Here is a 56777-nt window from a genome sequence, read left to right on the forward strand (position 1 = left end):
TTACAAAAAAACTTCTACCAGCAACAAGAAATGTTAATAAAAATACAAGAACAAAGACAAGAATTTAAAGAAGAATTTGAAAAGCAAATAAAAAGTCAGTTTAATACTTTAAACGATAGAGAAGAGAATTGTAGAAGAGAAATACAAAAGTTAGAACAAGAAGTAGAAGAGGAGGTATAACATGGGGACAATAATAAAACCAGGAGCAATAAAGAACCAATCAACAAGCCTTATTAATACATTGCAAGAACAAAATAATTCATTAAACGATATGAAAGCAAGTATCTTATCTATACAAAACACAGAAGGATTAAAAAGTGATGCATGGGATTTATTAAAAAGCCAAATGGAAATAGGACACCAAAATGTAATAAATGATTTAATAGCTGCCAACGATTCAGTAATAACAGACAGTAATACATTAATAGGAGCAGTGGGAAGTAAAGATTTAGACGAAGATGAGATTAAAAGTAAAATAGAACATTTAGAATCTATGAATAATATGTATAAATCTCAACAGACAAATTTATTAAATCAAAGTAAAACAAACCCAGCAATAGCATCAATGAATAGTACTGCACTGAATATTTTAGATAATGCTATTTCTAAAAACGGAACAGAGATTGCAAAATATAAGGCTGACTTACAAAAAATTAGACAAATAGAAGCGGCAACAGAATCACTATATCAAAATTCAGAAGGGCTGTATGATAATGTAAGAGCAGGAATAGCAGTATTAAATAAAGGTAGAAGTTCAGGATTTAGTTTACCAATGAATCAAACTGAATGGAAGTCAGCAGTAGAAGAAGAAAAAGTTATATTAAAATTAAAAGAAAATGGGTTTGACGACCAGAGAATTAATCATATGAGGAGTATAGGAATTCCACCTAAAGTATTATTAGTACAATGGAATACTTTAGAAACTGACGAAGATAGAGAATATTATTTGTTGATGGCAACAGGAAAAAAAGAAAATTATGATAAGGCTTTTGAGATAAAGCCAGGTAAATTATCAGACCAGTTATTTAAAGTGGTAGGAATTTATGGCAGGGCATTGTTAAATTATGATATAAAACATAATACTGTATATGACGAAGAGTTAGGGAAAAATGTAGTTATAATGGAGAAATTTGGAGTATTTAACCAAGCTCTTATGGATGCTGATACTATAATACATAGTGATGCAGTAAATGTATATACTTATAGAGAAGAATATTATGATAGAATCATAAAAGGGATTAAAGATGTAAATAAAGATGAGATAGATAACTTAGCAAATTTATATGGTGATATTATTGCTAATAATGGCGACCCATACAGTAACCAAGTATTTAAAGATTTATTAGATAGTTACGATAATGGAGTGGCGTTGAAAAATTTATTAATGTCTCAAAATGAATTTTTAATTGAAAGAAGATATAGAGAAAAAGGGATAACCTATGATGTATATCCTAAAATTGAAGATTTTAAATATATAGGAAATGGTGTATTTACTCAAGGATTAAGATATACAGAAGAAAGAAATTTTTATGGATATTGGGAAACAATAGAGAAAAATGCAGAAATAGAAACACAAATACAAAATACTCCAACACAGCTTAAAGACTATATAGAAAATAGGAAAATTGACAAAAAAATAGAAGAGGAAAAAAATCTTGCAGAAAAGTATATATTAGATTCTTTTTTAAATCTTGCAATGTTAGGGGCAGATATATACATTGGAGCAGGAGTGACAATACCAGCTAGTGTAATCATAAATCTTGCATCAGAGAATGTAAATCCTATAGAGGGGTTAACAGACGATTCACTAATAAAATCAAAAGGTGGAAGACTTGCAGCTGGTGCTATTAATACGGCAGGAAGTAGCCTGATAAATAGTTATAGAGAAAGTAAAAAACTTAATAAAAATATAGAAAAGATGTTAAACGAAATGTGGATGGGTTGGATTGGAGGTTCTGGAACATATAGCTACAAAGAACAATTACCAGATGGAACATGGACAAAAAGAATAAAGTCAGAAAACCCTAATTTTATGGATGTTATAAATGTAAAACAATATTTTTTGGCTAGACAATGGGGAACTGGAGGCTTAGGAACATGGGCACCAGAAAATGTAGTTAAATTTTTAGAGAATAAAAAAGCAGGTTTAGATACTCAGATAACATCAAAAGAAAATGAGATAAATAAGATTCTTAAAGGTAGAAGCGTTGATGAGTTAACTCCTAGTGAAAAATTTGATTACAACGATAAAGATTCAAAGAACAAAGAGAATAAAGAGTATAAAAATTCGATAGAAAGAATTCTTAGTGGCAAATATAAAGAAAAAGGTGAAGAAAAAGTAATTTTTGAAGATTTAGACCAATATAGAAAAGATGTAGAGAATGTTAATGATACATTAAGAGATTCTAAATATAAATCTTTAAAAGATTATTGGCAAGATGAATATACAAAATAAAAAATTGATATAGGCAAAAGAGAGGAATAAATGGAAAAAAAGAAAAAGGTATATTTAATTATAGGAGTTGTATTAATTTTAATAGCAATTATAGTTGCATACAAATGTTACGAAAAATATCAGTTTGAAAAAAATTTGCTTAGAGATAATTATTCTGTTGATATACAAATAGAAGATTTTATTGAAGTAGGAAAAGGCGAAGGAAAATTCAAAGAAGATACTTTTATTGTTACAAATTCTGAAAAAATAGATAATATTTTATTATATGAAATAGATGTTTTGCCAGGGAAATATTTTGCTTATAAAAATTGTGATTATAATAGAGTATTCAATAAAAAAATTTCAGGAAAAACATTACTAGAGTTTAACTCAGCTAATATATATGTATATGATATAGATACAAAAAAACTTGTAAAAAATATAGATATAATGGAATGGTTAGAAAAATATCCGGAATATCAATTAATGAATGTTTATAATTTATTTAAAGATAGGAAAGGAGATTCATATGTAGGAACAGGTTTTATTGAAAAAAATGATTTAACTTCAAAAGATGAAATAAGAGATGAAATATTTGAAATGTACTATAATTTATCTACAGAGAAAGAAATTAAAAATGACAAAAGTGTAAAAAAGGAAAAAATATTGACTTTTTTAATGGATAAAAAAACTATAGAAAAAAATGAGAAATATGAAAATTTAATGTATGAAGAATCAGATGAAATATGGGATAATTTTTATAAAAAAAATAATTTTGTAGATGATATAACTATAGATAAATCATTTACTGAATTAAAAGAAGAAAAGGCATTAACCTTTAAATATATAGTATCAGACGGGAAACTTTATACTTATGTATCAGCACCAGCACTACCAAAAGAAAACAAAGAACTATATACTCGTTTTCCAGAATTAAAAAAATACCGAGACCAAGAATGGAGAATGGTAAAAATAGTATTTGCAAGTAAACCAACACCAGAAGAAGTGGTAGCAATGTTTACAGATGAAAGTAAACAATAGAATATAATAAATAAAAAAGAAGTAAATAGACAATACTTCTTTTTTATTTATAGAAATAATATATAATATAAATTACAAGTATATTAATTAGAAGCTGATGAATTTTAGTGATAAGAAAAAACAAAGAGAATAAAGAGTATAAAAATTCTATAGAAAGAATTCTTAGTGGCAAATATAAAGAAAAAGGTGAAGAAAAAGTAATTTTTGAAGATTTAGACCAATATAGAAAAGATGTAGAGAATGTTAATGAATTATTAAATGAAAGATATAAGTTATCACTAAAAGACTATTGGCAAGAGCAGCACTATTTAGAAGATTAAATATTAAAACAAGAGGAACATAAATATGAAAAAAAAGAAAAAAATAGTTTTAGTTATAAGTATAATTATTATACTAACAATTGTAGCAATTATACTGGGATATAAATACTATAAAACAAAAGAATTTGAAAAAAGCTTAGTAAAATCTAATGAATCTATTGAAATAAAAATAGAAGATTTTGTAGATGTAGAAAAAGGACATGGAAAATATGAAGAAGATACATTTATTGTAATAAATCCTGATAGTATAGATAGATGGGAACTTCAATTTATAAATGTGTTACCAGGAAAATACTTTGCTTACAAAAATTATAATTATGATAATGTACACAGGAAAGGAGAATTAGGATTATCTAGAAGAGATTTTAATTCGGCAAATATATATATTTACGATATAGAAACAAAAAAACTTGTAAAAGATATAGATTGTATGAAATGGTTAAAAAAATATCCCAATTATGAACTTATGATTGGATATAATTTATTAAAAGATAAATCTAGACAAATCTACTTAGGTATGCAATTTATAGAAAAAGATGATATAGCTGTTGAAGATGGGAAAAGAAATAAAAGTTTTGATATATACTATAATTTATCTACAGAGGAAGAAATTAAAGATGACACAAGTAAGTTTAGTGTTTTTGATATAGGAAAAGAACTTTCTTTTTTACTAGATGAAAAAACTGTAGAAGAAAATGTTGAATATCAAAACTTAATATATGAAGAGTCTGATGAGGTTTGGAATGAATTCTACCAAAAAGGAAATTTTAGTGCAGATGAAAATAGTAGAACAAAAAGCTTGAAGCAACTAAGAGAAGAAAAAGCTTTAATATTTGAATATAGTTCAGAATATGGGAATCTTCATATAGACCTTTCAACACCAGCACTACCAAAAGAAAATAAAGAGCTATACACTAGATTTCCAGAACTTAAAAAATACCGAGACGGGGAATGGAGAATGGTAAAAATAGTATTTGCAAGTAAACCAACACCAGAAGAAGTGGTAGCTATGTTTACAGATGAAAGTAAGTAATAGAATATATTAAATAAAAAAGAAGTAAGTAGGTAATACTTCTTTTTTATTTATAGAAATAATATATAATATAAATTACAAGTACAATAATAAAACCAGAAGCAATAAAGAACCAATCAACAAGCCTTATTAATACATTACAAATACAAAATAATTCATTAGATGATATGAAAGCAAGTATCTTATCTATACAAAATACAGAAGGATTAAAAAGTGATGCATGGGATTCGTTAAAAAGTCAAATGGAAATAGGGCACCAAAACGTAATAAATGATTTAATAGCTGCCAATAATTCAGTAATAGCAGATAGTAATACATTAATAGGAGCGGTAGGAAGTGAAGACTTAGACTAAGATGAGATTATGTCTAAAATGGGAGCTTTAGAACTTATAAACAAAGCATTTGAGGCTAAACAGAAAATATTATCAAATCAAACAAAACTAAATCCAACATCAGCTCCAATGAAATAGTGTTGCAATTAGTGTTTTAGGTAGTGCTATTTCTAAAAATAAAGGAGATATTGCAAAATATGAAGCCGACTTGAGGGAAATTAGAAGAATAGAAGCGGCAACAGAATCACTATATCAAAATTCAGAAGGGCTATACGATAATGTACGAGCAGGAATAGCAGTATTAAATAAGAGTAGAGGTTAAGGATTTAGTTTATCAATGAATCAAACTGAATGGAAGTCAGCAGTAGCAGAAGAGAAAGATATATTAAAGTTAAAAGAAAAAGGATTTGACGATCAGAGAATTAATCATATGAGAAGTCTGGGAGTTACTCCCCAAATGATGTTAGCACAATGGAATACTTTAGAAACAGATGAAGATAGAGAATATTATTTGCACATGACTACAGGTAAAAAAGAGAATTATGATAAGGCTTTTGAGATAGATCCAGATAAATTATCAGACAAATTATTTGAAGCAGTAGGAGTGTATGGTAGATTATTACAATTAGATGATATCAAGAGAAATAAAAGAGATAAAGATGGCAATATAATACTGGAAAAATTTGGAGTATTTAACCAAGCACTTATAGATGCCAAAGGGCAATAGTATAACTCTCAAGGAGTTATACTGACATATAGAGACAATTACTATGATAGAATTATTAAGGGAATGAAATCTCTTCAAAGAGAAGAATTAAAAAATCTAGCTAATGGATATGAAGATTTTATGGGGTCTCCTCAATATTCGCAAGAAATGGAAAGATATAATGAGGGGTTAGGATTAATAAATTTATTATTATCACAAAAAGATTTTTTAACAAAGAATAGATATTCTGAGACTGGAACAACGTATGATATTTATCCGAAAATCGAAGAATTTATATATAAAGGAAATGGAATATATTTTATGGGTTTAAAATATACAAAAGAAGAAAATCTCCATGGTTATAGACATAAAGTAGAAAAAAGTGGAGAAATATCAACTAGTTTTCTTAATACTCCAGACGAAGTTACACAATATCTTAAGAATTTAGAAATTGATAAATTAAAAAAAGAAGCAGAAAATTTACCAGAAAAAGCTATAATGGATTCTATTTTAGGACTTGCAATGTTAGGAGCAGATATATACATTGGTCCAGGATTAACAATACCAGCTAGTATAATGATGAATCTTGCATCAGATAATATAGACCCTATAGAAGGTCTAACAGACGATTCGCTAATAAAATCAAAAGGTGGAAGACTTGCAGCTGGAAGTATAGATATAGCGGGAGGTAATTTATTAAACAGCTATAAAGATAGACAAAAACTTAATAATGATATAGAGAGAGCATTACATGAAATGTACATGGATTGGTTTGGATCGGCAGGAATATATAAATATAGAATTCAAAATCCTAGTGGAGCTTGGGGGGAATATATAGAAGATTATCCATTGTATATGGATATAACTAATCCAAAAGAAATACACCATATGCAGAAATGGTATAGTGATGGTCTTACATCTTGGGCAGATAAAGAAACGGTGGAATTTTTAAATACAAGAGGTGGTGATATTGACAAAGAGATACTAGCCAAAGAAAAAGAACTTGGGAGACTTAAGAAAAAAGAAGGAGAAGACTACGAAAAAGTAAAATCAGAAAAGGAAGAACTTGAGAAACAAAAAAATTCTATAGACAGAATTGTTGAGGGGAAATATACTATAAAAGAAAAAGGTAAGACTGTAGAAAAAAATATTTTTGAAGATTTAGACCAATTTAGAAAAGACATGAAAGATTGTGAAGAAATTTTAAGAGAAAGAGATAATAATATAACTTTAAAAACACAATGGGAAAACAAGTAAAGTGTATATTAAGGAGAGTAAATGAAAAATAAGAAAACTGTACTTAAAATATTATTAATAACTATAGTGTTAATATTGGCAACAGTACTAGTAATTTTTAGAAAAGATATTTACAAGTACTGGAAAGAAAATAGAAAGATAACAGAAAATTGGTCTGAAAAGATAAAAATTGAAGATTTTGTAGAAGTAGGAACTGGTAAGGGAGTATATAAGGAAGATACTTTCTTTGTTGTAAATTCTGAAAATATTGATTATGTGACATTAGGTTTAATAAATGTTGTGCCAGAAAAGTATTTTATTTATGCAAATTTTAAAGCTGACTACATCTATAAAGAAAAACTGCGCCCACATCAAATATTAGATTTTAAAGAGGCAGAAATTTTAGTTCACGATATAGAAACAAAAGAACTTGTAAAAACTATTGACCTTTTAAAATGGATTAAAAAATACCCTGATTATGAATTTGATATCTTGAATTATTTTACATTTAAAGGCAAAGGAGGAGATTACTACCTAAACACAAACTTTATTAAAAAATTAGAATTAAAACCTGGGGAAGAAGTTTCAAGCATTTCGAGAGATAAATTTCAAGTATATTATAATTTGTCTACCTACGAAGAAACTGAGATAAAAGAGGTAGAAGAAAGGTGGAATATACTTGACAAGAAAGTTGAAGAGGAAAATAGAGAATATTCTTCTTTAATATATGATGCAGAAGAAGTATGGGATAAGTTTGATAAAGAAACTAAATTGTTAGATAGTAATCCAGCGAAGGATAAAAATATAGATGAACTTAGGAAAGAGAAATTACCAGATTTTTTTTATTATGTAGAAGAAGGAAAACTGGAGATTAAATTATCAACGCCAGCATTACCAAAAGAAAATAAAGAACTCTACACTCGTTTTCCAGAATTAAAAAAATATCGAGACCAAGAGTGGAGAATGGTAAAGATAGTGTTTGCAAGTAAACCAACACCAGAAGAAGTGGTAGCTATGTTTACAGATGAGAGTAAGTAATAGAATATATTAAGTAAAAAAGAAGTAGATAGATAATACTTCTTTTTTATTTATAGAAATAATATATAATATAAATTACAAGTAAATTAATAAAACCAGGGGCAATAAAAAGACAATCAACAAGTCTTATTAATACATTACAAGAACAAAATAACTCATTAGATGATATGAAAGCAACAATTTTAAATATACAAAACACAGAAGGACTAAAAAGTGATGCATGGGATTCATTAAAAAGTCAAATGGAAATAGGACACCAAAATGGAATAAATGATTTAATAGCAGCTAATAATTCAGTAATAGCAGACAGTAATACATTAATAGGAGCAGTAGGAGACAAAGACTTAGACGAAGATGAGATTAGAAGTAAAATAGAACATTTAGAATCCTTGAATAATATGTATAAATCTCAAAAGACAAATTTATTAAATCAAAGTAAAACAAACCCAGCAATAGCATCAATGAATAGTACTGCACTGAATATTTTAGATAATGCTATTTCTAAAAACGGAACAGAGATTGCAAAATATAAGGCTGACTTGCGAGAAATTAGAAGAATAGAAGGAGCAACGGAATCACTATACCAAAATTCAGAAGGGCTATATGATAATGTAAGGGCAGGAATAGCAGTATTAAATAATAGTAGAAGTTCAGGATTTAGTTTGTCAATGAATCAAACTGAATGGAAGTCAGCAGTACAAAAAGAGAAAGATATATTAACTTTAAGAAAAAAAGGGTTTACAGATGAACATTTTGAACACATGAAAGAGATGAATACTACACCTTCTGAAGTATTACAACAATGGAATACATTAAAGACAAAAGAAGATAAAGAATTCTTTTTACTTATGTATTCAGGAAAAGAAGAAAACTATAAAAAAGCTTTTAAAATAGACCCTAACAATTTATCAGATGCTACAACAATGACAATGGCATGCTATGCTAGAAAATTGGCACAGTATGAATTAAGATTAGAAGAAAAATATGGAATAGATAGTAAAGTATTTGAAAATTTCAACAATGCTATGATGAAAAGTGAAAGAGACTATGAATATATAGATGCTTAGGGAGTAAGACATTCAACAGATATGAAGTATAGAGATGTTTATCTTGATAGGCTAGCTTCAGGAATGATGGCACTTGATGAATCGGAAAGAAGAGTATTAGAAGATATATATAGTAATATACAAAAAGGAGATTATCATATATCGAGAGAAGAGTATGATAAAATGTTTAAAGATTATCAGAAAAAAGTAGCTATCACAAATCTTTTATTGTCAGAAAAACTTTTGTTGAATAAAATAAAAAAAGAAGAATATGGAGAATATCCAGTTTTAGGGATATCAATTAACAGACTAAAATATGATCCAGAAATAAATGGATATAATTTTAACTTTAATTATCTTTCAGGATCATATAGTAACATGCCTGGAGAAATGAATACAAAATCAATATCTTCAGAAGTATTGAAGAGTGGAGAAGAATTTAAAGAATTTTATGATAATCGAGAATATCAAAAACTTAAAGAACAGAAAGAAAGACTACTTCAGGACTATATATTTAACACAGCAATGTCTACAGCAGTAGTACTTACAAGTATATATGGTTCTCCATTGGCGGGTGCAGCATTAAGTGCATCTACTAATCTATTGGGAGGTTCTACAGACGTAGTAACAGAAATTAATGCTTCGAAAGGAATTACAGACCCTAAAGTTAGGTTAATAAGTGAAGGGCTAACTTCACTTGTTTTTGATACTGGGAAATATATTGCAGATAAAATGGAGATTGAAGGAAAAATAGAAGCAGATAATATAAAATATATAAATGAAAGATTTGGATTTGGGGGTAAATTTGGTATAAAAGGAGAAAAAATAGAATACTTAACGTTTGAAGGAATTAATAATCCAGAAATGAGATATCATTTGAAAAAATGGGATTCTAAAGAAGGCATGGGGTCATGGAGTAATGGTCGTCTTATTACTATAGGAGAAGAAAAAGTAGCGTGGGACAAAGATACAATCGACAAATTAATAAAGGAAAAAGCAAAAAAAGAGAGAGAAGATATAAGAGCTGGTCACAGTCATACTAAAGATAAAGAGTTAGCTGCAGTTGATAAAGAAGAAAGACTTGCAAAAAAATTAGTAGAAGGAGAAATAGACCTAACTAAAGATAAAGGTATAGGAGATTTTAGAGAAGGGGCAAAAGCATATGAGGACTTTACAGGTGACAATGCTGTTGAAAGATTTTTGGATTATGTAGAAAAGCAGTAGAGGAGAAAATATAGTGGATTATAGAAAGAAACAGAAATATATTATAATAACTTTAATATCAATAATTGTAATAGCAATAAGTATTTTTGGATATATTAAATATAGGGAATGGAGTGAAAACAAAGTTAGAAACGAAGTAAGAATTTCAAATACAAGCATAGAAAATATTATTGATATAAAAAAGGGTGAAGGAAAATATAGAGGAGATACTTTTTTAGTTATAGACAAAAACGATATAAGTAATTGGGATTTAATGGATATACAAGTAACACCAGATAAATATGTATCATTTCAAAAATTTAAGTATAATTATGAGTTCACTAGAAAAGAATATTTAAATTCAAGGAAAGATTATAAAGTAGCAAAAATATTATTTTACAATTTAGAAACAAAAAAATTAGAAAAGACCATAGACAGTATGAAATGGTTAGAAGAAAATCAAGATTATCAGTTAGATTGGGGAAGCTATGATATCTACCAAAACAAAGTAGGAGGAAACTATTATGTAGGTAGAGTATTTGAAGAAAAGCCAGAAATTCCATACAATAGTAAAAATGAAGAGGAAAGAACGGTAGATAAAAAATATGTAGTTTATGATTTGAATACAGAACAACAAGTTGAGCGTATACCTCGAAGTGAAGAATTGAAAAAAATAAATAAAGAATATGATTCAAGTATAGGAATGTATGATGATAAGATATGGAAGAAGTTTAGAAAAGAAAATAAACTTATAAATGAAAATGAATATCATTTCACTGATGATAATTGGAAGATAGAAAAACCATCTTTATTTTCAATAGAAACTTCAGAAGGGTTGTTAATTGTTCATATATCAACACCAGCACTGCCAAAAGAAAATAAAGAACTATATACTCGCTTCCCAGAGCTTAAGAAATACCGAGATGGGGAGTGGAGAATGGTAAAAATAGTGTTTGCAAGTAAACCAACACCAGAAGAAGTGGTAGCAATGTTTACAGATGAGAGTAAGTAATAGAACATATTAAATAAAAAAAGAAGTATTAATTATTTACTTCTTTATTTTATGCTATAATAAATCAGTTCAAATAGAAGATAATCATTATCTATAATGAATAGGGTTTAAAAGTCAATAAATTGGAGGAGTATTTTGGAAGTTAAAAATATAAAAAAGGGTGCTATGGCTATAGTATTTCTAATGATTATGTGTATTGCTATTATGCCAGATTCAGTAATTGGAAAGTATATATTTCATCCTATGGGGATATCTTCACCTAAAGAAAAGATATCTCAGATGTTTTCAAACAGAGGAGCTAAGATTGGTAAGATTGGTGAAACTTTAAAGTTTGATGATGGTTTGGAGGTAACGGTATCTGATTTAGAGGAGGTTGAGTTACCTGAAGGTGTTGAGGACAAAGCTCCTAATTGGAAAAAAATAAAGTTTAGTTCAAAAGTAATTAATAAAGGTGATAAGAAATTAGATTTATTTTTTTGGGAAAGTCCAACGGTTTTTTCTGATGGAAAAGTTGGATGCTATATTTCTTCAGAAATAATTGTAGGAGATGATTTTACTATGGATGAGTTGGAGCCAAATGCTACTAGTGAAAGAGTGATTATATGGGCTGTTAAAAATCCTAAAGATATTAAGATTGAATATAACGACATGAATAAAATGGACAAGGATTCTGGTGCTGGGAAGGAACACCAAGGAGCTATTTTTACAAGCTATTGATTTTAAATATATAATTTTTATATAAATCAGAGAGTAGATTAATATTAGTATAAGAAGTTAAAAAGCCTATTGCCTTATTTTTGAGGTAATAGACTTTTTTAGTATTTAGAAGGCTTATTATTTTAATTACGATACTTAAAATTTAGCTTGGATTAATTTTATTATGAGAAAAGTATAGAGATTTTTATTAAAAAGTTTATATTTAGGAATAAAGAACTGGTTTAACTAATATAGTTTAAGTTAGATTATAGGAAGTTACATAATGTAAAAATATGAAAAAGGTATTGGCATTTATATTTTGGAAAAACTTGAAAAAAATTATTAAACATAATGTATACAAATTAGAAAGCTGTTTTGTTACAAAATAGGTTCAAAAAAGTCAAATAAACATATAGTTATTAAAATAAAGTCATAATGATATATATATAAAAAATTAAATTAATATTTCTATTGAGAACAGAATGCTATTATTGACTATAAAGTTGTTAAGGGATAAAGTGAAACTAATATAATCGATTATATAAAAAATATAAAACATACTAATTATACTTAAGGAGGCAAGAAATGAAATCGTTAAAGAAAATAATGTTAATGGGTTTGTTAGCAGTAATGTTAATACCTACAATATCTGGTGCAGCAAGTTTTAGTGGAACTGTGGGTAGAAGTTGGGGAAGTTTATCAGGTCGTACTTACAAGGGTGGAAATATGACATATTTAACAGTTACTCCAACGAGTGGACATTTACCTTCTGCAATGTCCTTTAGAGCAGTAGATTCTGATACAGGAAGTCCAGTAGCGTATGTTTATAATGTTAAAAATATGAATCAAACATATTCAGGAAGTTCTTCTAGTGCTGTAAGGGATAGATATTATACACTACAAGGTAAAAGAGAAGGATTATTTGACACAGCAAAATCAATAGCAGGCTATTGGGGAATTTAATAGGATAGTAGAATGACTAAAAATATACATAGAGTTAATATATATTTTAAAGTTTGGCTATATGTATGTTTAATTAAATTTTAGGAGGCAAGAAATGAAATCGTTAAAGAAAATAATGTTAATGGGTTTATTAGCAGTAATGTTAATACCTACTATATCTGGTGCAGCAAGTTTTAGTGGAAATACTTATACTAATGTATTTTCTGTTTTATCTTCACCTACTACTAAAAATGGTAGTATGACAGTATTTCAAGTAAGAGCGACTCAAAAAGACTGGAGACCTACAATGACATTTAGAGCAGTAGATCAATATGGCATAGTAGCAGCAAGTGGAACTGTTGATTATAAAGATTATCAATATGAATTTAAATCAAGTGCTGTAAGAGGAAGAAACTATACTGTAGAAGCTAGGAGAGAAGGAACAGGAGATTCTTATGTAGAAGGATATTGGGGAATTTAATAAGACAGTAGAATAACTAAAAAACATACATATAGTTAATATATATTTTAGAGCGTGGCTATATGTATGTTTTAGTTAGATTAAAGGAGGTTAAAATGAAATCGTTAAAGAAAGTAATGTTAATGGGTTTGTTAGCAGTAATGACAATACCTACGCTATCTAGTGCAGCAAGTTTTAGTGGAAATGTTGGAGGATATTATACAAATGTATAAGGAAGTACGTATAAGGGCGGAGTTATGACTTATTTGGAAGTTACTCCAGAGACAGGACATTTACCTACTGCTATGACATTTAGAGCGATTGATGCTAATACAGGAGCAGAAGTAGCATGTGTTCAAGGTGTAACAACAATGAAAAAAAAGTATGGTTTACCATATAATCCATATAAATCAAATGCTGTAAAAGGTAGATATTATATATTACAAGCTAAAAGAGAAGCATTTTTTTCATCACCATTAAGTATAAGTGGCTCTTGGGGAATTTAAGAATAAAAAAGGTAGACCTTATATTTTCTTAAGGCCTATCTTATATATATAAGGAGAAATATGAAAGAAAAAATAAAGAAAAACCGCATTTACATAATATTATTTTTTATTACTTTAATTATTTTTTTATTTACTGCATTAAAAGAGGCGGGAATATTAAATACTATAAGACTGTATTATTTTGATAGGGAAGTTTTTGAAAAGCTACTTATGGATTATAATATTAAAATTCCAGGGAATATTTTTGAAACGTTAAGATTAGATATTTTTACAGATTTTTCTTTTCCAGAGTGGATAATAGTTTTTGGAAATAGACTATTTCAGTTTGTTCTACCAGTTTATGCTTCTATTATGGGGGTGTATTTTTATAGGAAGTCTATTAAAAATGTTGAAAAGTTAAATTATAAGGAAACAAAGAAAAGTATTATTTCAAATTCGTTGAAGTTTAGTATAGCGATGTTTTCAGCATATTTATTGCTTTGTTTGTTTTCACTATTAATAGGAAATGGTCAAAGAATGCCAGGTTATACAAGACCTTTATTTTCAGATATACTTGGGGGAAATTTTTACAGTAATTATACAGTTTTATATTTTATTATGGAAGGAATGTTGAAATATATTTTCATGCCTTTTGTATATGCTACTTTTGCCCAGTCACTTTACTTGGTGAGTAAAAAGAAAGTAGTAAATTTCTTAATACCTATTTTATATTATGTTATTCTATTTTTTATAGGGTTAGAACTTATAAAGAGAGAGGTTGTAGCAGGAATATATATAAATCCTATGACGATACTTGCAGCAGGAGATTATTCTTATTTGAGTACTGTTTTGTTAATGTTAGTAAGTGCTATTCCACTTTTCGCTGCTAAAATAATTGTTGATAATAAAGTTAAGAACCAAGAAAATATTTTAGAAACAGAAGATTAAATTATATTTTCATAGCTATTAATAATTAAATGGACAAATTAGAGAAATTTTATAAAATTGTATAAAGAGTAGTAAAAAAGAGTATAGATTAAAAATAAGATATTTAATGTATAGTATTAGAAGGTCAGGGGATCAAATCCTCTATGACACGCCAAATAAAAGCACTTATCGCCTTGTTTTACAAGGTTGATAGGTGCTTTTTATTTTTTACAGATTTTTATATAATTTGAATAAAACCATTCAAAATACTAGAGGTATCCTACAAAAATTTAATTTGTAGGATACAGATTGAAACTATTTTATTCTTCCTATATCAGTATGAGTATAGACATTTAAGTAAACTAGAAAAAGTATATCTATATGGATGAGAGATTAATTTTCTTGTTTTTATATTTTCTAAAATTATATAATAGATAAATTTCCTAAAATAATCAATACTTATCTTTCTAAATTCATTTATAATAGGGAAAGAAGGTGGGAGGAGAAAAATCTATATTATATCAGGAGATGATAAATTTCATCACATATAGCTGTTAAATAAAGTATTATATTAATTTAAAATCAAATAGGAAGAAATAACAAATAAATATTAACAATAATATAACTATAAGTTACAATGAAAGAGCAAGAAAGGAAAACTATTTCCGTGATTGCAAACTACATAGAAAGGAGATCATTATGAAAAAGATTATTTTGCCAATTATGCAATCTAGAGGAGCATGTGCAGGTATTGGTTGTGGGGGTTGTTAATAATAGTCTTAACACAACCATAGTATTTGGTGGAAAACTTATAAATCTCATAGAAGCTTAGGCTTCTATGAGATTTATAAAAATAATGATAGGAGACAAATATGATATTGGAAAAGTTTGGTTTTATAACAGAAAAAGATTCATCAATTATATTTGATAAAAATAGTATAGAATTTTATAGTATAAGTGAATCGGATAAGGATTTGTTAATAAAATTTAATAACAATGAAAATCTTACATATGAAGAATTAGAAAAAATAAAAGAAATCCTACCTGAAAAAGAATCTATAGAACATAAGAATGTTAATGTATATAGCAATATTGAAAATCTAAAAATTATTATTTCAAAAAAATGTAACTTGTCTTGCAAGTATTGTTATGAAGGTAATATTGATAGTGAATCTGATGGATTAATGAGTAAAGAACAAGCTATTAAAATAGCAGAAAGAATAAATAGATTATTTCCAAGATTGAAAACAGTGTTATTTTTTGGAGGAGAGCCTTTATTAAATATTGATGCTATAGAAGTTTTCTGTGAAAACTTAAAAAATAAAAAAGATATAGAATTTTTAATGCAAACCAATGGAACTATTTATACAGAAAAAATTAAAAATATTATAGAAAATAATAATATACTAGTTACTGTTAGTTTAGATGGTCCTAAGGAGATTAATGATGCTAATAGAGTGTTTCCCAATGATAAGGGAAGTTATGAGATAGTAGTAGACAATGTAAAGAAATTTAATAAAGACAGGGAAAATATAATTTCTATTCAGTCAACTTATACAAAACACGCTGAAAAAATTTGTAGCAGAGAAGAAATAAAATCATTTATAAACAATGAATTAGGAATAATACACATACATCTAGAAGATAATTTGTTTGAAAAATTGAATAAAGATAATAGTAAGTTAAGTTTTGATGTTTTGATGGAACAATTAGAAATTGAAGATTATGTGAGTTTAGGGGAATATGGAAGAATTTTAAAATCCATAGTATCTAAAACAGTTAATGAGAAATTTTGCACAGCTGGATATAAGCAATTAACTATAGACCCAAGAGGAGATATTTGGCCTTGCCCAATGTATATGTCTATAGATGATAATTATGGAAATGTATTTTTAGAAAATATTGAACAAAAATTAGAAGATTTTTATAATTATAATGAAAAACAAAATCGAGAAGAATGTAAAAATTGTATAGCTAATTTTTGGTGTATAAAATGTATAGGTAAATATTCTATCAATACAGAGAATACACCATATGATAATTGTAAAGAGAATATTAATAAAACAGAAGAAGTGGTTACTTGGCTAAGTAAAATTATAGAAAAGGGGGAATATAATAATTTTTTAGATTACTATAAAAAATATAATATTGAGGATATTTAATGACTAAAATACTTCTAAAATTCAAAAAAATTTTATTATTAAACATATTTGCCACGTTAGTTAAAGCTACTACTAGAATATTTCAAGCGTTTATATTTATGTATATTTTGGATTATGCAACTAAAGAAAATAATATTTCTTTTAATACAATAGTAATAATTACATTATTGTTTGTTTTGTTAATTGGCTTATCAGAATTTATGTCCTCTACATCATATGATTTTTTGATAGAAAAAACTAGTTATAGTTATAAACAATTAATAATAGATAGCTATCTTAGAAAGGATATAGAGAGTTCACAGACAGGCTCTAATTTAATATCTACTATTACAAATTCTATTAGAGAAATAGAAAATTCATTTATCAAAGGAATATCAGGGATATTTAGCGAAGTAATATTATTTTTTTCTGCTATTATAATAATATTTTTGATAAATAAAAAAATTGCTCTTATGGTATTGTTAGTTTCTTGGATACCTATATTAATACCTCAAGTATTAAATAAAATTACTAGAAGATTAAAAAAAGAGTCTTTAGATGAAATGGAAAAGTTTACTTCATACATAAAGGAATTGACGTCGAGTTTTGAATTAGTAAAAGCCTTTCATCTAGAAAGTATAATGAGTAAGCGTATAGAAAAAAGAAATAAAAAAAATGAGCATAAGAGATTTATAGCTAGTAGAAGTCAGAATTTACAAGAATCTATATCAGTTTTTCTAGGATTTTTAATTTTTATGCTAGTATTAGTTGTAGGAGCATATTTTGCTCATAAAGATATAATTTCAGTTGGTGAAGTTATAGCAATAACACAATTGATGAATTATGTTTCAAATCCTATTATGAATATACCTAAATATATAGTACAGTTTAATTCAGTTAAGAATATTATTAGTGATGTAGATAGCTATATATGTTTAGAAGAAACAGATTATAGCAATTATTCACCTTTTAGTTTAGAAAATAATTTAAAAATTGAAAATCTAAACTTTTCTTACAAAGACAGAAAAATTTTAAAGAATATAAATCTAAAAATAGAAAAAGGTAAAAAATATGCTATTATTGGATTTTCTGGAAGTGGGAAGAGTACACTTATAAAAATTATTTTAAGGCAGCTTCCTAATTATACTGGAAATATTTATTTCGATAAAATAAAATTATCAGAAATCAATCCACATAATTATTATGAAAAAGTATCATTTATTATGCAAAAAACAATAATATTAAATGATACTTTAAAGAATAATATATGTTTATACAATGATATATCAGAAGTTAATTTTAAAAAGGCTTTGAAGTATTCAGGACTATTGCAAGTTGTTAAAAAATTGGAGAATAGAGAGGATACTTTACTAGGAGAATATGGAGTTTCTTTATCTGGAGGAGAGGAACAAAGAATTGGCATCGCTAGATGTTTGGTTAAAAATTCAGAATTGATTATAGTAGATGAAGCTACTTCTGCACTAGATCATGTAAATTCAAGTAGTATTGAAAATACAATACTTGATTTAAACACTACTGTAATATCAGTTACACACAAGATGGATAAGGAAATATTAGAAAAATATGATTATATAATAGTATTGGAAGAAGGAGAAATAATAGAAAAAGGAAGTCCTAAACAGCTTATGTTAAATAGTAGCTACTTTAAGACTGTATTTGACAAATGATATGTATGATAAATTTTCGAAAGATATCTAATTAATACTGAATATTTTGCAACTTTTATATAAGTTACTACTTAAACAATAAATAAACTTTTAATAAAAACAACCACCTATTTAAAGGTGGTTGTTTTTATTAAGTATTGTTTTTGCCATTTCTAAGCTAGTTTTTCTTACTCTTTGCCAGTGGTTGTACATTTCTTGTTTACTTGCTTCTATATTTTTACTTTCGATTGCTTCTATAATATTCCAATGTTCTTTAGCTGAGGATGTTCTCATTTGGTCTTCTTTAAAATAGTAATATTTTAATCTTGTAACGTGTAGTTGTAGCATGCTTATTATATCTATTAGGTAGCTATTATTGGTTAGTCCAACTATGAATGAATGAAATTGATTATCTAGGTCTACGATATCTTCTATTACATAGTTTTCTATAGATTTTTCAAAGGCTTTTGTAATTTCTTTTAAATATTTTATATTTTCTTTGTTAAATTTATTATATGCTTGTTCTAAAGCTAAGACTTGTAAATTAGTAAGTACAAGGTAACAATTGTCCATATCGTCTATATCAATGTATTCAACTATTGTGTACTGTCCAGGTACTATGGAAACTAATTTTACATCTTTTAAAGATTGTAATGCTTCTCTTATAGGGGTTCTACTAACTCCAAAGTACTCTGTTAGTTCTGACTCTACAAGTTTTTCTCCTTGTTTTAATGTTCCATTAATTATTAGTTTTAGAAGTTCAGAATAGACTATATCTTTTGTGCTTTTTTTAGGTACTACTTTATCTGTATTTGGTAATGGCATGTAAATCTCCTTTTATTAAGTGATAAATTCAATTATATATTTATATTATATAGGATTATGTAAGATAAAAAAAGAAGCGCTAATTTGACAGATTTGCAAAAGTGTTATATATTAGATATGCAATATATTGCATATTACAAGGAGGGAATATATGAATTGGCATGAAGAAAATATAAGATTAACTAAAGAGTTAATATCTAAGAAATCGTATTCCGGTAAAGAAAAAGATGTTATTGATTGTTTAAGGAATTTTTTCGAAAATTCTGGGTTTGATGAAGTTATTATAGATAAGTATGGTTCATGTATTGGTGGAATTGTAGGAAAAAGAGATGATGGAAAAAACATTACTACTCTTTTTGATGGTCATGTTGATACTGTTGTTGTTAATGAAGAAAAATGGTCTTTTCCTCCTTTTGTAGCTACTGAACATAATGGAAGAATATATGGTAGAGGTTCTTCTGATATGAAGGGGGCTTTGTCTTCTATGGCTGTGGCTACTTTAAAGTTTGCTAAGGAAACGGACAAGGATTTTTCAGGTAAGATTTATGTTTCTGGTTCTGTTTTTGAGGAGGTTTTTGAAGGTGTAGCTCCTAGGTCTGTAAGTGAGATAGTTAATCCAGACTTTGTAATTATTGGAGAAGCTTCTGAGCTAAATTTAAAAATTGGACAAAGAGGTCGCGCTGAAATTGTAGTAGAAACTTTTGGAGTGTCAGCTCACTCTGCTAATCCTGAAAAGGGTGTAAATGCTGTTTTACTTATGAATGATGTTATTAGAGAAATTGAAAATATAGTGCCAAATGAACAGGAAAAATTAGGAAAGGGAATTTTAGTTTTAACTGATATTATTTCAAGTCCTTACCCTGGTTCTTCTGTTATTCCTAGTTCTTGTAGAGCTACTTATGATAGAAGACTGCTTGTTGGAGAAACTCCTGAGTCAGTGCTAGAGCCTATTCAAAATGTATTGAGTAAATTAAAAGAAGAAAAAGGGATAGAGGCTAAGGTTTCACTTGCTGAGGATAGTAAACTTTGCTACACAGGTGAGGAAATTTCAAGTAGTAGATTTTTCCCAGGATGGCTTTATGATGAGAATGAGAAGTTGATTCAAAAAGCTTATAATGGTTTGAAAAATAGTGGTTTGGATCCAGAAATAACTAATTATTCATTTTGTACTAATGGTAGTCATTATGCTGGAGAGAAAGGTATTCTTACTATAGGGTTTGGTCCATCTCATGAAAGTTTAGCTCATATTGACGATGAGTATGTTGAAATTGAACAACTTAAGAAAGCTTTTGACGGATATTATGAAATTTTAAGAGAAATTTACAAATAAAGGAGATGTTATGGAAGGTTTATTAAAAAGTATAGCAGATTTTTTATGGGGCGCTCCGGTTTTAATTTTAATTTTTATAGTGGGTTTTATTTATTCTATAAAGACAAAGTTTTTTCAATTTAGAAAATTTGGGTTTATTCTAAAAAATACTGGTGGTGAAATATTTAAAAAGTCTGATAAAGTTGGAGAGGGAACTTTAACTCCTTTACAAGCTGTTTCAACTGCTTTAGCGGGTTGTGTTGGAACTGCAAATATAGCAGGAGTAGCGACTGCAATTTTTCTAGGTGGACCTGGTGCAGTTTTTTGGATGTGGGTTGTATCTTTATTTGGTATGTTGACTAAATGTGTCGAGGTAACTTTAGCACAGTATTATAGAATTAAAGGTGAAGATGGTATTTACTATGGTGGTCCAATGTATTACATAGAAAAAGGACTGGGTAAAAAATGGAAACCTTTAGCTGTTATATTTTCTATTACTATAGTGCTAGGTGGTCTTGGAACTGCAGCTTTTGTTCAACCTTATGCCATTTCTAGTGCTGTGGAAAATGCTTTTTCTATTCCTAGTTGGGTAACTATTACAGTTTGTGCAGTGATTTGTGGTTTAGTTTTAATAGGTGGAGTAAAGGGGATAGGAAAGTTTTGTGAAAAAATCACACCTTTAATGTGTGTATTGTACATAGTTTTTGCTTTAGGGATTTTAATTGTTAATTTTAAAAATATACCTGCAGCTTTTGGAATGATATTTAAGTATGCATTTACTCCTTTTGCAGCAGTTGGAGGTATGGCTGGAAGTGCTATAGCTTTAACTGTTAGACAGGGAGCTGCTAGAGGAACTTTCTCTAATGAAGCTGGTTGTGGTACATCTCCAATTACTCACGCTACAGCTATTACTCCTCATCCTATGAAAGAGGGTCTTTATGGTGCATTTGAAGTATTTGTTGATACACTATTAGTATGTACTTGTACAGCTTTAGTAATTTTAGTATCTGATACAAGTATATGGCAAAGTGGACTTAAAGATGTTCAGCTTACAATGGCAGCTTTTTCAAGTGTGTATTCAGGTTTTGGAAATATTATAGTAACTTTATGTTTAACTTTATTTGCTTTTTCTACTATGGTAGGTTGGGAAATAAATTATGAGTCAGCTTTTTTCTATATGTTTCCAAAGAAAACAAAGATAGCTAAGTTTTTATTAAGAGTTGTTTGGCTTGTTCCTGGTTTTTTAACTTTAGGAAAAGCTCCAGAGGTAATTTGGACGGTAGTAGATATTTCTTCTGGTTTGTGGTGTATTCCAAACTCAATTGCTTTGATTTTACTATCTAAGAAGTTTATGGAAATATATTATGATTTTGAGAAAAAGTATATTTCTTTAGATATTAAGAAATAGTAGAGTTAAATATTTAAATAGTATACTTAATTATAGTATTAAAATAAAAAGTCCTTATACAATATATTGTATAAGGACTTTTTTTAGTAAAGTTTTAATATGTTATAGATTTACTCACAGAGGTGTCACTACTGGAACCTATTGTATATTTTAGTAGTATTCTGTATGTTCCTCTTGATGATGCAGTAAAAGTTTTACTGTAAGTTTTTTTACTTGAAGAATAAGTGCTCATATTAACCCAAGAAGTTCCAGATTTTCTTTGAAAAGTCATCCTGGAGTTCACGGAAGAACCTGTCATTATATTAGCTGTTGCAGTAAATTTATTTCCACTTCTACTTAAGGTTACAGGAGCATTAGCTAAACTAAATGTAATTATTCCTATTCTTTGACTAGAATCATTGGTTTCTTCAAATTCAACAATGTCTGTAACTTCTTCTAAGTTTGAATTTGCTGTTGAAATTACTGGACTTAACATTAAACTAAAACTTAATGCTGTTAATACTAATGTTTTACTTTTTTTCATTTAAATCTCCTTAATATTGTTTTAATACGCTTTCTAACATTTTAAATAGTTCATCTATATCTATATTATTTCCCCATACAGAATATAGTTGATTTTCAACTTCACAATATACCATATTACCTTTATCATTTTCGATACAACTAACTTCTCTATTTAGTATTTTTTTGGTGTAGGTTTTAGAATCTTCGGTGTCTGTAGGATTAGTTAGACTACCAAGAGGTGATATATCAAAAATAATAACTTCTTCTTCTAAACCATTGGAATATGTTAGTACAAACTTATTACTTTCATTGAATTCATCTGTAATTTTGTAGCCTTTAGGAATGTAAGTTGGTTTTTTTATTTCAATATTTGCAACTTCTACATCATAAGTGATTATTGTTCTATCCTCTAATACTGTTACTAATTTGTTATACACTTCTGTGGCATAAGTGGCAATATTTTTAGGACCTATAATTATAGCTAAAATTAATGTTGCTACTAAAATTACTAGAGTTTTGCGTTTTCGCTTTTTCTTAATAGTAGTTTTATTTTTTAACTTATCTTTGTTTTCCCAAAATTGTTGAAAACTTATATCCATTTGTATATTTTCTTTTTTAATATTTGAGGTAATATTTTCTGCTTCTCTATCGTATTTACTTTCCAAGATTTTTTCAGCATAGTTATTTAATAACTCATCTATGGAGTATTTTTCTTGCATCAAAACTCAACTCCTTTCTCCGATAGGAACTCTTTTAATTTTTCTTTGCCTCTGTTAAGCCTTTGTCTTACAGTTCCTTCTTTGAGATTAAAAAGATTTGCAATTTCTGAATTGCTATAACCTTGAACATATTTTAGATAAATTATATCTGAGTATATGTCAGGTAAACTTAATATCGCTTTTTCTACTTCGTTTTCAATATTTTCATATTCAAAGTCAACTTTTGAATCTTTGAAGTTATTAATTATTGAATCTTCTAAGTAGGTAACTTCTATATTTTTTCTAGAGCGATAAATATTCAAAGAAAGGTTCTTACTAATTAATACAAATAAGTTACGCGTTTTGTTACAATTTTCGAAATTTATTTCATCAAAAATATCTATTATTTTTAAAAAAGCTTGTTGTACGACGTCTTCAGCCATTGCTCTATCTTTTAGAATATCGTAGGAGACATGAAACATTAAGTTTTTATATTTGTTATATAGTTCTTCAAATTTTTCAACATCTATTCCAGATTCTTCAGCTAATGTCATTAAAAAAATCAAAGTTAGTTGCCTCCTATAATTGTGAATTAATTCTATTATATCAAATAAATCTAAAATAATTATTTTGTATATTTATATATTAGAATAGTTATTGCAAAAATAGCTATTTAATTGCGTAACAAATGTTGTTGCATTGATTTATTAATTATTAGAATGGCTTGTAACTGTAATTTGAGAAAACATTCTAAATAGCAACTATCCTTAATAATTTCTTAATAATTTAGAAACAAATTTGTAAAAATAAATTGGTAGCATATAAATGAGAGGAGGGTATATGAAAAAAATTAAGTATTTTATAACTTTTTTAGTTATTGTATTGTCTTTTGCGGTATCTTATTTACTTTTATATACATATGGTAGTAATCAACTTGAAAAATTTATTTTAAGGGATAATATAAATATTTCTATAACTGTAGATGACAAGGAAATTTCATCGAATGATGTTATTAATAAACTTAAAGAAATAAGTAAAGAATATAAGGTAAATATCCAAAAGTTAAATTATTCTCCAAGTAAAGATGAAGGTAGAAGTAATTTAGTATTGTACTCTAGTTTTTTTGAAGAAAGCAATTATTTACAAAATATAGTTGATAACTTGGGAGATAAAAGTAAGGTTAATTCTAATACTGTTGTTACAAATGACAACAAAGAAAATGTTGGCAGTAAAGACGTAAAAAAAGTTAATACTGTTAGTAATACAATATTTTACATTAAACCAATAAATGAGTTAGAAGGACACAAAGTTTCTGGTGATTATATTTTGTCTGGATACAGGGGGAATTATTTAGACATTATTGATAGTATAAACAGCATTGAACATGTAGAGGCGACTAATAGCGAAGCTAATTATGTACATGGTTTTCTTGATATTTCCGTAAGCGACATGAATAATATAGGTTTACTACTTATTAGTATTTTTACTGTAATTATATTTTTATATTTTTATACTATTATTTTAAGGTCAAGAGAGTTTGCTATTAGTAAGTTGTTTGGTGAAAGTAATTTTAAAATTATTTTTAATATTATGATTAGAAATTTCTTGCAAATCACTTTACTGTTTTTGGGGGTAAATTTACTTACCTTTGGAGTTTTCCTTCTTAGAAAAAGTATATTAGGTCAAATTATAAGTTTATACAATTTTTCAATAAAATATCTACTAGTATTTGTTGCAGTTTTGTTTATTTGCATAATTTCTTCTAGTATTTTCATTTTTAGAATAAATATACTTAGTTCTTTAAAAGGAAAGGTTAGAATAAATAACTATATGTCTATACTTTTAAGAATGTTTTTTACAATGTTATTAATTGTCCTTTCTTCTAATATGTTAGGTGAATTTAAAGAACTTCAAAGTTCAAAGAAAAATAAAGAACAGTGGGAAAAAACTAAACAGTATGCTGATATAAACATTAACCAATATGAAAAGATGCACAGTGATTATATATTAGTATATCCTTTGATTAAAGGGATGAAGGAATTTTATAATTCAACAGAGGAAAAAGGAATCTTATTTAGACCGGGAAACAAATATAACCCTATGTTTACTTTTGAAAAAGAAGGTGAAAGTTATAGTTTTGAAGGAGATGAGGTATTTGTTAACAAGGCTTATTTAGATGCTAACAAAAGTAGTTTAAATGATATTTTACCTGATTTTGAAAAAGAAAAAGATACTCTATATGTAATCGCTGATTCTTCCCTTAAAGGGCAAGAAGAGGATTTGAAAAAATATCTGAAGAAAACCCATTTATTTCAATACTCTATTTGGAATGAAGTATATGTTAGTGCCAAAGCTAACCAAAATGGAATTAAAGTAGATAATGAATTACTAAGTGAGGCTGAAAAAGAGGAACAGAGAAGACTTTTTACTGAGTTTAGTATTAAGGAACTTGGCTATGATATGGATGACGAAAACTCTAAAGAAGAATTTTACAAAGGTACTTTAGAACAAAAAATTATTTACCACGACGATATTCCTAGTATGTTTTCATATAATTTTTTAATAAGTCAGAAAAATGATTTGATAAAACCAAAATTAATATTTTTGGTTAACAAAACAAATTTTGGAGATCTTTCAGATATTTATATAAATTCAATAGATAACAGATGGTATCATACAAGGATTGAGGATTACTACAACCCTATGAAAAGCCTAGAAAAACATATAGTGGAGAATAATTTAGAAGATAATATACTTTCTACAACTACTGTGTACGACGATTATTCTAGTTATATTGAAAGATATAATAGAAATTTAATTTCAGTTTTTGTAACATTAATAGTTTCGTTGGGAATTTTGATTTCTGGTATAGTAAATGAAACAATTTTATTTATTGAGAGAAACAAAAAGTTAATTGCTGTAAAAAATCTTATGGGTGTAGATAAGTTTAAGATTTACGAGGAGTTTTTGTTCAAGATAATTTACACAAATATTATTGCGTTTATTTTACTTGTTGCTAGTAACATGTATTTTAATTTTGTGGATATAAGAAATATTGTACAGTTGATGGTTATATTCTTAGTGATTTTGGTTATTCAGTTATTTATAACCATTCAAATTATTAATTTAAATAATATGAAAAACACTATTAAGACGCTAAAAGGAGATTAAAATGAGTCATTTTGTTTTAAAGGATATATCTAAAAAATATGGTAGTCATGAGATTTTAAAGGATTTGAGCCTTGAGGTTGAAAAAGGAGAACTTATTGCTATTTTTGGTGAAAGTGGCTGTGGGAAAAGTACTTTACTAAATATTATAGGTTTACTTGAGAGCTATGATAAAGGTGATTATAGCATTAATGGTATAACAAACCCAACATTAAATAAGAAAGAAGCACTTTTATTAAGAAGAAATGAGATAGGGTATTTGTTTCAGAACTTTGCTTTAGTGGAAAATTATACTGTAAGGGATAATTTAGAAATAGCGATGTCTTACTCTAAGTTGTCTAAGAGTAAGAAGGAAAAAGAAAAACTTGAAGCTTTGAAAAAAGTTAATTTAGAAGATAAGATAGACAGTTATATTTATGAGCTATCTGGTGGTGAACAACAGCGTATTTCTATTGCAAGACTTTTACTAAAACCTTTTAATATATTACTTGCTGACGAACCGACAGGTTCTTTGGATAAAGCTAATAGGGATTTAATTTTAAGTATTTTAAAGGAGATTAATAATGAGGGTAAGACTATTTTAATAGTTACTCATGATAGTGAGGTAAGGGATTTTTGCGACAGATGTATATATTTAACAAAAAATTAATATGGAGGTATAAGATGAAGAAAAAATTTAAGGGAATTTTAATGATGGTTTTACTTACTGGGGTGCTTTTTAGTTTTGTAGGTTGTGGTAAAAGTGAACCTGAAAAATATACGTTAAAAGTTGTTAACGAAACGGATACTTCTTTTAAGAATATTGGTTTGTCAAATGGAGAGTTTGAGTCTGTTGTAGGTATTGCAGACAAAGATATTGAAAAAGGTGGGGAAGTATTCTTTTTGAATGAAGGAATTAAGGAGAATGAAACTTTTATGGTTGAAGCTTTAGGAAAAGACGGCAAAGTATATGAGGGAAATGTCACTTTAAAAGGTAAGAACCTTGTTGTTAAAGGGGTAAAGGGCAATATGTTGTCAACTGACTCTTATACTGATAAAAAATTAGATGTTGATTTTGACATTGCAAATACAGTTAAAAATTGGAATTATGAAGTTAATGACAAAATGGTAGTTTCAAAATATACTAGCGACAAACCACATTCAACTTCTGTTATAGGAGATGGTGGAAAGGTCGGATATTCCGACATTACTGAGGCCAACAAAGAAGCTTCTTCCGATTGGGAAAGTGGTAAGATAAATTATGTTTTAATAGATGTGATTTTAAAGTAATTTAGTTGATAAAAATTAAAATATTATGTTAATAACAATAAAAGTGAGTATAATTGTATATTTGCTTTTATTTTTATTTTGAAATAGAATAAAAATGGATATATATATATAAGAACACTTATATTTGTACGCACTAATGAAAGGAGTGTAAGAATTATGAGAAAAAGTTTAAAGATGGCAGTATTTAGTTTTTGTATGATATTTTGCATTTTACTAGGTACAAATAATGTTTTTGCTGCTAAAATACCTGAATTATCAGCTTATATACCAGGTGGGTTTGTTGTTTATCCAGATGGAACTGGTACTATAGTTGCTCAGTTAGGAACTCCACAAGAGGGAGTTATAGGAGAACTTCATCCTGTTTGTGAAACTGAGGAAGAATTGAAAGAGTCAACACCTATAGCTACAACAACTTCAGATGCTGAGGGATATTTTGTTTGGAAAAACATAAAAGGAACTGTAGGACAGTCTACTAGTTTTTCAGTTGTTATAAGAAAAGAAGGTGTTGGTGCTAATTATTATAATAGAGATGTAACGTATTTAAAGGCGTGGCCAAAGGTTAATTTATCACTGAAAGAAGATACGGTTACTATAAATCTGGGAGATAATTTTGATCCTAAGGATTACGTTAATGAAAGAACATATCCTTGGTATGGTGAAGTAAATGAAATACCTTACAAAGAAGATGCTTCTAGTAAAACAAGTGGCCTTTCTATTGTAAACAATGTAAAAACTGATACTGAAGGAACTTACAAGGTAGAATATAAAGCTGACTTGTATTTACCACAAACTGAATTTTATTTTAACAAAGAAATAGTTCTTTCAAGTTCTGAAAGTAAGACTTTAACTGTTATTGTTAAAGATCCTAACAAGGAATATACTGCTACTGTAAAATATGTTGATGAAGAAACAGGTAAAGAGATTAGAGAATCTCAACCTATAAAAGGTAAAGCAGGAGAAACTTACGATGCAACGACTAAAGATTATAAACTTGAAAAGATAGATGGCTATGTTTTAAATACTGACAAGTTACCAGAAAATGCGAAGGGAACTTTCGAAGATAAAGACATAACAATAACTTACTTATACAAAAAAGACGGAACTATTCCAACAGAGGACGAAGCTAAAGTTGTAGTTAAGTATGTTGACGAAGATGGAAAGAGCATTATTGACGATGTTATTTTAAAAGGTAAAGTAGGAGAAGATTATAAGTCTGAAAAGAAAAAGATTAAAGGCTATACTTTTAAAGAAGTAAAGGGAAAAGAAGAAGGAAAGTTTACTAAAGATAGTCAAGAAGTAGTTTATGTTTATACTAAAAATGCTACTGACAAAGGACTTCCAAAAACTGGTACTAAAGTTGTAATTCCAGCAATTGCAGCTATAGGAATTATTGCAGTTGGAGCTTACTTGCTACTATCTAAGAACAAAAAGAATGACGATAAGTAAATGAGTAGAATAATTTACTAAATTATGAAAGATAAGTGTATTAAATATGCTTATCTTTTTTATGTATTTATTTAAGTGTGTGAGTTTGTAAAGAAAGGAAAAATAGTTTATATTTTAGCTAAGTTGTAACAAAATGTATTTGAAGATTGTATTAATTAGTAAGAGGATATAGTAATTAGGTTATTGTAAGATAGTTTAAAATTAAAGGGGGTAATTTATATGAAAAAAACTATTTATAGGGTTTTAGGAATTGTTATATTTGTTGCTACTTTGTTGATATATTCAGTAAATATACATTTGGCATCTTTGGAAAATAGTGTAATGATATTAGCTGGATACATAACAGAAGGCGTTTTAAATAGATTTTCTATATATTCAAGGATAATATTTGTTGTATCAATAATAACTTCTGTAGTTGTAGGAATAATAATTCCTAAAAATATAGAGGAGTAAATGGTATGAAGAAGTAGGTGTGGTGATATACATACTTTTTTGTGTAATAGTCTTAAAAATACTTGGTTTTTTTATTATAATAATGTTGTTGTTAATAGGAGGTTGGAGTGAAGCTTAGATTTTTTTTGAAGGTTATTTACATACTAATATTTTTCTTTTTAATAGATGTAGTTAGGGAGTTTCTTCATGATACTATAGAAAATAGTGCTGTTAGATTTTTACTAGATACTACTTTTCTTGCGGTTGGATTTTTTAGTATTGATATAATTTTTAAGGACAAAAAAGATAATAACGAAACTTAATGTTAAAGAATGGGTTGAGAATAAGTATAGTTTTTGTGAATTTAAAGATTTTTTGTAACAAAAGTAGATTTTGTTTTGTATTTATTTGTGAGGGTTTTTAATTATTGATATAACAGTATTTATTGAATTAACAAATATTTAAATAGTTGAGGTAATATAATGTTAAAAAATAATAAAGTAGTATTGAAAGAAAAACTTAATAAAGCAAAAAATAATAAGGTTATTCAAATTATACTTTTAATTTTGAATCTTTATGTATTAGTATCCTTTGCCCAAATTTTATTTTCATATAATCCTATATATCGTTATATTTCTAAGTTGGTCATTCCTAGTAATATTTGGGTAATAGCATCGATTATAATTAATATATTGGATTTATTATTTTTAAAAACAAGAGAAAAGTTTTTTAGTACTTTAGTTTTTATGATAAATATGTTCGTGTTAATAGCTCTTTTAATTGCTAGATTAGTTGTGTTAATAGTTGAGATATTTTAGGCGTATTTATGGATTTTATTATTATAACTGCAGTGTTATTGACTATAGGTGTATATTTTTTGAAACGTAAATGGGACGATGATTAGAAAGAAGAGGTAGTATGAAATTTAGAAGTGTATTATATTTTATTTCTTTAATTTTACTGTTTTTAGTTATGTTTAAGGTTGATGATTTTATTTATGCTTATATAAAAAATGGTATTATTGGCTCAATTATTTATATGTTCTTGTTGACGGGAGGATTTTATTTTTTAGATAGAATTTTTAAAAGAGGAAAATATAGTAATGATGAGAAAGAAAAATAGTATTAATGATTTTATATTAGATAATTTAGTTTACAGATAGGAGATTTGTATGAACTTCAAAGAGGTTATGACATTTAAAGATATTTTGCATCTTATTTTTTCAATAGTAGTTCTTATTTTAGTGTTGAGTCTTGATAAATTTATTTCTTATTATATGGAAAATACTTATATTGTTATTATTATTGAGTTAGTTTTTTATGTTGGGGGACTATTTTTAATAAGAAAAATATTAAAAGGGTCTAAAGATAAATAAGGGCTAGAAGAGTATTTAGAATATAAAGATTAGAAAGCTTAAGTTTTAAGATTAGACTTTAGAGAATAGTAGTAAAAGAAATATGTAAAGTGCTAGTATTTTATATTTAACATAAAATTATTGTGTAGTTTAAAATTTATTTATATTTCTGTAACAAAAGAAGCTATTTATTTGTAATAATTTATAAGAGGGATTATTTGATTAAATATTATAAATTTCAAATAATTTAAAATTGAATAAAGAGGACAATATGAAAAAGATTTGTAGAAAATTCATATGCAGTATTTTAGTAATGACGATGCTAGTTTTATCAGCGAACGTTGTAAGAGCTAGTGAGCTAGAAGAAACAGAGATTCAACCTAGAATGGGAGATGTAATAGACAAAATTAATGTAAAGAAATATACAGAGTATGGATCATGGAAAAGAGTTTCTAAAAATTTAACTGTTGCACGAGAAGGAGAGGTAGGAACGATATCAGTTTCAGATGAAATTAGCATTTCTATGAGTGTAACAGGAAGTGTAGCAGGGTTAAGTATAGGGTCAAATGTTACTCAAAAATCTAAAGTGGGGTATTCACTATCAACTAAAAATAAAGGAACTTGGTATATTGGATTTAGAGTTAAGTATAATGTAGAAACAGGAACTAGACGTGTAAGAAGTGGCTGGAGTGGACTTGTTAGGTCTACAAACAAATATACTGTAAAAATCCCGATAAAAGGTTCAGGAGAATATAAATTATTGAGGTATTAAAATGAAAAAGAGAGATATTGTAAGTATAGTAGTACAAATAATTACTATTTTAGTATGTATATTTATTTTGTTAACTTTCGGTGACTTTTTTGCTTTTGCGCATTATAGTTTAGCAATAGATGGATTTGTAATATCAAAAACTTTATTGATTCTTTACATATTAATATCTTTCAAGAGGGTAGTGGTAGATATTGTTGATGTTTTAGATAAAGAAGATAAATAGTTTTTTGTAAGTAATCCCTTTTAATTTTATATTGATTAGAATAGAGTATTCGAATAAGAAAAAGAGAAGTGAATTTAATTCACTTCTCTTTTTTAGAATATAGAGTACAGGATTGAAGATTCAACTATATGGTAGTAAAATGTAAAGTGCAAGTATTTTACATTTAGTATAAATATATAACTTAATTTTAAATTTTTATGTATTTTTGTAACAAAAGTGGTTTCTAAATTGTATTAATTTATAGAGAAGGTTTATATATTTTTTAGAAGGATTTTGGAATTATTTTTGAAGAATAAAAAAGAGGGAATTATGAAAAGTTTTTTTGAGAATATCAAGACTGACAATAGAATACAAAACTTTATTTTGTTACTAAATGTGTATATGATTTTATCTTTTATATTTGAAATATTTTTGCTTGTTTCTCCAAATACTGGTGAAGCTATGGCTTTTATTCCAATTAGGGTAAAGGTAATTATTTCGGTGGTAATTAATATAGTAAATGTTGCATTTTTCAAGGTAAAATACGATATTTTTAGCACATTTATATTTATAGCTAATATGTTTATTTGCCTTTCTTTATTAATTTCTATATTTGTTGTGTTCGTTATAGAAACAGGCTTGTTGTGGTAGTAATCATAGTACATATATTTAAATTTTACTTACAATAGCTCTTATATTAATGAATTTCAAGATAGAATTGTGTTTTTTAAAATATTATTTTTAGGAGTAAGTTAATGATTCAAAGATTAAAAAAGGAAAGCAAAATATATCTTATTTTTAGTTTTTTAGGATTAATATTTATTATTGTTAATTTTATTTTTAAAGGAGACGGTATTTTAAATTCAGTAGGTAATAGCTTGATTTTTTCAGGTATTGCTGTTGGAGTATATAAAAAAGAACATATTAAAGAAAAAAGTGAAAGAGACTATATGACTTTTATAATATTTGTTTTAGCGACTGTGTTTTCAGTCTTACCTATTTTTATTTAGATTATTATAATTTTCTATTATACAAAGACAGATTTATAAAATTTATGAAGGATAGTAGAAATGTTAACGAAAAATAGACTTAATATAGTGCTACAATTATTAATAATTATTATATGTACATATTTTTTATTAGAGTTTGAAGAAACTTTTTTATTTAGATTTTATGAAGCTGGTGTTTTAATTTCTAAAACTTTATTATTGCTATATACTTTAACTTCTACTAGAAAGGCTATATTAAATATTTTTGATGAATTTTTCAAAGATGGTATAAAATTGGGTTAGTTAATTTTATGATAGCAAAAGATATTATATATGTTATTATTAATATGTATTTAAAATTAGAAATTATTAATATTTATAGGAGATATAGATGAAATTAAAAACTGTGTTATATATAATAACTATATTGTTATTCTTTTTTGTTACTTCAAAATTTGATGATATTATTGACATTTACATAAAAAATGATGTTATTAGTTTATTTGTATCAGGTGGATTTTTTGTAGTGCTATTTTTAATAATAGATAGAATTTTTAGGGGAAAAAAGATTGAAGAAGATGAAAATAAAGAATAAATAATTGTATAAACGACCAAGTATTTCTAATTGTTATTTGAAATACTTGGTTTTTTATTTGAAATTATTTTGATATTTCTTTTAGGGACACTTTTATTACTTCTACAACATTAGGATAGGTTTTTAGTTTTTCTATTTCAAAAAGATTAAACCAACCTGCATTTATGGTTTCTTTTTTTCTTATATAAAATGGCTTTTACTCCTGTTTCTTCATAAATTTCTCTTAATGCAGCAGTTGTTGGTAGTTCATTTTCTTATATATACCCTCCAGGTACTAGCCAAACTCCTAGTTTTTTATGGTGTACCATTAATATTTCATTATTTTCATTAAAGACTATTCCTGTAGCTGTAAAATGTTGTTTCATTATTTCCTCATTATTTTAATATATATTAAGTAAAGTTTATTTTCTTTTTTTTCTCATATAGTATTTGTAGGCTTCTTTTAACATATAGGTAGTTATGTTTAGGTTTTCTGCTATTTCATAATCGTTCTTTTCTATTGAGGCTCTGTCAAAGGCTTTTCTTATTTCTTTTACAGGTATAAATTTTTTTACAGCATAGTCCATTGCTTGCTGTTCTTGTTTTGAGTTACAAACACATTTTTGCTCTAGTATATTTCCCTTTGTTGTTTTATAATGTCCCCATTCTTCTAATAGTGTTTCTATTTTTTCTTTTTCTGTGATTTTTGAGTTTATAAATATAGTTCCGTCTATATAGTAACCTTTTGCTTTTAGTAATGGTTTTTCTATTATATGAACTTCTTTTGAGAACTGACTTATTAAGCTTTCGTAAACTAATCCCATTTAGCACCTTCTTTAATAGTTGTTATTTGTAATTTTATAGTATAGTTTTCGTTTATAAATTTCACAATTTCCTCCTATTCCAGAACGTATGTTCTTTATTTAGCTAAAAATATATAGCTTGTTATTAACAAGCTATATATTAATTATTTTGTTTTGGTTATTCCATTATACTATATTTTTTAATATATTTAAATTTTATTTTTTAAATAGAGAATTTTTCATATTATATATTAATTTGATTTTGTAGTTTCAACTTCTTTAGTTAAGTTACCATCAATAATTTCTATTAAAACTTCATCATTTTTATTTACGAATTGTACTGTATATCCATTTCCAATGCTTTCAAGTACAACATTGGATACGTCTACTATTGCATTTTTAAATTCATCAGTTACTTCTACATCAAAATTATCTTTTTCTTTGATAATAAGTGTTTTTGAAGATTCATCATAAGTTGCTGACAGCACACTATCTTTGTTATCGTTTATTGGAGACATAATTTCATTAAAATATTCAATATCAGTAAGAGTTAGTTTTTCTGTTGACTCCGTTGATTGTTCTGTTTCTTTAGTTGGCTGTTTTGTTTCTTTACTGTTTTCTTTTTTACTACATGCAGTAAAAATCAACATAGTTGCTAAACACAATATTAATACTTTTTTTCTCATAATTCACTCCCAACACTATTTTTTGTTTTTATTTTCTCTAGCTATTTTCATTAGCTCTCTTAGTTCTTCTATTTCTTCTTTCGAGAAGTCTTCTTTGCTTTCTCTATGTGCTGCCATGTCTATATTAGCCGTTAGTGGATCTATTTCTTTTTCTAAAAGTTCATAGGGGTTTCTTATGTCTGAAAAGCCTATTAGATAGTCAACTGAGATATTAAAATATTTAGCTATTTTAATTTTTATGTCGTCGTTAGGAGTGCTTCTATTATTTTCGTACATAGAAACTGTTGATTTTTCTATTCCTAATATTTTACCTAATTCTGTTTGGGTTAGGTTATGCTCTTTTCTAAGAGTTTTGATTTTATCTCCTATTGTCATAGCTAATTTCCTTTCTCGTTATGTATATATTGTACAGTAATTTTGAACTTTTGTAAAATAATTTCAAGTTGCTTGAATAAAATTATTGACAGTTCAAATAACTTGTATTATACTACCAATAAAGTACAAGAAACTTGAATTAAGTTTTTGTAATTTGGAGGTGTTTATGTGGATGTAGTTTCGACCAAAAGGCTAAAAAAGAAAAGGGTTGAACTTGGTATTTCTCAAGAAGAAATGGCTAAAAAACTAGGTTATAATGGAAAAAGTGGCTATTCTATGTTAGAGAATGGACATGTGTCTATTAGTTTGGACAAGGCTAAGGCTATTGCTAATATTTTAAATAGTAGTATTGAGGAAATTTTTTTTGGTAAATAAGTTCAAGAATACACTACTTTAGTTGCGGAATATTGAACTTTGATGGGTTAAAAGTTTAATTTGATTAGCTAAAGAAGGAATTATGTAAGTTTTATGTATTTACTTAAAAGTCTTGGTAAATATTTTGGAGGGTTTTATGGTTTTAAGAAGTTTATTTGAAGAGTTTAAGAGAAAAAACAGAAAACAAATAAGAAATTATTTTCAGTTTATTTGCTGGTGCATTACTTGGGCTGTTTCTGTTGTTGTGATTATGTTTTTGGTTTCTTTTTTACACTCTCTTATTTTGAGGTTTTTCTATGGATAGGCTAAAGATTGGTTTTTAGGGGGTTCTTAATTTTCAAGAGGTGTAAGGAGTTTTTATGGTTGTGTTAATTGACGAAAGGGAAAGTTTATTTGTAATTTTAAGAGATAAAGATGAGGTTAGGGAGTATGTTAACGAAAGGCTATTGGAAATTGACTGTACTTCTCCAAGGGATTTTGAACCAAGGGCTTATGTTTACAATGCTTTTTTAGACGACGACTGGGAGAAAACTATTAAGTATGAGTTTGAAATGTCTGTTGTTAAGGCTGAGTTTAAAGAGGAAATAGAATTTTAGAAGAAAAATAGAAGGTGTTTTATGGATTTGTATGGTTTGTTAAGACAGTTTAACGCTGTTGGAGGTATTGAAAAGGTTGGGCAGTCTGCTTTTTGTTTTTTGATGTCGTTATGGCAAAAGTCTAATGAGCTTCACTGGACTAGGGAGTTTACTATGACTAATACCGAGTTAATTTACAGAGGCGGGTTTAAAAGTGAGGAAACTTTGAGGCGTACTAGAAGTAAATTACAGGATTTAGGTTTTTTCGAGTACAAAAAGCCTTCAAATAGAAAGTTTTGTGGAACTTATATTTTGGAGTTTAATCTTTTAAAGGCTTTTGGTTATGAGAAAGAAGATTTTTCTGAAGCTAGTTCATTAGGTAGTTGTGAGGATAGTTTTGGATTTAGTAGTGAGGGTAGTTGTGAGGACATTAATAAAAGTAATATTACTATACTAAGTAAACAAAAAGAAAAAGATAAAAAAGAAAGTGATACTTTTGTTTCTTTAATTGAAAACTACTCTGAAAATTCTTTACTAAAAAGTAGCTTGGAAGATTTTGTTGAATATAGAAAAAGTGGTAAGGGAAAATTTACAGTTCAAGGGTTAAAGCTTAATTTAAAGACTTTAAGCAAACTTTCTGAAAGTGACGCTGAAAAGATTGCTATTGTTAACCAAACTATTGAAAGGGGTTGGACTGGGTTTTTTCCACTAAAGAATGTTGAAAGTAAGAAGGGTGTTAATAGTGATGACTGGAAGTTTTTGGATTTGTAGGTGTGGTGTTGAGTAATGTTTCTAGGCTTTTAGAAGATCTTAAAAGAAATTTAAAGGAAGGGGCTAATTCAAGTGATTGTCCGATTTGTAACGGTAAAAGGGTTATAACTAAAAGAAATAGTCTTGGACTTTTAGAGATTGTCGGTCCTTGTGACTGTACTAAACAGGAGTATTACAAAAAGATTATTGAAAGTTCAGGACTTAAAGAAAAGTTTGAAGAATGTACTTTTGAAAATTTTAACGCTTATTCTGATGAACTTATTTTTGCGAAAAGTATGTGTAAAAGTTTTGTTTCTGACAGTTTAGCTAAAAACTTACTTCTACTTGGAAAGTCTGGAACTGGAAAGACACATTTGGCAACGGCTGTATGTGAAAAGCTACTTAATATTTACAAAAAGCCTATTTTATATGTTCGTTACAGGGAACTTGTTCAAAGGTTAAAGGGTTTGACTCTTAGTTTGGAGGAAAGAGAAAAGTTTATTGGAAAGTATAAGAATATTTCAAATTTATATATAGACGATTTATTCAAAAATATGGACAAAAGGTATGAAACTGAAAAACAGTTGGTTTTTGAAATTTTAGATTACAGGTATTCTAAGCGTTTGAAAACTATAATTACCAGCGAATACAACTTAAAGGAACTACTTTCTATTGACGAAGCTATTGCTGGTAGGCTTGGAGAAAGGGCAAAGGGATACATTATGGTTTTTGACAATGTTAAAAATTACAGGGCAAAAAGGATTAAAGAAGATATGAGTAAAAGATATAAAAGCTTTTCTAAAGGCAGTGGTTAAGTAAAAAGTGAGGAATGGAAGATGTTTGTAAGTGATTTAAGAAAGTGGGACTTGGAAGAAATTGAAAAGTACAAGGGAAGTAAGACTATTAAGGAGCTTACTGAAATTTTTCAAATTGAAAACAAGTCGACTGAAAATCTTAGAAAGGTTTTAGACAAAAATGGAATTAAGTACAAGTTTGAAAGAAAACAGTACGCAAATAAGAGAATAGTAAAGAGTTTACTACAAGAGGTTAAGCAAAGTGAAGGAGTTAAGCTTGTTGTTGGAAAAATCTACAAGTTTAAGGACAACACTCCGCAGCAGGAACTGGAGTTTTGTTTTTACGAGGGGAAAATTGTAAAAGAGTACAAGAGGTTTTACCTGGGTGTAACAAAGGCAGGGTATAATTTTACAATTCACAAATATCCAAATTGTTACGAGATTAAGGAAATTTAATTAAAGTAGGAGGAAGAAATGGTAGTAGGTATAGCAATAATAGAAATGGTGTTAATTTGTTTAATGATGATGACAATAGCGTCTCAACAAACTGAAAATAAGTATTTAAAAAGAGAGAATGAAAGGTTAATTAAGCATTTAGAAGAATGTAGAACTAAAGCGGAGGGGCTAAATGAATAATGTTTGTTTAATTGGAAGGCTTACGAGAAGTCCAGAGCTTAGATACACAAATAGTGGAAAGGCTATGTGCAGGTTTACTGTTGCAATTTCCAGGGAATTGTCTAAAGAGAAGAAAAGAGAGCTTGAAAGTTTAAACAAGCAAACGGCTGACTTTATTAACTGTATTGCTTGGGGAAAAACTGCTGAACTTATAGCGAGTTACATGGACAAGGGAAGTCAGGTTGGAGTTAACGGCAAGTTACAAACAAGTTTTGTTGAGAAAGAAGGAAGAAAGATTTACAAGACTGAAGTTTTAGTTGAGAGGGTGGAGTTTTTAGAAAGTGTTAAAAAAGACGAAAGTGTTTCAGAAAATAGTTATGGTTTTGAAGACGATGCTTTTTTAATAGGTGATGACGACATTCCTTTTTAGTAGGGTTAAAGAATAGGGCTAAAGAAAAAGAGGTGCTAAATGACTGAACTTGAAAGCAGAGAGTATAAGAGAAAGAAAGATTTTTTAAGAAGTTTTAAGTATATGGAAGAAGACATTGAAAGAAAAGAAAGAAGAATTAAGTATTTAAAAGACAGAATGGAGAGTATGACTGGCGTTAAAAGTGCTATTTGGTCGGACATGCCAAAAGGTGGAATAGCAAAGGAGTTTACAGACTACGTTGACGAGTACTTAGACGAGGTTAAGATTTTACTAAATAATATTAGACGCAAGAAGATTTTGACAAATAGGATAGAAGAGGCAATTGAAAAGCTGGAAAACTGCGAACATAGAGAGGTTTTAAAACTTATTTACTATGATAAATACACAATACAAGCAGTAGCAGAAAGAATGTTTTTAAGTGAAAGAACAATAAAAAGACGACATAAAGAAGCGATAAAGAATTTGGAATTATAAGGCACTCGAAGAGTGTCTTTTTTGTTGAATCGACAATAACTAAATAAAAAACGTTTTCTATAATAATATAAAATAGCTTGATACTTAGGGAATGAAGGTGTTTTTAAAAAAGAAAACGATTGTAACCAGACTGTAACCCTTTAATTATTTAAAGTAGTATAATTAGAATACTTTAATAAAAAGGAGTAAGGAAAATAAAAAAAAGAATAACTAGTTTTACAATGGTATTGGTAATGTTACTTAACATAGTACCAACATTAATATTACCAAATATATCAAAGGCAAGTAGTACAGGAAGTAGTGTAGTAAGAATAGCAGGAAATGATAAATTTGACACTTCTGTAAAAGCGAGTCAAAAAACTTACTACAGTTCAGAGTATGCAGTAATAGCAAGTGGTGATGACTTTGCAGATGCATTAGCAGGAGGAACTCTTGCGACACAGTTGAAAGCACCTTTGTTATTAGCTTCTAAAGATTCAATAACAGAAGGAACATTAGAAGAAATAGCTAGGCTGGGAGTAAGCACAGTATATGTTATAGGAGGAGAAGCTGCTATTTCAAAAGAAGTAGCTACAGAAATAGAAGAAACAACAGGTGCTTTTGCTGAAAGAATTTTTGGCGCAGATAGATATGGAACAGCAATGGCGATATCTAGAAAAAGAAATGAATTTAGTGGAAAAACTTCAGAGCCAGCAGCAATGAATGGAACAAACTTTCCAGATGCATTAGCGGCAGCTCCATTTGTAGGAAAGATGGATAATGTTCATTTAGTACCATATAAAGATGGGCTATTACCTAAATATGTTTTTGGTGGAACTGCAGCAGTACCAAAAACAACATCAGAAAAAGTAAGATTCCAAGGAGCAGACAGGTATGGAACAGCTGCAGCAGTAGCTAGAGGGTACAAAACATATTTAAACAAAGATATAGATACTGTTATAATAGCTACAGGTACAGGTTTTCCAGATGCATTATCAGCTTCAACTATAGCAGGAATGACTAATTCAGTATTGTTATTGACAAAGGCTAATGAATTACCTATACAAACAAAAACTTATATTGAGAGTAATCCAAATATAAAAAATGTAATAATATTAGGTGGAACATTTGTGGTATCTACAAATGTAGAAAATGAATTAAAACAACTAGTGAAGTACTCGTCAAGCGAAGTACAAGATGTAGAAGCAGTAAAAAAAGAAGTATTTAATTTAGTAAATCAAAAAAGAGAAGAAAAAGGACTCAAATTGCTAGAATGGCGTGATGATATGAGTCAAGGTGCTCAAATAAGGGCAGGTGAAGTGAGTGTTAATTTTTCTGAAGGAGATAGAGAGTTAGAGGAACTTTTTTTAGGAATAGATACTGAATGTATATATGAAGAAATTGCTTTAGGAGAAATGGAGCCATCAAGAATAGTTGAGCAGTGGAAAGAAACAGACTATGGAAATATATATGACCCAACTTTGAAGTATATTAATATAGGATATAAATATGAAAGAAACTCTGTAAATAAACATCACTGGGTTGCAGTATTAGGAGTTAAAGAAGAAGTAATCGATGATGGAGAGACTATTATTTTAGAGAATGGCAAAGAGATATCTTCTAATGAATATGAAGAAATTTTGAGCGAAACAAGTGATGAAGATATAATATTCCATGAAGAAGTACAAATAGAAACTGTAGAAGCAGTAAAAGATTTTGTAGAAAACACAGATTCTGAAACTTTATTGGAAGTAGTCAAAAATGTACAATCTGCAGAAGAGATATTATCTGATGAAATAGATAATTATGAGGATAAAGAGCCACTTATTAAGACTTTTAGTTCACAGGAAATCGAATTAACAAACAACTTAAAAATAGAGGATATAAAACAATTTAAAGATTTTGTTAGTGTAAATAATTCACAATATATTTTAGAAGTATTAAATGACGATACAGAAACAATTGAGAGCAAACTTGCAACATTATCCTCACAATATATAAAATTATCACAGTATTTAAAAGAGTTGTTTTCTGTACTAGTTACAGCATCTGTTTATATATCAGGTGTAGGTACAGTAGTATTAATAGTTGCAGCTACAACATATATTGTATATAAAAATAGAAAGAAAATAGTAAAAGTTGGGTCTAGAATTTGGAATTCTACAGTAAATTTCTTTTCAAACAAGGCAAGAGCAAGAAGAAATACTATTAGGTATAATGCAGAAGTAGATAGAGCTATAGGTAGGCTAGGCGGATATTCAAAGGGTGGAAAAGCTGGAAAAATAATGCATAAGAAACATAAATGGCATTCATTTTATGGAGGGAATAATGATCCAAGTAGGTGGGAAAAAATTAAAAAAATGATGAAAAAAGTAATGAAAGAAGGAAGAGAATTTCCGCATAAAGGTGTTAGAAAGAGATTGCTACGTATAAAAGGTAGGACAGTAGAAGTAACTTTTAGAAAATACCCAAACGGAAGAATAGATATTGGAAATGGGTGGGTAAGATAGAATGGATAAAAAAGAGATAGATAAAAAAATTGATGATTATTACAATGAAGAAAAAGAAGTATTTCATTTTTTAGATTGGTGGGCTCCGCCAATAAATAAAGAAGATGTATTTAAAATATTAAATGATGACTATTTAGGTATGAAAATTATGGATTTTCAAGAATGGGGAATAGACACTAATAATGTTTTTTTTAAACTATTAAACCAAGCACATTTTCTAGAAGATAATATAGAAGAAAATAGAGAAGAATTGGCATATGTTTATTATGTTATTTCTTTTACTATAATAGTTCACTTATATTTTCCAGATGCTCTTAGAATTGCAACACACTATATTGATAAAGCTATAGAATTAACAGAAAATGAGAAAAACAAAAAAGAGTGGACTGAATTTAAAAATTTGGATATATTTTATAATTTTTAATAGTATAAAATCAAGGTTATTTTAAATTTTACAAATAGGGGAAGATTTAATTCTTCTCCTATTTTTTGTAACGAAAGATAGTTTTTATTTGTAGTATGGTATAATGTTCAAAATAAGTGTGATTATATTTAAATTTTAAAGATATATAATAGGATGAAATTATGAAGTCAGTATTTACTTTAATATTAATGATTGTTCTTATAGCGGGGCTTTTATGGTATGCATGGGATACTGTAGATGGGATACTTATTGAAATAATTGAAAAGATAGTTAAAAGACCAGTTCCTAAAGTGGTTAAATTTGTTATGTTTCCAGTTTCTATTGTGGTGTTTATAGTTTTTTGCTGGTTTGGACATATGTTTCTACATTTTTATTTGAAATATAGTAAAAGTTGGATATAGAGGGAATTGTAATAGAGGTGTTATTAAGGGGAGTATGAAAGAAAAATTAATTAATTTTTTAAGAATACTAGGTATTATTTTACTAGTACTCACAATAATAATAGCTATAATTATATATTACGAAGAATATAGAGTTGTAACAATAGATGAGAAACACAATGAAGAAAAATCTATTTATTTTCAAGAAATAGGAAAATCATTTTTAGTTGGTCCATCAGAAATACAAATTGTATTTGAAAATGATAGGGTAAAAACTCTAAAAAAGATGAGATTATCTAATGGAGGTATACTTTTAAGCGAAAATAATTGGAAAGTATTATGGGATAAAGAATATGCTTTAATAACTTTAAAAGGACATGAACAGATTGAGAATAAGTTTAAAATATACTACAAAGATGGAAAATTTGAAGAAATAAAATCTACCATTTACAGAAATAAACCTAGTATAAGCCCAGAAGAAGAAACTAACAGTGAAAAGGCTGAACAAGAAGAACAAAAGAAGCTTGAAAAAATTAAAGTGGAAGATAAAGACAAGGAATTAAGCGAACAGTACATAAAAGTTTTTAATTATTTAAAAGAGCAGGGGGAGAAAGTTACTGACACCGAAGAGTTTGATTATACTGCTAAAGGACAATTGTATATGATTGTCTATAATGAAAATGAAAAAAATACTGGGAAACCCCATACAAAAAGGCTTATCTATAACGAAAACTTTTTTGAAGAAAATAAAACTGAGTTTGTATATTATGAAAGTGTAAATAGTAGTAGCGAAGATGATATTCAAGAAGAAAAAATATTAGGATTCTATATTTTAGACGAGATAACAGGTGAGGTAGTTAAGGAGAATAGAACAGGTTGGTAATATGGTAAGATTGTGAGTATATTAAATTTTACAAATAGGGGAAGATTTAATTCTTCTCCTATTTTTGTAACGAAAGATAGTTGTTATTTGTATATATTGGTAAGGTGTTAAATATTAATGGATTGAGGATTTTGAATAGATGAAAAGTACAAAGCATGTAAAGAAGATATTAGTAGTTTTATTAATTTTATTTATTCCTATAACTATTTATTTTAATCATATTTATGGTGAAGTTTCTGATTTGGTAGATAAATACCCTGGATTTTACAGTTTTTTAAAAAGAGAGGCTGAGGATTATACTGGAAAAGGGTTTGATTTAACTACTAGAAGGGGACTTTTGAAGGTTAAGATGCGTGGGGATTTTATGGATATATTAGATGAGTTATATCAAAACAGGTATAACAAACTGGGGAAAGTTGAAGGTTTTTACTATGAGGAAGATGATGGTGAAAGCCAGCACCATGAGTATTTGTATTTTCAAACCAGGTTAATTGAGTTGATAGTCTACAATGGTAAGGAAAGTGGTTTATATTAATTTTACAGATAGGGGAAGTTTTGATTTTTATCTTAAATTTGTAATTTAGTGATTCTTTAGAAGTGGTGATAAGGTATGAGAAAAAAATATGTTTTAAGGTTTAGTATTTTTATGGCTGCGATAATAATGGTTGTTGGGTTATTTTTATATGTAGAATATATGGCAAATAGTGTTGAAGAAGATATAGGTAGTGATATGGCAGAGATAAAAAGGCTTGAACTATATGAAATGGAGAAAGAGGATCCTTATAAATTTCCGAATACGAATCCTATAAAGGTAATTGATGACAAAGTTTCTATTGAATCTTTTACAAGTATTTGGGATGAGTTAGGTACTAAAAGTATTGAAAATCTAAATTTATATACAGACGAAATAGTGTTTGATGATTTTGAAAAAATGTACTATGTGTTGGCTGGTGGGGATAGTACTTGGAAAGAGGATGAAGAAGTTGATTATAAAGAATCAATATATCTATTAGCTGTATTTTTAGACGATAAGGATGGTAATTCTTATATTAATTTTTGGAACTCTGATAGTACATATGTTTTAAAAGAGGAAAAGGCTGAATTATTTAAAAATATTTTGGGTTATGAAGGAAATTAGTTTGTTGTAGGGTTATTAAGGAGAATTATTTTTTGAAGTTTGGTTTTATTATTTAATAAGCTAGTAAAGGTATAGAATTTTAAATATATGGGTGTGAATAAAATGAAAAAGAGTAAAACGAGAAAAAAACAAAAGAACAGTAGAAGGAGTAGAAAGAATAAAGTAGAAAAAATAGAGAAAGTGGAAGTTAAAAAAACTAGAAATGCTTTAGAAAAAAGAAGCTACAAAAATACTTTTGATAATTTGATTGTAAATGAAAAGTTTGTGCAAAGAAGATTTTATGATGACGAGGGGAATGCTAAGATAGATATAGATTATTTTCACTCTGGAAGTATGGAGTTTCCTCACAAACATATTTGGAAAAATGATGTTAGGTCGAGTACAGAATTTATAGAAGAAGGGGACGAGTATATGTCGGATTACACGTTTGATAATTTTAAGGAAGATTTAGTTATGGGTCGTGAAATGGAATTTAAGTTTAATGGAGCAGGATTTTCAATAATTAATATTCCTGATGAGAATAGTGTAGATGAGGCAGTATGGTATTTTAGCATATTATCAAATGTCGATGTTGGCGTAGTTATTTGCGATTTTGAAGATAGGGAAAGGCTATTGAAATTTGTAGACGAATTATATATAGATGGAATCGCTTTGAAAGATATTATTAATGGAGAACTGCATACTGAATTGTATATTATGTAAACAGGTATAGATAGTGTAACCACCAAGATTTAGATTGATTATGACAATTATTAAGGAAGGAGATGAGTATATGTCTGATTATACGTTTGATAATTTTAAGGAAGATTTAGTAATAGGTCATGAAATGGATTTTGAATTTAATGGAGCTAAGTTTGGGATAGTTAATGGACCTAATGAAAATAGTGTAGATGGTTCTGTATGGCATTTTATAGTAACATCGTCTGTAAGTATTGAAGTAGTAATATGTGATTTTGAAGATAGGGATAGGTTATTAAAATTTGTAGATGAGCTAAACATAGATGGTATTTATTTGAAAGATATTATTAATGGAGAATTGTATACTGAAATTTATATTATGTAAACAGGTATAGAGAGTGTAACCACCAAGAGCAGTCAAATTTTTATTAATTTCAAGGTTGTAAGTAAGCGAATAAGGAGTATTTTTAGAAGGTGATAGCTTGATGTCAAGATTTGTAGAGGGAGGAAATTGACTCCCTCTAATTTTTATTTATGGTTTTCATATATGTTTTTAAGTTCTAGGGCTTTTTCATAGATATAGCTTTTCATTTCTAGTGGTTCTACAACAATAGCATTTTTAGATAGTTGTATGAAAAAATCTCCAAAAAATTTTATGTCTTTTTTATCTATTATTTCAGTTAGAAATCCACTTTCGCCGTTTTTGTCTATTTTAATATTTGAGTTAAGGTAAGGGTTATCTTTGCATGCTCGAATTCCCAATTTAGTTAGTTGTACATAAAGTTTAATGGGATTTTCAAAGTTAGTAAAGTCAAAGCTTTTTTCTACTAATTTGTCTATATTCTCATATTTTTGGTTTGTTTCTGCTATTTGGAGTATTCTGTCAACTCTGTAGTGTTTGATTTTATTTTCTTTTAGGTCTAAAGAGGGAACATACCAAAATCCATTTTCACTATACAGGCAAATGAAGACTATTTTATATTTTTTTACTTCTGAGATGGAATTGTATTGTAGTTCAAAGATGTTATTTGTTCCACAGTAGTCTAGTATTTTTGAGAGGTGGTCATTTTTTACGTCTCGTTTTTTATTTTTAAAAAATAGTATGGTTTTCATTTTGTCGACAGTTTTTTTGCTATCTTCTGGCAAGTTTTCGTATAGTTTTCTCATGACGGATTTTAAGTCTATGTCGAAAGGAAGTGATGTGTAGTATGTTAGTGAGTGACTGGCAAAGAAAACAGCAAGGGATTCTTTTTCGGTTAGGTTAACTGGAGGTAGTAGTTTTGTGGATAGCAAGCGGTACCCGCCGTTGCAACCTTTTTTTGTATAATAATATACTCCTAAGTCTGCTAGTTCAAGCATATCTCTGTGTACTGTTCTTATGGAAATATTAAATTCGTTGGCAATTTCTTGGGCTGTAAATTCTTTTTTTGTGTTTATATATCGTTGTAATTCTACTAGTCTTTGTGATTTTTTCATGATAGGTCTTTCTTTCTATATATGTCATTTATTGTCATATTTAAATGATACAATTTATTTATTATTTTTACAAGGAGGGTTATATGGGTCAAGATTATATTTTGATTTCTGGAGCTAGGGAGAAAAATTTGAAAAATGTTACTGTTAGGATTCCAAAAAAGAAGATTACGGTGTTTACGGGGGTGTCTGGTTCTGGAAAGTCTTCTCTTGTTTTTGATACTATTGGAGCAGAGTCTCAACGTCAACTAAATGAAACTTACAGTAGTTATATAAGAAACAGATTGCCTTATTATGGGGAGCCTGATGTAGATAAAATTGAGAGTTTGCCTGTTTCTTTTGTTATTAATCAAAAGCGTATGGGAGGAAATGCACGTTCAACGGTAGGTACTATAACTGATATTTATTCTATGTTACGTTTGTTGTATTCTCGAATGGGAAATCCGTTTGTTGGATATTCAGATGTATTTTCTTTTAATAATCCAAAGGGGATGTGTGAAAGATGCGGTGGAATTGGAAAAGTAAAGACTATAGATGTCGATGCTTTGATAGATAAAGACAAGTCTTTAAATGAGGGGGCTATTTTATTTCCTGGTTTTGGGGTGAATAGTTGGCGTATTTCTCGCTACATTGATTCTGGATTATTTGATAATAGTAAGAAGTTAAGGGATTTTAGCAAGGAAGAGTTGGATTTGTTATTGTATGAAAATAATTATAAGTTAAAAAATCAAGCACCAAGTTATCCTAAAAGTGGTGTGTATGAGGGGATAATTCCAAGGATTGAAAGAAGTTTTTTGAGAGAAGAAAGCAGAGAGGGGAAGAATTATAGAAAAGAGATTAGTAAAATAGTTACAAAAGGTGTTTGTCCAGTATGTGAGGGGAAGAGATTAAATAATCTTATTTTGTCTTGTAAGGTTGAAGGAAAGGATATTTCTGATTGTACAGCTATGCAGATAGATGAATTATTTAAGTTTATGTGTTCGATTCACAGTCCTACTTTAAAAACGGTGATTGATACAATTAAACAAAGCTTGGAGCAGATGATTTCTGTTGGTTTGGGATATTTAAGTCTTGACAGGGAAACTGTAACGCTTTCAGGAGGAGAATCTCAGAGAATTAAGATTGTAAAGCAACTGGGAAGTAGTCTTTCTGATGTGTTGTATATTTTTGACGAGCCAAGTATTGGTCTACACCCATATAATATTGACAAGATTAATAATTTACTAAAATTGTTAAGGGATAAGGGAAATACTGTATTTATTGTGGAGCATGACCCAGATATTATAAAAATTGCTGACCATGTTGTGGACATGGGACCTTTTGCGGGAACAAGAGGTGGGGAAGTTGTTTTTGAAGGAAGTTACGATGAGTTAAAGGGAGCAAATACTTTAACAGCTAGAAATCTTTTCAATAAAGTACATTTTAAGAGTTCTATTAGAAAAGCTAAAGGTTATATTGAAGTAAAGAATGCGACACTACATAATTTAAAAAATGTAAGTGTAAAAATTCCTAAGGGTGTTCTTACTGTGGTTACAGGAGTGGCAGGGTCTGGTAAAAGCACTCTTGTAAATGAAGAGTTAGTAAGACAATATCCAGATTGTATTAACATAAATCAAAAGGAAGTACATGTTTCAAAACGTTCGAATATTGCTACCTTTTCAGGTATTTTTGATTATATTAGAAAGTTGTTTGCAAAAGAAAACCACGTAAAATCATCATTGTTTAGCTACAATTCAGAAGGGGCTTGTCCTGTTTGCAAGGGACTTGGTAAAGTTTATATTGAACTTGCTTTTATGGATACAGTGTCAACTAAATGTGATGCATGTGAAGGAAAAAGGTATAAAGATGAAGTTTTAAAGTATGAGTATTGTGGAAAAAACATTGATGAAGTTTTAAGAATGACAGTTGAAGAGGCGAGAAAGTTTTTTGTTGATACTAGAATTTCAGATGTATTAGGAAGATTAGAAGAAGTGGGAATAGGATATATTACTTTGGGACAGTCTTTAGATACTTTATCTGGTGGGGAGTTGCAAAGGTTAAAACTTTCGTCAGAGTTAAAGATGAAAGGAAATTTATATGTTATTGATGAGCCTACTACAGGACTTCATATTTCTGATATAGAACGGTTAATGAAAGTATTGGATTGTTTAGTGGATAAGGGAAATACTGTAATTGTTATTGAACATAGTATGGATGTAATTACTAAAGCTGACTGGGTAATTGATATGGGATTAGGAGCTGGTCAAGATGGTGGAGAAGTTATTTTTGAAGGAATACCATGTGATATTATAGAGTCAAAAAGTTCGTTAACTGGGAAATATTTAAAAAAGTATATGCTAGATAAAAATATACTTAAGAATAAATAAATGGTATTTTATAGTTTATTTTTGTTTTATTATTATGTTGTCACTTTCTGTCTTGTGTGGACACTTCTTTTTGAAAATGAGTTGTGGGATAATACAATTAGAAAAAGTTTAGAAAATTAATAAAAAATATTTTACTAGTTATAATTGTTTTGCTCAGGAACTATAAAAAAGTGCATTTTTTATTTATATTATGTATAATTAATATGAGAAGTATTAATATTGCTAATAAGATGATAGTTATAACTGGAGGTTATGCTATGGTAAAAATGATTGTTATGGATTTAGATTGTTCTTTATTTAGAGATGACAAGTCTATTTCTGATTTTACGCTTAAGACTTTAAGTAAGTACCAAAGTAATGGTTTTAAGGTTGCGTATGCTACTGCAAGGGGTAGTTCTGTTAAGGTTATGTTGCCAGATTACAATTTTAGTGGTTATGTTCTTATGAACGGGGCAGCAGCTTTTAACGGTGATAGTTATGTTTACAAGAAGCGTGTTTCTATGGACATAGCAAGAGATATTCTTTTAAAGTCTAGTAGTTATGGTCTTAAGACTGCAGCTGTTACTGGTGACAAGCATTTTGCTGATTTTGATGTGAATAAAGAGTGGGGTAATATTAAAAATTACGAGATTGTAGATTTTTCTAATTTAGAAGAAGATGTTGAAAAGTTGTATATGGTTGTTTCTGGTAATGAAGATGTTAAGTTTTTGGAGAGTTTAATTCCAGAAGGGCTTTATATGACTGTAAGCAGGGACAATCTTGCTCAAATTATGAATGAGGAAGCTACTAAATTTAAAGCTATTTCTAAGTTAGCTGATTTTTGGAATATTGATGTTTCTGAGGTTGTTGCTTTTGGAGATGATTTAAATGATTTGGACATGTTGAAAAATTGCGGTGTTGGTGTTGCTATGGAAAATGCTTTGGATGAAGTTAAGAAAGTGGCTGACTATATTTGTGGTTCTAACGAGAATGACGGTATAGCAAATTGGTTAATTGAAAATATTGATTTAGAGGGTAATTTTTTAATATAGATTTTATTGTAGCAGCTTAAGGAGCTGCTTTTTTATTGTAAAAGATTACTTAAAGTTTTATTAGAATGGTATAAAATTTATTGATTTTACGAGAGTAATAATGAGGTAATTTAAATGATTTTAAATAGAAAGTATTGGTGTAACGGGTGGTTAAATGGCTCAGGGAAAGTACGAGGAGTGGCTAGAAAAGGACAATTTAATATTATTAGAGGCTTGGGCTAGAAGTGGTTTTACTGACGAAGAGATAGCTAAAAGGATTGGAATTGCTGTAAATACTCTTTACAGCTGGAGAAAGAAGTACAAAAAGATAGACAATGCTTTAAAAAAAGGAAAAGAGTATTGTGATTTACACGTAGAAAGTGCTTTGTATAGAAAGGCTTTAGGGTATGACTATGAAGAGGTTACAAGGGAGCTTAAGAAAAACTCTGAAACTGGGGAGATGGAAATGGTTGAAACTAAACGGGTTAAAAAACACGTTCCTCCTGACAGAACGGCTCAAATTTTTTGGCTAAAGAACAGAAATCCTAGAAATTGGAAGGACAGGCAGTGTTCTGACTATGAGGAAGAACTTCTAATTTCTAAGAATGTACTTGAAAACGAAAAGTTAGTTGTTGAGATTGAAAAGAAAAAGGCAGAAGTTAACAAGATTAAAGGTGTTGCTGAAGAGATTGAAGATTTGACAGAGATTGAGGAAGCGATTTATGGAAAAGAGAGTTGATTTTGTTTGATTTTAGCTATTGCAGGTATAAGTAATCTATAAGCATATAGGAGGATTTTATGAGCAAGGAAAAAACAAGCAAAAAAGAAATGTTTAATGGATGGATCTTAATTTCAGAAGGATTTGAACTAGAAGTATTTTCTAATGGGAATAAAGTTGTAATAAAGGCAGTTACATTGGATAGAGAAGAGGTATTTGATGGAATAATTGAAGAATCTTATGTACGTATTTATGATATGTCGACCTATTATTGTTCGTTGGAAATTGACTATGGGAATAAGATTATAAAGATAATTAAAGATGAACAAGAAGAATAAAAATAAGTTATATTAACAGAAAGCATCTTTTTTTGATAAAGATAGTATTAGAAGTTGTATATAGTAAATTTAAGTAATTTTAGATAAAGAATATTAAAAATTATTCATTGAATTTGTATAACTAGAAAATATTATTTGAATTTAATAAAAAAAGATATATTAAAGCCTTGTAGAAATTGTTCTACGAGGTTTTTTAGTATAAAAAAGCAGGAGGTATTTTAATGGACGAAATGGTTTTAGAAACGCAACAGTGGTTGAACAAGACATATGGTGGAGATTCAAGGTACAAGAAGGTTTCAGAAGATGGGTTTACTGGGTGGAACACTATTAACACTCTTATTATAGCACTTCAAATTGAGCTTGGTATTGCACAAACTGCAGCTAATTTTGGGACTGGTACTAAAAATAAGTTTAAGGAAAAGTATCCTAATGGCATTAAAGAACAAAGTTCAACGGATAAAACTACTAACAATGTTTATTCTATTATTCAAGGTGCATTGTGGTGTAAGGGGTATTCAACGGGCTCTCATATAACTGGGGATTTTTATAGTGGTACTGGTAATGCTATTAAAGAGTTAAAAAGCGACATGGGTCTTTCTGGTGATTCTACTGTTACTTTGGAGATAATGGAAGCTTTGCTTTCTATGAACCAGTTTGTTCTTTTGACTAGATATGGTGGAAAGCCTGCTATTCGTGATTTACAGCAGACTATTAATAGAAATTACAAGAATTACACTGGAATTATACCATGTGACGGCTTGTATGGTAGAGAGATGAACAAGGCTTTGATTAAGGTGTTACAAAAGATTGAAGGTTTTAGCCCTAGTGAAGCTACTGGAAACTTTGGTACAGGGACTACTAGTAAACTTGTAACTATTTCTTCTAGTAATGCATCTTCTTATAGTGAGTGGGTTTGGCTGGCACAAACGGCACTTATTTGTAACGGTTATGATGTTTCTCCAAGTAGTACTTGGTCTTCTAGTTTAGCTATTAATATTAATGATTTTCAAAAAGATTATGGTTTACCTCAAACAGGCATTCTAGATAAGACTACTTGGATGTCTTTATTTATTAGTAAGGGTGACCCTAACAGAAAAGCAGATGCTTGTGATACAAGATTTGAAATTACTGACGAGTTACTAAGCAAGTTAAAAGCTGACGGATACAAGATTGTAGGAAGGTATTTAACAGGGGGTTCTTTTAAAGAGATTAGAGATGGAGAACTTAATAGAATAGTAAAAGGTGGGCTTAAGTATTTTCCTATTTTCCAAGAAAGTGCAAGAGAATTAAGTGATTTTTCTTATGCAAAAGGAAAAGAACATGCTATAAAAGCTACAGAAGCAGCAGTTAGACTTGATATTCCTGAAACGACTATTTACTTTGCTGTCGATATGGACATAATGGACGTTCAAGTTGATTCTCACATTATTCCTTACTTTAGAGGAATAAACGATTATATTTCTGATACTTATAATGTTGGTATTTACGCTTCGAGAAATGTTTGTACGAGGGTTGCAAAGGAAGGACTTTCAGTTTCTAGTTTTGTGTCAGACATGTCAACAGGTTTTAGTGGAAACTTAGGTTTTCCTATACCAAACAACTGGAACTACGACCAGTTCCACGAGATAAAAGGATACGGTGGAAAGTGGGATTTAGACAAGGTTGCATACAGTGGTAGAATTCCAGCTTGTGATACAGTGGGAAAATATGACATAAATTATGAAATTCCACCTAAACCAGATACTAGTGGAGTTTCAAAAACTATATTTGATGCTATTTCACTTATAGAAGAGTTAGAATTAGCTTATAAAGAATATAAAGAGGGAGATTATTTGGAGCATCATGTTGCTAAGGAATTTCCTCCAAAAGATATTAAATTAGGAGTATTAAATTATTTAAGTAAAGATTATCTTAAAGATGTTAAATTTGAATTATCTGTAGAACCTTTCGATATTATATTTGATTCTTTTATGAACGACAGAAAGAAAGAATTAGTAAATAAATTAGAGCCTTTTATTGGAGCCAAAAGAAACGATGTAAAAGATAATATTGGTGGATTAAATGACGTTGCACATTTAGCTTTAACTACATTAGCCTACAGTATAGCAAGTCCAGCACCAGATTTTTGGACTGGCTGGGGCGGTGACTTGGCAACGGGAATGAGCGATGTTCACAATTATATGAAAAAATATCCTAATTTAGATTTGCAAAGAGTGGCTAATTCTTTAATAGGAGCACATCCGAGTAAATTGTCACCATATTTTGAAAAAAATGGAGCAAATTTTGAATTAAAAATTCGATGTAATTATACTGACCTGTGTGATGATGGCGATGCTATAGCACTTTCTAAACTTTTGGATGGAAAAAATAGTGCACATACTTTAAGCAGTGTAATGAGAGAATACTATAATACTGTAAGTGAATCTAAGAGATATTCACAGTATAAATATGACGGATTGGATTTTTCCAACATTAATAAATTAGATGAAGATATTCTGGTAAAGATGACAGGGTTTTTAGAAGGAATTTACAAATTTGGATTATTAGAATTAGCAGGAGATTCAACAGAAGAAGAACAGATAGCTGCTTGTAATGCATTTGCAAATTATTTATATATAAAAGCAATATAATACAAAAGAAGTTATCTTTTTAGGTAGCTTCTTTTTTTTATAAAATAGATTATTAAAAATTCTAAATAATATGGAATTGAAAAAATGAAAGAATTGAAAAGGAGCCAAGGTTGTTCAGTTTTAGTATAGATAAGAAAAAATAATATATGAGTTTGTATAGTTAGAAAAATAATTATAAATTTAAGTGTAGATTTTTTGTAATTTACAAGTTTTTTATTAATAAAAATAGAATAAAAAACAATATCAAAAATACCAAAAATATATAATAAGCTCATAAAAAAAACAAAATTATTTGGAAATGGAAATTCAGCAGTTTCATCTGGTGGATAGAGATTATCAGACAATATTATTGAGCCTATTATTATAAAATTAAATAATAAATAGCCTAAAGAAAATTTGACTACTGGATTTTTAAGCATAGTTTTAAGATTCATGTTATCACCTAATGATATTGTAACACAGGTGTGTTTTAGGAGTAGAAAATAAGTTACCTTTTTAGGTAGTTTATTTTTTTCTAAAATAGACTATTAGAAATTCAGCATAGTAAAACAAAGATAATAAAAATGAATGTTTTAAAATTATAGCTGTTTTATTCATACTATTGATAAAATGAAAATATGAATGCAAATATATAGCTAAAAAAACAATTATAAATTTTAAAATAGTCTTATCATAATTTATAAAAATTTTATTAATAAAAGCAAAAAAGAAAATTATGTTAAAAAAACCTAAACTATATAGTATAGATATAATGAATAAAAAATCTGGACCAAGTAAATCTATACCTTGTGCATCTTCGGGGATAAGTATTATTTTTAGTAAGTATATTCCACCAAGGAATATAAAATTAAATAATAAATAGCTTAAAGAAAATTTTATTACTGGATTTTTAAGTATAGTTTTAAGATTCATGTCATCACCTAATGATATTGTAACACAGGTGTGTTTTGGAAGTAAAAAAGAAGTTATCTTTTTAGGTAGCTTCTTTTTTTGATAAAATAGATTATTAAAAATTCTAAATAATATGGAATTGAAAAAATGAAAGAATTGAAAAGGAGCCAAGGTTGTTCAGTTTTAGTATAGATAAGAAAAAATAATATATGAGTTTGTATAGTTAGAAAAATAATTATAAATTTAAGTGTAGATTTTTTGTAATTTACAAGTTTTTTATTAATAAAAATAGAATAAAAAACGATATCAAAAATACCAAAAATATATAATAAGCTCATAAAAAAAACAAAATTATTTGGAAATGGAAATTCAGAGGTTTTATCTGGTGGATAGAGATTATCAGACAATATTATTAAGCCTATTATTATAAAATTAAATAATAAATAGCCTAAAGAAAATTTGATTATTGGATTTTTAAGTATAGTTTTAAGATTCATGTCATCACCTAATGATATTGTAGCATATGCTTGTAGTCTTTGGATGCAGGTATGAATATGATATAATTTATCATATTGTGTATAATATACTAAATATATTTATATTTTTTAGGAGATTTTATGAAAAAGAGATTATTAGTTTTTTTACTTCTACTATTAGTGTTTTTTACTGGTTGTGCAAGTAAGAAAGAAGAGGACAAGAAGATTGACATTAATGGTACTTGGGAAAGAGAAAAGACGTATATTTATTGGAACCTTGAGGACAAAGATTCTCTTGTAACTATAGAAGATGGAAAAGTTTTAGAGGCTGGAAATGTAGATGATGATACGGTGAAAATTCATTATAAACTGTCTTTGGCTTTGTACGGTAAAAAAATTAGTGTTAAAAATAATAATATTCAAAAAATTTCAGGACCAACTGTTGCTTTTAACGACTTAGAAAGTTATTTAGACGAGTACAACCTTAAATATGACAAGTTTATTACTGAAGAAGAAATAAAAAATTATATAAAACATTTTGGTTATGAGGTTGAAAATTTAGACAACTGTTACTACATTATAAATACTTTAGGTATGGCTAAGGGAATGGAAGAATATTTTACTGATGCAGACGGTAAACCAAGTAAAGATTTTAGACACAATATTCAAGGGATTTACTTATTTGTTGATGAAAAAACTATGTTGGTTATGGGAGCTGGAGACCTTAAAGGAGATATAGGACTGTCTTTAAATGTGTTTAAAAGAACAGAAGAAAAATAGATTAGACAACTCGAAAGGGTTGTTTTTTTATTTTGGAAGATAGAAGATATTAATTTTGAAATGGGAATAACAAAATTAATATCTTGAAGTTACAAATAAATTTATAAACTATTGCATAAGAACTTTAGTTCGTATATACTATAGATACTTTTAAATCAAAAGAGAGGGAGGTTTTAAAATGAAAATATATAATGTATTAGATATTGCAGCATATTTAATAAATTATGCTATTGATGAAGGAAATCCTATATCTAATTTGAAACTACAAAAATTACTATATTATATTCAAGGAGAATTTTATAAAGAAAAAGACCAACCTGCTTTTAAAGAAGATATACTTGCATGGGATTATGGTCCAGTTGTAAAAGAAGCTTATGATGAATATAAAATAAATATAAATAAAGATATAAAAAAAAGAGTAGAAGAGAAATTTGATATAGAAAGTTTTGATTATATTAATTTTAATCCAGAAGATATTATATGTAAAGAAGATGGAAAAATAATTAGAGAAATATACAATAGATATAAAGATTTTACAGCATTTGACTTAGTAGAAA

69 protein-coding genes (1 of these 69 running past the window's edge) are annotated in these 56777 nt (G+C 28.1%); 60 read left to right on the top strand and 9 right to left on the bottom strand.

Translation table 11 applies throughout. From position 1 onward, the window contains the following. From CS899_RS10885 to CS899_RS09620, 19 genes are all read left to right on the top strand, one after another. On the top strand, window positions 1-180 hold a 180-nt coding region (locus tag CS899_RS10885), incomplete at its 5' end, for a hypothetical protein (RefSeq protein WP_164995908.1). Window position 181: 1 nt separating this feature from the next. Then, window positions 182-2455: a hypothetical protein gene (locus CS899_RS09535; RefSeq protein WP_100065971.1), complete on the top strand. Its 2274-nt coding sequence runs from the start codon at window positions 182-184 to the stop codon at window positions 2453-2455. A gap of 30 nt (window positions 2456-2485) precedes the next feature. Next, window positions 2486-3475 (top strand): hypothetical protein, encoded by a 990-nt coding sequence (locus CS899_RS09540; protein WP_100065972.1) that lies wholly within the window; start codon window positions 2486-2488, stop codon window positions 3473-3475. A 107-nt stretch (window positions 3476-3582) separates the two neighbouring features. Further along, a complete protein-coding gene (locus CS899_RS09545) occupies window positions 3583-3795 on the top strand; it encodes a hypothetical protein (RefSeq protein ID WP_100065973.1) in 213 nt (70 codons plus the stop codon). A 25-nt stretch (window positions 3796-3820) separates the two neighbouring features. After that, entirely contained in the window at window positions 3821-4828 is a 1008-nt protein-coding gene (locus tag CS899_RS09550) for a hypothetical protein (protein ID WP_100065974.1), read from the top strand. Window positions 4829-4995: 167 nt separating this feature from the next. Beyond that, window positions 4996-5181: a hypothetical protein gene (locus tag CS899_RS09555; RefSeq protein ID WP_100065975.1), complete on the top strand. Its 186-nt coding sequence runs from the start codon at window positions 4996-4998 to the stop codon at window positions 5179-5181. 316 nt (window positions 5182-5497) lie between these two features. Next, a complete protein-coding gene (locus tag CS899_RS09560; RefSeq protein WP_100065976.1) occupies window positions 5498-5887 on the top strand; it encodes a hypothetical protein in 390 nt (129 codons plus the stop codon). Between the two features lie 63 nt (window positions 5888-5950). Then, window positions 5951-7123, top strand: coding sequence for a hypothetical protein (locus CS899_RS09565; protein WP_100065977.1), 1173 nt, complete (start codon window positions 5951-5953; stop codon window positions 7121-7123). A gap of 21 nt (window positions 7124-7144) precedes the next feature. After that, window positions 7145-8140, top strand: a complete 996-nt coding sequence (locus tag CS899_RS09570; protein ID WP_100065978.1) for a hypothetical protein — start codon at window positions 7145-7147, stop codon at window positions 8138-8140. A 167-nt stretch (window positions 8141-8307) separates the two neighbouring features. Beyond that, on the top strand, window positions 8308-9207 hold the full coding sequence (locus CS899_RS09575; RefSeq protein WP_100065979.1) for a hypothetical protein: 900 nt from the start codon (window positions 8308-8310) through the stop codon (window positions 9205-9207). Window positions 9208-9228: 21 nt separating this feature from the next. Further along, the gene (locus CS899_RS09580; protein ID WP_100065980.1) at window positions 9229-10410 is read left to right on the top strand and encodes a hypothetical protein; all 1182 of its coding nucleotides are present in this window, start codon (window positions 9229-9231) and stop codon (window positions 10408-10410) included. A 13-nt stretch (window positions 10411-10423) separates the two neighbouring features. Beyond that, window positions 10424-11401 carry a hypothetical protein gene (locus CS899_RS09585; RefSeq protein ID WP_100065981.1) on the top strand — a complete coding sequence of 326 codons (978 nt, stop codon included), beginning with the start codon at window positions 10424-10426 and terminating at the stop codon, window positions 11399-11401. A gap of 135 nt (window positions 11402-11536) precedes the next feature. Beyond that, on the top strand, window positions 11537-12118 hold the full coding sequence (locus CS899_RS09590; RefSeq protein WP_100065982.1) for a hypothetical protein: 582 nt from the start codon (window positions 11537-11539) through the stop codon (window positions 12116-12118). Between the two features lie 564 nt (window positions 12119-12682). Then, the gene (locus CS899_RS09595; protein WP_100065983.1) at window positions 12683-13060 is read left to right on the top strand and encodes a hypothetical protein; all 378 of its coding nucleotides are present in this window, start codon (window positions 12683-12685) and stop codon (window positions 13058-13060) included. A 94-nt stretch (window positions 13061-13154) separates the two neighbouring features. Then, the gene (locus CS899_RS09600) at window positions 13155-13520 is read left to right on the top strand and encodes a hypothetical protein (RefSeq protein ID WP_100065984.1); all 366 of its coding nucleotides are present in this window, start codon (window positions 13155-13157) and stop codon (window positions 13518-13520) included. Between the two features lie 236 nt (window positions 13521-13756). Beyond that, entirely contained in the window at window positions 13757-14005 is a 249-nt protein-coding gene (locus CS899_RS09605) for a hypothetical protein (protein WP_100065985.1), read from the top strand. Window positions 14006-14065: 60 nt separating this feature from the next. Next, on the top strand, window positions 14066-14932 hold the full coding sequence (locus CS899_RS09610; protein ID WP_100065986.1) for a hypothetical protein: 867 nt from the start codon (window positions 14066-14068) through the stop codon (window positions 14930-14932). Window positions 14933-15783: 851 nt separating this feature from the next. Then, the gene (locus CS899_RS09615; protein ID WP_100065987.1) at window positions 15784-17073 is read left to right on the top strand and encodes a radical SAM/SPASM domain-containing protein; all 1290 of its coding nucleotides are present in this window, start codon (window positions 15784-15786) and stop codon (window positions 17071-17073) included. Further along, on the top strand, window positions 17073-18740 hold the full coding sequence (locus CS899_RS09620) for an ABC transporter ATP-binding protein (RefSeq protein WP_100065988.1): 1668 nt from the start codon (window positions 17073-17075) through the stop codon (window positions 18738-18740). Before CS899_RS09615 ends, CS899_RS09620 begins: the two co-directional genes overlap by 1 nt. Before the next feature lie 111 nt (window positions 18741-18851). On the opposite strand, the gene CS899_RS09625 is transcribed toward CS899_RS09620, so the two are convergent. Then, window positions 18852-19544, bottom strand: coding sequence for a GntR family transcriptional regulator (locus CS899_RS09625; RefSeq protein WP_100065989.1), 693 nt, complete (start codon window positions 19542-19544; stop codon window positions 18852-18854). Between the two features lie 151 nt (window positions 19545-19695). Between CS899_RS09625 and CS899_RS09630 the strand changes: the two genes are divergently transcribed. Further along, a complete protein-coding gene (locus CS899_RS09630) occupies window positions 19696-20874 on the top strand; it encodes a YgeY family selenium metabolism-linked hydrolase (protein ID WP_100065990.1) in 1179 nt (392 codons plus the stop codon). Window positions 20875-20884: 10 nt separating this feature from the next. After that, on the top strand, window positions 20885-22261 hold the full coding sequence (locus CS899_RS09635) for an alanine/glycine:cation symporter family protein (protein ID WP_100065991.1): 1377 nt from the start codon (window positions 20885-20887) through the stop codon (window positions 22259-22261). Between the two features lie 94 nt (window positions 22262-22355). Here the strand turns inward: CS899_RS09635 and CS899_RS09640 are convergent, their stop codons facing one another. From CS899_RS09640 to CS899_RS09650, 3 genes are read right to left on the bottom strand one after another with little or no spacing between them, the layout of a single operon-like run. After that, on the bottom strand, window positions 22356-22784 hold the full coding sequence (locus tag CS899_RS09640) for a hypothetical protein (RefSeq protein ID WP_100065992.1): 429 nt from the start codon (window positions 22782-22784) through the stop codon (window positions 22356-22358). Window positions 22785-22794: 10 nt separating this feature from the next. Next, window positions 22795-23484: a DUF4367 domain-containing protein gene (locus CS899_RS09645; protein ID WP_100065993.1), complete on the bottom strand. Its 690-nt coding sequence runs from the start codon at window positions 23482-23484 to the stop codon at window positions 22795-22797. Next, complete coding sequence (locus CS899_RS09650) at window positions 23484-24029, bottom strand: RNA polymerase sigma factor (protein ID WP_100065994.1); 546 nt, start codon at window positions 24027-24029, stop codon at window positions 23484-23486. Before CS899_RS09650 ends, CS899_RS09645 begins: the two co-directional genes overlap by 1 nt. Window positions 24030-24303: 274 nt before the next feature. On the opposite strand from CS899_RS09650, the gene CS899_RS09655 reads away from it, so the two are divergent. The 15 genes from CS899_RS09655 to CS899_RS09725 all read left to right on the top strand — a co-directional run bounded on the left by CS899_RS09655 (window position 24304) and on the right by CS899_RS09725 (window position 33690). After that, entirely contained in the window at window positions 24304-26634 is a 2331-nt protein-coding gene (locus CS899_RS09655; protein ID WP_100065995.1) for a hypothetical protein, read from the top strand. Window position 26635: 1 nt separating this feature from the next. Further along, entirely contained in the window at window positions 26636-27280 is a 645-nt protein-coding gene (locus CS899_RS09660) for a putative bacteriocin export ABC transporter (RefSeq protein ID WP_100065996.1), read from the top strand. A gap of 14 nt (window positions 27281-27294) precedes the next feature. Beyond that, window positions 27295-27900 (top strand): hypothetical protein, encoded by a 606-nt coding sequence (locus CS899_RS09665; protein ID WP_100065997.1) that lies wholly within the window; start codon window positions 27295-27297, stop codon window positions 27898-27900. A gap of 156 nt (window positions 27901-28056) precedes the next feature. After that, on the top strand, window positions 28057-29346 hold the full coding sequence (locus CS899_RS09670) for a MucBP domain-containing protein (protein WP_100065998.1): 1290 nt from the start codon (window positions 28057-28059) through the stop codon (window positions 29344-29346). 219 nt (window positions 29347-29565) lie between these two features. Continuing rightward, on the top strand, window positions 29566-29799 hold the full coding sequence (locus CS899_RS09675) for a hypothetical protein (RefSeq protein ID WP_100065999.1): 234 nt from the start codon (window positions 29566-29568) through the stop codon (window positions 29797-29799). 107 nt (window positions 29800-29906) lie between these two features. Next, the gene (locus tag CS899_RS09680) at window positions 29907-30101 is read left to right on the top strand and encodes a hypothetical protein (protein WP_100066000.1); all 195 of its coding nucleotides are present in this window, start codon (window positions 29907-29909) and stop codon (window positions 30099-30101) included. A gap of 159 nt (window positions 30102-30260) precedes the next feature. Further along, window positions 30261-30596 (top strand): hypothetical protein, encoded by a 336-nt coding sequence (locus CS899_RS09685; protein WP_100066001.1) that lies wholly within the window; start codon window positions 30261-30263, stop codon window positions 30594-30596. A 100-nt stretch (window positions 30597-30696) separates the two neighbouring features. Next, window positions 30697-30900: a hypothetical protein gene (locus tag CS899_RS09690; protein WP_100066002.1), complete on the top strand. Its 204-nt coding sequence runs from the start codon at window positions 30697-30699 to the stop codon at window positions 30898-30900. 49 nt (window positions 30901-30949) lie between these two features. Beyond that, window positions 30950-31153: a hypothetical protein gene (locus tag CS899_RS09695; protein ID WP_100066003.1), complete on the top strand. Its 204-nt coding sequence runs from the start codon at window positions 30950-30952 to the stop codon at window positions 31151-31153. Between the two features lie 250 nt (window positions 31154-31403). Continuing rightward, the gene (locus CS899_RS09700) at window positions 31404-31904 is read left to right on the top strand and encodes a hypothetical protein (protein ID WP_100066004.1); all 501 of its coding nucleotides are present in this window, start codon (window positions 31404-31406) and stop codon (window positions 31902-31904) included. A 1-nt stretch (window position 31905) separates the two neighbouring features. After that, window positions 31906-32127, top strand: a complete 222-nt coding sequence (locus CS899_RS09705; RefSeq protein ID WP_100066005.1) for a hypothetical protein — start codon at window positions 31906-31908, stop codon at window positions 32125-32127. A gap of 309 nt (window positions 32128-32436) precedes the next feature. Then, window positions 32437-32757 (top strand): hypothetical protein, encoded by a 321-nt coding sequence (locus tag CS899_RS09710; RefSeq protein ID WP_100066006.1) that lies wholly within the window; start codon window positions 32437-32439, stop codon window positions 32755-32757. A gap of 104 nt (window positions 32758-32861) precedes the next feature. Next, the gene (locus tag CS899_RS09715; protein ID WP_100066007.1) at window positions 32862-33116 is read left to right on the top strand and encodes a hypothetical protein; all 255 of its coding nucleotides are present in this window, start codon (window positions 32862-32864) and stop codon (window positions 33114-33116) included. A 60-nt stretch (window positions 33117-33176) separates the two neighbouring features. Beyond that, window positions 33177-33398, top strand: coding sequence for a hypothetical protein (locus CS899_RS09720; protein ID WP_100066008.1), 222 nt, complete (start codon window positions 33177-33179; stop codon window positions 33396-33398). Between the two features lie 88 nt (window positions 33399-33486). Next, window positions 33487-33690: a hypothetical protein gene (locus tag CS899_RS09725; protein ID WP_100066009.1), complete on the top strand. Its 204-nt coding sequence runs from the start codon at window positions 33487-33489 to the stop codon at window positions 33688-33690. A 401-nt stretch (window positions 33691-34091) separates the two neighbouring features. Here the strand turns inward: CS899_RS09725 and CS899_RS09730 are convergent, their stop codons facing one another. The 3 genes from CS899_RS09730 to CS899_RS09740 form a co-directional block, all read right to left on the bottom strand. After that, a complete protein-coding gene (locus CS899_RS09730) occupies window positions 34092-34493 on the bottom strand; it encodes an ImmA/IrrE family metallo-endopeptidase (RefSeq protein ID WP_100066010.1) in 402 nt (133 codons plus the stop codon). A 230-nt stretch (window positions 34494-34723) separates the two neighbouring features. Further along, complete coding sequence (locus CS899_RS09735) at window positions 34724-35158, bottom strand: hypothetical protein (RefSeq protein WP_100066011.1); 435 nt, start codon at window positions 35156-35158, stop codon at window positions 34724-34726. 15 nt (window positions 35159-35173) lie between these two features. Beyond that, a complete protein-coding gene (locus tag CS899_RS09740) occupies window positions 35174-35533 on the bottom strand; it encodes a helix-turn-helix domain-containing protein (protein ID WP_100066012.1) in 360 nt (119 codons plus the stop codon). A 168-nt stretch (window positions 35534-35701) separates the two neighbouring features. On the opposite strand from CS899_RS09740, the gene CS899_RS09745 reads away from it, so the two are divergent. The 17 genes from CS899_RS09745 (at window position 35702) to CS899_RS09815 (ending at window position 45923) form a co-directional block, all read left to right on the top strand. Next, on the top strand, window positions 35702-35908 hold the full coding sequence (locus tag CS899_RS09745) for a helix-turn-helix transcriptional regulator (protein WP_100066013.1): 207 nt from the start codon (window positions 35702-35704) through the stop codon (window positions 35906-35908). A gap of 136 nt (window positions 35909-36044) precedes the next feature. Then, window positions 36045-36212 carry a hypothetical protein gene (locus tag CS899_RS10890; RefSeq protein WP_164995909.1) on the top strand — a complete coding sequence of 56 codons (168 nt, stop codon included), beginning with the start codon at window positions 36045-36047 and terminating at the stop codon, window positions 36210-36212. Between the two features lie 55 nt (window positions 36213-36267). Next, on the top strand, window positions 36268-36504 hold the full coding sequence (locus CS899_RS09750; protein ID WP_100066014.1) for a hypothetical protein: 237 nt from the start codon (window positions 36268-36270) through the stop codon (window positions 36502-36504). Window positions 36505-36525: 21 nt separating this feature from the next. After that, complete coding sequence (locus tag CS899_RS09755; protein WP_100066015.1) at window positions 36526-37254, top strand: hypothetical protein; 729 nt, start codon at window positions 36526-36528, stop codon at window positions 37252-37254. An 8-nt stretch (window positions 37255-37262) separates the two neighbouring features. Continuing rightward, window positions 37263-38048 (top strand): ATP-binding protein, encoded by a 786-nt coding sequence (locus CS899_RS09760; protein ID WP_164995910.1) that lies wholly within the window; start codon window positions 37263-37265, stop codon window positions 38046-38048. Between the two features lie 21 nt (window positions 38049-38069). Then, the gene (locus tag CS899_RS09765) at window positions 38070-38483 is read left to right on the top strand and encodes a hypothetical protein (protein ID WP_100066017.1); all 414 of its coding nucleotides are present in this window, start codon (window positions 38070-38072) and stop codon (window positions 38481-38483) included. A gap of 18 nt (window positions 38484-38501) precedes the next feature. After that, window positions 38502-38663, top strand: coding sequence for a hypothetical protein (locus CS899_RS10895; RefSeq protein ID WP_164995911.1), 162 nt, complete (start codon window positions 38502-38504; stop codon window positions 38661-38663). Beyond that, window positions 38656-39072: a single-stranded DNA-binding protein gene (locus CS899_RS09770; protein WP_100066018.1), complete on the top strand. Its 417-nt coding sequence runs from the start codon at window positions 38656-38658 to the stop codon at window positions 39070-39072. Before CS899_RS10895 ends, CS899_RS09770 begins: the two co-directional genes overlap by 8 nt. Before the next feature lie 39 nt (window positions 39073-39111). After that, a complete protein-coding gene (locus CS899_RS09775) occupies window positions 39112-39546 on the top strand; it encodes a sigma factor-like helix-turn-helix DNA-binding protein (RefSeq protein ID WP_100066019.1) in 435 nt (144 codons plus the stop codon). A gap of 233 nt (window positions 39547-39779) precedes the next feature. Continuing rightward, window positions 39780-42035 (top strand): cell wall-binding repeat-containing protein, encoded by a 2256-nt coding sequence (locus tag CS899_RS09780; RefSeq protein ID WP_164995912.1) that lies wholly within the window; start codon window positions 39780-39782, stop codon window positions 42033-42035. Between the two features lies 1 nt (window position 42036). After that, window positions 42037-42459, top strand: coding sequence for a hypothetical protein (locus CS899_RS09785; protein WP_100066021.1), 423 nt, complete (start codon window positions 42037-42039; stop codon window positions 42457-42459). Window positions 42460-42620: 161 nt separating this feature from the next. Continuing rightward, window positions 42621-42860 carry a hypothetical protein gene (locus CS899_RS09790; RefSeq protein WP_100066022.1) on the top strand — a complete coding sequence of 80 codons (240 nt, stop codon included), beginning with the start codon at window positions 42621-42623 and terminating at the stop codon, window positions 42858-42860. A gap of 34 nt (window positions 42861-42894) precedes the next feature. Continuing rightward, window positions 42895-43722: a hypothetical protein gene (locus CS899_RS09795; protein ID WP_100066023.1), complete on the top strand. Its 828-nt coding sequence runs from the start codon at window positions 42895-42897 to the stop codon at window positions 43720-43722. A gap of 139 nt (window positions 43723-43861) precedes the next feature. After that, window positions 43862-44257: a hypothetical protein gene (locus CS899_RS09800; RefSeq protein ID WP_100066024.1), complete on the top strand. Its 396-nt coding sequence runs from the start codon at window positions 43862-43864 to the stop codon at window positions 44255-44257. A gap of 75 nt (window positions 44258-44332) precedes the next feature. Next, on the top strand, window positions 44333-44860 hold the full coding sequence (locus tag CS899_RS09805; RefSeq protein WP_100066025.1) for a hypothetical protein: 528 nt from the start codon (window positions 44333-44335) through the stop codon (window positions 44858-44860). A gap of 102 nt (window positions 44861-44962) precedes the next feature. After that, complete coding sequence (locus CS899_RS09810) at window positions 44963-45562, top strand: hypothetical protein (RefSeq protein WP_100066026.1); 600 nt, start codon at window positions 44963-44965, stop codon at window positions 45560-45562. Window positions 45563-45632: 70 nt separating this feature from the next. After that, window positions 45633-45923, top strand: a complete 291-nt coding sequence (locus CS899_RS09815) for a hypothetical protein (protein ID WP_100066027.1) — start codon at window positions 45633-45635, stop codon at window positions 45921-45923. Between the two features lie 143 nt (window positions 45924-46066). Here the strand turns inward: CS899_RS09815 and CS899_RS09820 are convergent, their stop codons facing one another. Then, window positions 46067-47014, bottom strand: a complete 948-nt coding sequence (locus CS899_RS09820) for a helix-turn-helix transcriptional regulator (RefSeq protein ID WP_100066028.1) — start codon at window positions 47012-47014, stop codon at window positions 46067-46069. Window positions 47015-47097: 83 nt separating this feature from the next. On the opposite strand from CS899_RS09820, the gene CS899_RS09825 reads away from it, so the two are divergent. From CS899_RS09825 to CS899_RS09845, 5 genes are all read left to right on the top strand, one after another. Further along, entirely contained in the window at window positions 47098-49377 is a 2280-nt protein-coding gene (locus CS899_RS09825; RefSeq protein ID WP_100066029.1) for an ATP-binding cassette domain-containing protein, read from the top strand. A gap of 257 nt (window positions 49378-49634) precedes the next feature. Then, the gene (locus CS899_RS09830) at window positions 49635-50408 is read left to right on the top strand and encodes a Cof-type HAD-IIB family hydrolase (protein ID WP_164995913.1); all 774 of its coding nucleotides are present in this window, start codon (window positions 49635-49637) and stop codon (window positions 50406-50408) included. 154 nt (window positions 50409-50562) lie between these two features. Next, the gene (locus tag CS899_RS09835) at window positions 50563-51126 is read left to right on the top strand and encodes a helix-turn-helix domain-containing protein (protein ID WP_129582299.1); all 564 of its coding nucleotides are present in this window, start codon (window positions 50563-50565) and stop codon (window positions 51124-51126) included. Window positions 51127-51185: 59 nt separating this feature from the next. Then, complete coding sequence (locus CS899_RS09840) at window positions 51186-51443, top strand: hypothetical protein (RefSeq protein ID WP_100066031.1); 258 nt, start codon at window positions 51186-51188, stop codon at window positions 51441-51443. A 221-nt stretch (window positions 51444-51664) separates the two neighbouring features. After that, complete coding sequence (locus CS899_RS09845; RefSeq protein WP_100066032.1) at window positions 51665-54073, top strand: glycoside hydrolase domain-containing protein; 2409 nt, start codon at window positions 51665-51667, stop codon at window positions 54071-54073. Between the two features lie 504 nt (window positions 54074-54577). Here the strand turns inward: CS899_RS09845 and CS899_RS09855 are convergent. Continuing rightward, window positions 54578-54985, bottom strand: coding sequence for a hypothetical protein (locus CS899_RS09855; RefSeq protein ID WP_100066034.1), 408 nt, complete (start codon window positions 54983-54985; stop codon window positions 54578-54580). 596 nt (window positions 54986-55581) lie between these two features. Between CS899_RS09855 and CS899_RS09865 the strand changes: the two genes are divergently transcribed. Then, window positions 55582-56220 carry a hypothetical protein gene (locus CS899_RS09865; protein ID WP_100066036.1) on the top strand — a complete coding sequence of 213 codons (639 nt, stop codon included), beginning with the start codon at window positions 55582-55584 and terminating at the stop codon, window positions 56218-56220. A 178-nt stretch (window positions 56221-56398) separates the two neighbouring features. Next, window positions 56399-56777: the 5' portion of a Panacea domain-containing protein gene (locus tag CS899_RS09870; protein WP_100066037.1), read on the top strand. 107 nt of this gene lie beyond the right edge of the window; 379 of the gene's 486 nt are visible here — the first part of the coding sequence; it begins with the start codon at window positions 56399-56401; the stop codon falls past the right edge of the window.

Source organism: Miniphocaeibacter massiliensis, from assembly GCF_900232905.1.
GTDB lineage: Bacteria > Bacillota > Clostridia > Tissierellales > Peptoniphilaceae > Miniphocaeibacter > Miniphocaeibacter massiliensis.

What these genes read in the sequence shown, in the direction of transcription:
- CS899_RS09715 (WP_100066007.1), top strand. Translation starts at nt 32,862, where the DNA reads ATGATTCAAAGATTAAAAAAGGAAAGCAAAATATATCTTATTTTTAGT.
- CS899_RS09635 (WP_100065991.1), top strand. Translation starts at nt 20,885, where the DNA reads ATGGAAGGTTTATTAAAAAGTATAGCAGATTTTTTATGGGGCGCTCCG.
- CS899_RS09820 (WP_100066028.1), bottom strand. Translation starts at nt 47,014, where the DNA reads ATGAAAAAATCACAAAGACTAGTAGAATTACAACGATATATAAACACA.
- CS899_RS09640 (WP_100065992.1), bottom strand. Translation starts at nt 22,784, where the DNA reads ATGAAAAAAAGTAAAACATTAGTATTAACAGCATTAAGTTTTAGTTTA.
- CS899_RS09615 (WP_100065987.1), top strand. Translation starts at nt 15,784, where the DNA reads ATGATATTGGAAAAGTTTGGTTTTATAACAGAAAAAGATTCATCAATT.
- CS899_RS09785 (WP_100066021.1), top strand. Translation starts at nt 42,037, where the DNA reads ATGGATAAAAAAGAGATAGATAAAAAAATTGATGATTATTACAATGAA.
- CS899_RS09575 (WP_100065979.1), top strand. Translation starts at nt 8,308, where the DNA reads ATGAAAGCAACAATTTTAAATATACAAAACACAGAAGGACTAAAAAGT.
- CS899_RS09700 (WP_100066004.1), top strand. Translation starts at nt 31,404, where the DNA reads ATGAAAAAGATTTGTAGAAAATTCATATGCAGTATTTTAGTAATGACG.
- CS899_RS09800 (WP_100066024.1), top strand. Translation starts at nt 43,862, where the DNA reads ATGAAAAGTACAAAGCATGTAAAGAAGATATTAGTAGTTTTATTAATT.
- CS899_RS09865 (WP_100066036.1), top strand. Translation starts at nt 55,582, where the DNA reads ATGAAAAAGAGATTATTAGTTTTTTTACTTCTACTATTAGTGTTTTTT.
- CS899_RS09580 (WP_100065980.1), top strand. Translation starts at nt 9,229, where the DNA reads ATGAAGTATAGAGATGTTTATCTTGATAGGCTAGCTTCAGGAATGATG.
- CS899_RS09685 (WP_100066001.1), top strand. Translation starts at nt 30,261, where the DNA reads ATGTTAAAAAATAATAAAGTAGTATTGAAAGAAAAACTTAATAAAGCA.
- CS899_RS09710 (WP_100066006.1), top strand. Translation starts at nt 32,437, where the DNA reads ATGAAAAGTTTTTTTGAGAATATCAAGACTGACAATAGAATACAAAAC.
- CS899_RS09555 (WP_100065975.1), top strand. Translation starts at nt 4,996, where the DNA reads ATGAAAGCAAGTATCTTATCTATACAAAATACAGAAGGATTAAAAAGT.
- CS899_RS09665 (WP_100065997.1), top strand. Translation starts at nt 27,295, where the DNA reads ATGAAGAAAAAATTTAAGGGAATTTTAATGATGGTTTTACTTACTGGG.
- CS899_RS09790 (WP_100066022.1), top strand. Translation starts at nt 42,621, where the DNA reads ATGAAGTCAGTATTTACTTTAATATTAATGATTGTTCTTATAGCGGGG.
- CS899_RS09775 (WP_100066019.1), top strand. Translation starts at nt 39,112, where the DNA reads ATGACTGAACTTGAAAGCAGAGAGTATAAGAGAAAGAAAGATTTTTTA.
- CS899_RS09595 (WP_100065983.1), top strand. Translation starts at nt 12,683, where the DNA reads ATGAAATCGTTAAAGAAAATAATGTTAATGGGTTTGTTAGCAGTAATG.
- CS899_RS09725 (WP_100066009.1), top strand. Translation starts at nt 33,487, where the DNA reads ATGAAATTAAAAACTGTGTTATATATAATAACTATATTGTTATTCTTT.
- CS899_RS09720 (WP_100066008.1), top strand. Translation starts at nt 33,177, where the DNA reads ATGTTAACGAAAAATAGACTTAATATAGTGCTACAATTATTAATAATT.
- CS899_RS09625 (WP_100065989.1), bottom strand. Translation starts at nt 19,544, where the DNA reads ATGCCATTACCAAATACAGATAAAGTAGTACCTAAAAAAAGCACAAAA.
- CS899_RS09825 (WP_100066029.1), top strand. Translation starts at nt 47,098, where the DNA reads ATGGGTCAAGATTATATTTTGATTTCTGGAGCTAGGGAGAAAAATTTG.
- CS899_RS09695 (WP_100066003.1), top strand. Translation starts at nt 30,950, where the DNA reads ATGAACTTCAAAGAGGTTATGACATTTAAAGATATTTTGCATCTTATT.
- CS899_RS09705 (WP_100066005.1), top strand. Translation starts at nt 31,906, where the DNA reads ATGAAAAAGAGAGATATTGTAAGTATAGTAGTACAAATAATTACTATT.
- CS899_RS09750 (WP_100066014.1), top strand. Translation starts at nt 36,268, where the DNA reads ATGGTTGTGTTAATTGACGAAAGGGAAAGTTTATTTGTAATTTTAAGA.
- CS899_RS09675 (WP_100065999.1), top strand. Translation starts at nt 29,566, where the DNA reads ATGAAAAAAACTATTTATAGGGTTTTAGGAATTGTTATATTTGTTGCT.
- CS899_RS09550 (WP_100065974.1), top strand. Translation starts at nt 3,821, where the DNA reads ATGAAAAAAAAGAAAAAAATAGTTTTAGTTATAAGTATAATTATTATA.
- CS899_RS09535 (WP_100065971.1), top strand. Translation starts at nt 182, where the DNA reads ATGGGGACAATAATAAAACCAGGAGCAATAAAGAACCAATCAACAAGC.
- CS899_RS09610 (WP_100065986.1), top strand. Translation starts at nt 14,066, where the DNA reads ATGAAAGAAAAAATAAAGAAAAACCGCATTTACATAATATTATTTTTT.
- CS899_RS09855 (WP_100066034.1), bottom strand. Translation starts at nt 54,985, where the DNA reads ATGAATCTTAAAACTATACTTAAAAATCCAGTAATAAAATTTTCTTTA.
- CS899_RS09645 (WP_100065993.1), bottom strand. Translation starts at nt 23,484, where the DNA reads ATGCAAGAAAAATACTCCATAGATGAGTTATTAAATAACTATGCTGAA.
- CS899_RS10890 (WP_164995909.1), top strand. Translation starts at nt 36,045, where the DNA reads ATGGTTTTAAGAAGTTTATTTGAAGAGTTTAAGAGAAAAAACAGAAAA.
- CS899_RS09780 (WP_164995912.1), top strand. Translation starts at nt 39,780, where the DNA reads ATGTTACTTAACATAGTACCAACATTAATATTACCAAATATATCAAAG.
- CS899_RS09620 (WP_100065988.1), top strand. Translation starts at nt 17,073, where the DNA reads ATGACTAAAATACTTCTAAAATTCAAAAAAATTTTATTATTAAACATA.
- CS899_RS09690 (WP_100066002.1), top strand. Translation starts at nt 30,697, where the DNA reads ATGAAATTTAGAAGTGTATTATATTTTATTTCTTTAATTTTACTGTTT.
- CS899_RS09730 (WP_100066010.1), bottom strand. Translation starts at nt 34,493, where the DNA reads ATGGGATTAGTTTACGAAAGCTTAATAAGTCAGTTCTCAAAAGAAGTT.
- CS899_RS09630 (WP_100065990.1), top strand. Translation starts at nt 19,696, where the DNA reads ATGAATTGGCATGAAGAAAATATAAGATTAACTAAAGAGTTAATATCT.
- CS899_RS09830 (WP_164995913.1), top strand. Translation starts at nt 49,635, where the DNA reads ATGGTAAAAATGATTGTTATGGATTTAGATTGTTCTTTATTTAGAGAT.
- CS899_RS09810 (WP_100066026.1), top strand. Translation starts at nt 44,963, where the DNA reads ATGAAAAAGAGTAAAACGAGAAAAAAACAAAAGAACAGTAGAAGGAGT.
- CS899_RS09670 (WP_100065998.1), top strand. Translation starts at nt 28,057, where the DNA reads ATGAGAAAAAGTTTAAAGATGGCAGTATTTAGTTTTTGTATGATATTT.
- CS899_RS09765 (WP_100066017.1), top strand. Translation starts at nt 38,070, where the DNA reads ATGTTTGTAAGTGATTTAAGAAAGTGGGACTTGGAAGAAATTGAAAAG.
- CS899_RS09740 (WP_100066012.1), bottom strand. Translation starts at nt 35,533, where the DNA reads ATGACAATAGGAGATAAAATCAAAACTCTTAGAAAAGAGCATAACCTA.
- CS899_RS09735 (WP_100066011.1), bottom strand. Translation starts at nt 35,158, where the DNA reads ATGAGAAAAAAAGTATTAATATTGTGTTTAGCAACTATGTTGATTTTT.
- CS899_RS09795 (WP_100066023.1), top strand. Translation starts at nt 42,895, where the DNA reads ATGAAAGAAAAATTAATTAATTTTTTAAGAATACTAGGTATTATTTTA.
- CS899_RS09565 (WP_100065977.1), top strand. Translation starts at nt 5,951, where the DNA reads ATGAAATCTCTTCAAAGAGAAGAATTAAAAAATCTAGCTAATGGATAT.
- CS899_RS09835 (WP_129582299.1), top strand. Translation starts at nt 50,563, where the DNA reads ATGGCTCAGGGAAAGTACGAGGAGTGGCTAGAAAAGGACAATTTAATA.
- CS899_RS09660 (WP_100065996.1), top strand. Translation starts at nt 26,636, where the DNA reads ATGAGTCATTTTGTTTTAAAGGATATATCTAAAAAATATGGTAGTCAT.
- CS899_RS09605 (WP_100065985.1), top strand. Translation starts at nt 13,757, where the DNA reads ATGACTTATTTGGAAGTTACTCCAGAGACAGGACATTTACCTACTGCT.
- CS899_RS09845 (WP_100066032.1), top strand. Translation starts at nt 51,665, where the DNA reads ATGGACGAAATGGTTTTAGAAACGCAACAGTGGTTGAACAAGACATAT.
- CS899_RS09805 (WP_100066025.1), top strand. Translation starts at nt 44,333, where the DNA reads ATGAGAAAAAAATATGTTTTAAGGTTTAGTATTTTTATGGCTGCGATA.
- CS899_RS09600 (WP_100065984.1), top strand. Translation starts at nt 13,155, where the DNA reads ATGAAATCGTTAAAGAAAATAATGTTAATGGGTTTATTAGCAGTAATG.
- CS899_RS09755 (WP_100066015.1), top strand. Translation starts at nt 36,526, where the DNA reads ATGGATTTGTATGGTTTGTTAAGACAGTTTAACGCTGTTGGAGGTATT.
- CS899_RS10895 (WP_164995911.1), top strand. Translation starts at nt 38,502, where the DNA reads ATGGTAGTAGGTATAGCAATAATAGAAATGGTGTTAATTTGTTTAATG.
- CS899_RS09560 (WP_100065976.1), top strand. Translation starts at nt 5,498, where the DNA reads ATGAATCAAACTGAATGGAAGTCAGCAGTAGCAGAAGAGAAAGATATA.
- CS899_RS09840 (WP_100066031.1), top strand. Translation starts at nt 51,186, where the DNA reads ATGAGCAAGGAAAAAACAAGCAAAAAAGAAATGTTTAATGGATGGATC.
- CS899_RS09570 (WP_100065978.1), top strand. Translation starts at nt 7,145, where the DNA reads ATGAAAAATAAGAAAACTGTACTTAAAATATTATTAATAACTATAGTG.
- CS899_RS09655 (WP_100065995.1), top strand. Translation starts at nt 24,304, where the DNA reads ATGAAAAAAATTAAGTATTTTATAACTTTTTTAGTTATTGTATTGTCT.
- CS899_RS09815 (WP_100066027.1), top strand. Translation starts at nt 45,633, where the DNA reads ATGTCTGATTATACGTTTGATAATTTTAAGGAAGATTTAGTAATAGGT.
- CS899_RS09770 (WP_100066018.1), top strand. Translation starts at nt 38,656, where the DNA reads ATGAATAATGTTTGTTTAATTGGAAGGCTTACGAGAAGTCCAGAGCTT.
- CS899_RS09540 (WP_100065972.1), top strand. Translation starts at nt 2,486, where the DNA reads ATGGAAAAAAAGAAAAAGGTATATTTAATTATAGGAGTTGTATTAATT.